The sequence below is a fragment of the Halpernia humi genome (genome assembly GCF_900108025.1).
Lineage (GTDB): Bacteria > Bacteroidota > Bacteroidia > Flavobacteriales > Weeksellaceae > Halpernia > Halpernia humi.
In genome coordinates this window covers 230,686-286,416 of the sequence record NZ_FNUS01000004.1, presented here as the reverse complement: position 1 = coordinate 286,416, position 55,731 = coordinate 230,686, and the positions used below count along the sequence as shown (strand labels likewise).

51 protein-coding genes are annotated in these 55,731 nt (G+C 33.0%); 16 read left to right on the top strand and 35 right to left on the bottom strand.

All coding sequences use genetic code 11. The annotated features are described in order from the left end of the window. Nucleotides 1–86: 86 nt before the first annotated feature. The 4 genes from C4S29_RS09965 to C4S29_RS09950 form a co-directional block, all read right to left on the bottom strand. Nucleotides 87–2,882 carry an L-type lectin-domain containing protein gene (locus C4S29_RS09965; RefSeq protein WP_103913935.1) on the bottom strand — a complete coding sequence of 932 codons (2,796 nt, stop codon included), beginning with the start codon at nt 2,880–2,882 and terminating at the stop codon, nt 87–89. A gap of 127 nt (nt 2,883–3,009) precedes the next feature. Then, a complete protein-coding gene (locus tag C4S29_RS09960; protein ID WP_103913934.1) occupies nt 3,010–3,225 on the bottom strand; it encodes a hypothetical protein in 216 nt (71 codons plus the stop codon). Nucleotides 3,226–3,415: 190 nt separating this feature from the next. Continuing rightward, complete coding sequence (locus tag C4S29_RS09955; RefSeq protein ID WP_146063303.1) at nt 3,416–4,249, bottom strand: hypothetical protein; 834 nt, start codon at nt 4,247–4,249, stop codon at nt 3,416–3,418. Between the two features lie 103 nt (nt 4,250–4,352). After that, nucleotides 4,353–5,735, bottom strand: a complete 1,383-nt coding sequence (locus C4S29_RS09950) for an RCC1 domain-containing protein (protein ID WP_103913932.1) — start codon at nt 5,733–5,735, stop codon at nt 4,353–4,355. 889 nt (nt 5,736–6,624) lie between these two features. Between C4S29_RS09950 and C4S29_RS09940 the strand changes: the two genes are divergently transcribed. Next, complete coding sequence (locus C4S29_RS09940) at nt 6,625–7,620, top strand: helix-turn-helix domain-containing protein (RefSeq protein ID WP_103913930.1); 996 nt, start codon at nt 6,625–6,627, stop codon at nt 7,618–7,620. A gap of 51 nt (nt 7,621–7,671) precedes the next feature. On the opposite strand, the gene lnt is transcribed toward C4S29_RS09940, so the two are convergent. The 3 genes from lnt to C4S29_RS09925 form a co-directional block, all read right to left on the bottom strand. Next, entirely contained in the window at nt 7,672–9,303 is a 1,632-nt protein-coding gene (gene lnt, locus C4S29_RS09935) for an apolipoprotein N-acyltransferase (RefSeq protein ID WP_103913929.1), read from the bottom strand. Nucleotides 9,304–9,532: 229 nt separating this feature from the next. Further along, entirely contained in the window at nt 9,533–10,561 is a 1,029-nt protein-coding gene (locus C4S29_RS09930) for an LLM class flavin-dependent oxidoreductase (RefSeq protein WP_103913928.1), read from the bottom strand. Between the two features lie 76 nt (nt 10,562–10,637). Then, nucleotides 10,638–11,099: a DUF5362 family protein gene (locus C4S29_RS09925; protein ID WP_103913927.1), complete on the bottom strand. Its 462-nt coding sequence runs from the start codon at nt 11,097–11,099 to the stop codon at nt 10,638–10,640. Nucleotides 11,100–11,270: 171 nt separating this feature from the next. Between C4S29_RS09925 and C4S29_RS09920 the strand changes: the two genes are divergently transcribed. Continuing rightward, nucleotides 11,271–11,954 (top strand): cytochrome b/b6 domain-containing protein, encoded by a 684-nt coding sequence (locus C4S29_RS09920; RefSeq protein ID WP_103913926.1) that lies wholly within the window; start codon nt 11,271–11,273, stop codon nt 11,952–11,954. Further along, nucleotides 11,944–12,690, top strand: a complete 747-nt coding sequence (locus tag C4S29_RS09915) for a molybdopterin-dependent oxidoreductase (RefSeq protein WP_103913925.1) — start codon at nt 11,944–11,946, stop codon at nt 12,688–12,690. Before C4S29_RS09920 ends, C4S29_RS09915 begins: the two co-directional genes overlap by 11 nt. 297 nt (nt 12,691–12,987) lie before the next feature. Here C4S29_RS09915 and murB read toward each other — a convergent pair whose 3' ends face one another. The 9 genes from murB to panD form a co-directional block, all read right to left on the bottom strand. After that, entirely contained in the window at nt 12,988–14,016 is a 1,029-nt protein-coding gene (murB, locus tag C4S29_RS09910) for a UDP-N-acetylmuramate dehydrogenase (protein WP_103913924.1), read from the bottom strand. Nucleotides 14,017–14,020: 4 nt separating this feature from the next. Further along, a complete protein-coding gene (locus tag C4S29_RS09905; protein ID WP_103913923.1) occupies nt 14,021–14,371 on the bottom strand; it encodes a four helix bundle protein in 351 nt (116 codons plus the stop codon). Between the two features lie 51 nt (nt 14,372–14,422). Beyond that, on the bottom strand, nt 14,423–15,625 hold the full coding sequence (locus tag C4S29_RS09900; RefSeq protein ID WP_103913922.1) for a pyridoxal phosphate-dependent aminotransferase: 1,203 nt from the start codon (nt 15,623–15,625) through the stop codon (nt 14,423–14,425). 554 nt (nt 15,626–16,179) lie between these two features. Next, the gene (locus tag C4S29_RS09895) at nt 16,180–17,883 is read right to left on the bottom strand and encodes a DUF262 domain-containing protein (protein ID WP_103913921.1); all 1,704 of its coding nucleotides are present in this window, start codon (nt 17,881–17,883) and stop codon (nt 16,180–16,182) included. 58 nt (nt 17,884–17,941) lie between these two features. Beyond that, a complete protein-coding gene (locus C4S29_RS09890) occupies nt 17,942–18,193 on the bottom strand; it encodes a C2H2-type zinc finger protein (RefSeq protein WP_103913920.1) in 252 nt (83 codons plus the stop codon). Nucleotides 18,194–18,648: 455 nt separating this feature from the next. Beyond that, nucleotides 18,649–19,221 carry a hypothetical protein gene (locus tag C4S29_RS09880; RefSeq protein ID WP_103913918.1) on the bottom strand — a complete coding sequence of 191 codons (573 nt, stop codon included), beginning with the start codon at nt 19,219–19,221 and terminating at the stop codon, nt 18,649–18,651. 30 nt (nt 19,222–19,251) lie between these two features. After that, nucleotides 19,252–19,935, bottom strand: coding sequence for an AbiV family abortive infection protein (locus tag C4S29_RS09875; protein WP_103913917.1), 684 nt, complete (start codon nt 19,933–19,935; stop codon nt 19,252–19,254). 491 nt (nt 19,936–20,426) lie between these two features. Beyond that, a complete protein-coding gene (locus C4S29_RS09870; protein WP_103913916.1) occupies nt 20,427–21,458 on the bottom strand; it encodes a lysylphosphatidylglycerol synthase transmembrane domain-containing protein in 1,032 nt (343 codons plus the stop codon). A 3-nt stretch (nt 21,459–21,461) separates the two neighbouring features. Then, nucleotides 21,462–21,812, bottom strand: a complete 351-nt coding sequence (panD, locus tag C4S29_RS09865; protein WP_103913915.1) for an aspartate 1-decarboxylase — start codon at nt 21,810–21,812, stop codon at nt 21,462–21,464. A gap of 374 nt (nt 21,813–22,186) precedes the next feature. On the opposite strand from panD, the gene C4S29_RS09860 reads away from it, so the two are divergent. Next, nucleotides 22,187–22,477: an HU family DNA-binding protein gene (locus C4S29_RS09860; protein WP_103913914.1), complete on the top strand. Its 291-nt coding sequence runs from the start codon at nt 22,187–22,189 to the stop codon at nt 22,475–22,477. Between the two features lie 46 nt (nt 22,478–22,523). Here C4S29_RS09860 and pdxH read toward each other — a convergent pair whose 3' ends face one another. Next, complete coding sequence (pdxH, locus tag C4S29_RS09855; protein ID WP_103913913.1) at nt 22,524–23,168, bottom strand: pyridoxamine 5'-phosphate oxidase; 645 nt, start codon at nt 23,166–23,168, stop codon at nt 22,524–22,526. A 22-nt stretch (nt 23,169–23,190) separates the two neighbouring features. Here pdxH and C4S29_RS09850 point away from each other — a divergent pair, with 22 nt between their 5' ends. Continuing rightward, nucleotides 23,191–23,739, top strand: coding sequence for a YqgE/AlgH family protein (locus C4S29_RS09850; protein ID WP_103913912.1), 549 nt, complete (start codon nt 23,191–23,193; stop codon nt 23,737–23,739). A 160-nt stretch (nt 23,740–23,899) separates the two neighbouring features. Here C4S29_RS09850 and C4S29_RS09845 read toward each other — a convergent pair whose 3' ends face one another. From C4S29_RS09845 to C4S29_RS09790, 12 genes are all read right to left on the bottom strand, one after another. Then, on the bottom strand, nt 23,900–24,682 hold the full coding sequence (locus C4S29_RS09845; RefSeq protein WP_103913911.1) for an aminotransferase class IV: 783 nt from the start codon (nt 24,680–24,682) through the stop codon (nt 23,900–23,902). A gap of 60 nt (nt 24,683–24,742) precedes the next feature. Further along, nucleotides 24,743–25,129, bottom strand: coding sequence for an START-like domain-containing protein (locus C4S29_RS09840; protein ID WP_103913910.1), 387 nt, complete (start codon nt 25,127–25,129; stop codon nt 24,743–24,745). A 125-nt stretch (nt 25,130–25,254) separates the two neighbouring features. Then, nucleotides 25,255–25,794, bottom strand: coding sequence for a hypothetical protein (locus C4S29_RS09835; protein WP_103913909.1), 540 nt, complete (start codon nt 25,792–25,794; stop codon nt 25,255–25,257). A gap of 4 nt (nt 25,795–25,798) precedes the next feature. Then, nucleotides 25,799–26,803 (bottom strand): LuxE/PaaK family acyltransferase, encoded by a 1,005-nt coding sequence (locus tag C4S29_RS09830; RefSeq protein WP_103913908.1) that lies wholly within the window; start codon nt 26,801–26,803, stop codon nt 25,799–25,801. A 218-nt stretch (nt 26,804–27,021) separates the two neighbouring features. Continuing rightward, nucleotides 27,022–27,486 (bottom strand): IS200/IS605 family transposase, encoded by a 465-nt coding sequence (gene tnpA / locus C4S29_RS09825; protein WP_103913907.1) that lies wholly within the window; start codon nt 27,484–27,486, stop codon nt 27,022–27,024. A gap of 2 nt (nt 27,487–27,488) precedes the next feature. Beyond that, a complete protein-coding gene (locus C4S29_RS09820; protein WP_103913906.1) occupies nt 27,489–28,271 on the bottom strand; it encodes a UDP-2,3-diacylglucosamine diphosphatase in 783 nt (260 codons plus the stop codon). A 110-nt stretch (nt 28,272–28,381) separates the two neighbouring features. Further along, the gene (locus tag C4S29_RS09815; protein ID WP_103913905.1) at nt 28,382–28,828 is read right to left on the bottom strand and encodes a 6-pyruvoyl trahydropterin synthase family protein; all 447 of its coding nucleotides are present in this window, start codon (nt 28,826–28,828) and stop codon (nt 28,382–28,384) included. Between the two features lie 197 nt (nt 28,829–29,025). Next, nucleotides 29,026–30,333 (bottom strand): UDP-N-acetylglucosamine 1-carboxyvinyltransferase, encoded by a 1,308-nt coding sequence (murA, locus tag C4S29_RS09810; protein ID WP_103913904.1) that lies wholly within the window; start codon nt 30,331–30,333, stop codon nt 29,026–29,028. Continuing rightward, the gene (locus C4S29_RS09805) at nt 30,333–30,974 is read right to left on the bottom strand and encodes a DUF4290 domain-containing protein (protein ID WP_103913903.1); all 642 of its coding nucleotides are present in this window, start codon (nt 30,972–30,974) and stop codon (nt 30,333–30,335) included. Before C4S29_RS09805 ends, murA begins: the two co-directional genes overlap by 1 nt. A 260-nt stretch (nt 30,975–31,234) precedes the next feature. Then, nucleotides 31,235–31,885, bottom strand: a complete 651-nt coding sequence (locus tag C4S29_RS09800) for a ComF family protein (RefSeq protein ID WP_103913902.1) — start codon at nt 31,883–31,885, stop codon at nt 31,235–31,237. Nucleotides 31,886–31,918: 33 nt separating this feature from the next. Next, entirely contained in the window at nt 31,919–33,817 is a 1,899-nt protein-coding gene (locus C4S29_RS09795) for a DUF2207 domain-containing protein (RefSeq protein ID WP_103913901.1), read from the bottom strand. A gap of 88 nt (nt 33,818–33,905) precedes the next feature. Then, the gene (locus C4S29_RS09790; protein ID WP_103913900.1) at nt 33,906–34,460 is read right to left on the bottom strand and encodes a LemA family protein; all 555 of its coding nucleotides are present in this window, start codon (nt 34,458–34,460) and stop codon (nt 33,906–33,908) included. Nucleotides 34,461–34,794: 334 nt separating this feature from the next. Here C4S29_RS09790 and C4S29_RS09785 point away from each other — a divergent pair, with 334 nt between their 5' ends. After that, nucleotides 34,795–35,568 (top strand): TIR domain-containing protein, encoded by a 774-nt coding sequence (locus C4S29_RS09785; protein ID WP_103913899.1) that lies wholly within the window; start codon nt 34,795–34,797, stop codon nt 35,566–35,568. A gap of 140 nt (nt 35,569–35,708) precedes the next feature. Beyond that, entirely contained in the window at nt 35,709–36,836 is a 1,128-nt protein-coding gene (locus tag C4S29_RS09780) for an HNH endonuclease signature motif containing protein (RefSeq protein WP_103913898.1), read from the top strand. 279 nt (nt 36,837–37,115) lie between these two features. On the opposite strand, the gene C4S29_RS09775 is transcribed toward C4S29_RS09780, so the two are convergent. The 3 genes from C4S29_RS09775 to C4S29_RS09765 all read right to left on the bottom strand — a co-directional run bounded on the left by C4S29_RS09775 (nt 37,116) and on the right by C4S29_RS09765 (nt 40,529). After that, complete coding sequence (locus C4S29_RS09775) at nt 37,116–37,769, bottom strand: SGNH/GDSL hydrolase family protein (protein WP_103913897.1); 654 nt, start codon at nt 37,767–37,769, stop codon at nt 37,116–37,118. Between the two features lie 123 nt (nt 37,770–37,892). Beyond that, nucleotides 37,893–39,905: a M3 family metallopeptidase gene (locus C4S29_RS09770; protein ID WP_103913896.1), complete on the bottom strand. Its 2,013-nt coding sequence runs from the start codon at nt 39,903–39,905 to the stop codon at nt 37,893–37,895. 12 nt (nt 39,906–39,917) lie between these two features. Continuing rightward, nucleotides 39,918–40,529: a hypothetical protein gene (locus C4S29_RS09765; RefSeq protein WP_103913895.1), complete on the bottom strand. Its 612-nt coding sequence runs from the start codon at nt 40,527–40,529 to the stop codon at nt 39,918–39,920. Nucleotides 40,530–40,755: 226 nt separating this feature from the next. On the opposite strand from C4S29_RS09765, the gene C4S29_RS09760 reads away from it, so the two are divergent. Beyond that, nucleotides 40,756–41,277, top strand: a complete 522-nt coding sequence (locus C4S29_RS09760; protein WP_103913894.1) for an SRPBCC family protein — start codon at nt 40,756–40,758, stop codon at nt 41,275–41,277. 58 nt (nt 41,278–41,335) lie between these two features. Then, nucleotides 41,336–42,199: a glycoside hydrolase family 25 protein gene (locus tag C4S29_RS09755; RefSeq protein ID WP_103913893.1), complete on the top strand. Its 864-nt coding sequence runs from the start codon at nt 41,336–41,338 to the stop codon at nt 42,197–42,199. Here C4S29_RS09755 and C4S29_RS09750 read toward each other — a convergent pair whose 3' ends face one another. Then, nucleotides 42,200–43,021: an alpha/beta fold hydrolase gene (locus C4S29_RS09750; RefSeq protein WP_103913892.1), complete on the bottom strand. Its 822-nt coding sequence runs from the start codon at nt 43,019–43,021 to the stop codon at nt 42,200–42,202. 202 nt (nt 43,022–43,223) lie between these two features. Between C4S29_RS09750 and C4S29_RS09745 the strand changes: the two genes are divergently transcribed. The 5 genes from C4S29_RS09745 (at nt 43,224) to C4S29_RS09725 (ending at nt 50,220) form a co-directional block, all read left to right on the top strand. After that, the gene (locus C4S29_RS09745) at nt 43,224–45,119 is read left to right on the top strand and encodes an ABC-F family ATP-binding cassette domain-containing protein (RefSeq protein WP_103913891.1); all 1,896 of its coding nucleotides are present in this window, start codon (nt 43,224–43,226) and stop codon (nt 45,117–45,119) included. Between the two features lie 670 nt (nt 45,120–45,789). Further along, a complete protein-coding gene (locus C4S29_RS09740) occupies nt 45,790–48,012 on the top strand; it encodes a TonB-dependent siderophore receptor (protein ID WP_103913890.1) in 2,223 nt (740 codons plus the stop codon). Nucleotides 48,013–48,094: 82 nt separating this feature from the next. After that, entirely contained in the window at nt 48,095–48,613 is a 519-nt protein-coding gene (locus tag C4S29_RS09735) for a hypothetical protein (RefSeq protein ID WP_103913946.1), read from the top strand. A gap of 101 nt (nt 48,614–48,714) precedes the next feature. Next, nucleotides 48,715–49,302 (top strand): outer membrane beta-barrel protein, encoded by a 588-nt coding sequence (locus tag C4S29_RS09730; RefSeq protein ID WP_103913889.1) that lies wholly within the window; start codon nt 48,715–48,717, stop codon nt 49,300–49,302. A 75-nt stretch (nt 49,303–49,377) separates the two neighbouring features. Further along, nucleotides 49,378–50,220: a mechanosensitive ion channel family protein gene (locus tag C4S29_RS09725; RefSeq protein ID WP_103913888.1), complete on the top strand. Its 843-nt coding sequence runs from the start codon at nt 49,378–49,380 to the stop codon at nt 50,218–50,220. 200 nt (nt 50,221–50,420) lie between these two features. Here C4S29_RS09725 and gap read toward each other — a convergent pair whose 3' ends face one another. Both gap and pfkA read right to left on the bottom strand, forming a co-directional pair. Beyond that, nucleotides 50,421–51,425, bottom strand: a complete 1,005-nt coding sequence (gene gap / locus C4S29_RS09720; protein ID WP_103913887.1) for a type I glyceraldehyde-3-phosphate dehydrogenase — start codon at nt 51,423–51,425, stop codon at nt 50,421–50,423. Nucleotides 51,426–51,476: 51 nt separating this feature from the next. Continuing rightward, a complete protein-coding gene (gene pfkA / locus C4S29_RS09715) occupies nt 51,477–52,463 on the bottom strand; it encodes a 6-phosphofructokinase (RefSeq protein ID WP_103913886.1) in 987 nt (328 codons plus the stop codon). A gap of 150 nt (nt 52,464–52,613) precedes the next feature. On the opposite strand from pfkA, the gene C4S29_RS09710 reads away from it, so the two are divergent. Both C4S29_RS09710 and C4S29_RS09705 read left to right on the top strand, forming a co-directional pair. Beyond that, a complete protein-coding gene (locus C4S29_RS09710; RefSeq protein WP_146063302.1) occupies nt 52,614–52,928 on the top strand; it encodes a hypothetical protein in 315 nt (104 codons plus the stop codon). Between the two features lie 176 nt (nt 52,929–53,104). Continuing rightward, the gene (locus C4S29_RS09705) at nt 53,105–55,561 is read left to right on the top strand and encodes a TonB-dependent receptor (protein WP_103913884.1); all 2,457 of its coding nucleotides are present in this window, start codon (nt 53,105–53,107) and stop codon (nt 55,559–55,561) included. Nucleotides 55,562–55,731: the final 170 nt, after the last annotated feature.

The following is a 55,731-nucleotide window of genomic DNA, read 5'->3' as shown; positions in this document are numbered from 1 at the left end:
TGCGATTCATTTTTCCTTAATTATTTTGAAAAAACTTTGTCAAAGTTATTTTGCTGAAACTTTACAACTTTGACAAAGTGGATGCTTTAATTTACAGTAGGGCAGGTTTGGGTATTGAAGCATTTCCAACCTGTTGTAGTTCCGTCGGTATTTATAGATAAACAATTATTTGTGGTGTCATAAACCATCATTCCTTTTACTGGGCTTGCAATATCTGTGGATGGGTTTGCTACTCTGTTCACTACAAATCCTTTGGTTTTGGATTCTAAAGCAGTCCAAGCTCCATTTCTTGCCATAGGCCAATTTCCATTATCTGTACCTGCTCTTCCTAAAGCGGTAATTCCGTGGATTGTTGGTAATGCTTCTGCTCCTGTGGTGGCGGGTTTGTAGCAAGCAAGGGAAGTGATATTAATTGGACTTGGACAAAATCTTTGTTCATTATTAAATCCTCCTGTTGATCCCGTCATTCCTATAATTACGTTCGGATTTCCTCCAAAATCTAAAGCCACCAAATCTCTAGTAATATTATATCTTTCAATTCCATCAAAAGTAACTCTCAAATTTTTTGTGGTGGCGTCCCAATTCACGGTAACATCATGCCAAAGTCCATCTTCTATATTACTTAAAAGGACATCACTTGTTCCGGGGATAATTCCAGTAGAATTATAATCTCCGTTATGATGTAAAGATAAATGATCTGCAGCAGGATCATTTGTTCCCAAGTCGGCATTTTGGTAAGTATCAAATTCTAAATCTACGGAAGGTGTAATTCCACCATATCCCAATCCTCTACCTGTTAACCCAGAAGAAGCACTTCCCACTCCTCTAATTACATAGGCCATACCATCTGCTCCATTCGCATTATTGGTTCCTAAATATACTTTGAAGGAATGAGAAATATTATTGTTGAGATTGTAATTAATATTAGACCAGGCCGTTCCGTATTGGTCATTAACAGCTCTTGTGATACGAATATTTCCCGAATCTATAGTAGCATCTCCTGCTAATGTATATTCGCTAGTGCCTCCACAGGCGAAAACATTTAGCAGAGCAGAACTGCTGGTTACATTTGCACAAGCATAATCAGATTGAGTAATGATTACTCTGTATAAATAAGCGTTAATGGTTACTGTTGCTCCTGTTATATTTAATGTGCTGGTGGTTGCATTAGAATAAACCCCTGCGTTAGAAATATTAGAATATGTAACTCCACCATCAATACTTACTTGCCATTGGTACTGTCTAGTTCCTGAACCTCCGGAAGCAACCACTGAAAAACTTGTATTATTCCCTGCTACAATTGATTTATTTGTTGGTTGAGTGGTAATACTACTTGCAGAACCAACTGTTTGAGAATTTCCAATACCTTGTCCTTGGTCTGCACCAATATCCGCTGCTCCTCCAGAATTTACAACAGTTGGAACTCCGTTTGCGTCTACACAAGTACTTCCTGCACATAGGTTTTGATTATTTGCCGAAGAACCTGTTCCTACTGTTAAGGTTCCGCCTACATTAACTAACATTGCCGTTGCAACATTTTCATCACCTTCAATTGCATCCAAGCACCCATCATTATCTGAATCTAAATCTAAATAGTTTGGAATGCCATCGCCGTCTGTGTCTGTATTACACGTAAATTGATATAGAGTGAAATTATCCATTGCAATATCAGCTCCAGTATCTCTATTTACTGTTTGTTGTACGGAAATGATTAGGTCAGTTGGTGAGGTAATTGTAAATGAATCGGTTTCATTATACTGCCATCCTTTATTATTCTGGGTAATATTATATAAAGTTTTTGTAGCAATTACAACTCCTGTGGAAGCATTTTTAACAACAAATTGATAGGAAGCGGTTTCAGGATTTGTATTAGTTAATTCCGCAAAGAAAGCTCCTAATTTATATTGACCTGGTGCAACAGCACTTAACGTTTTTGAAACCAATTCTGAACTGGTACTATTTCCATTTAAATTGGCGGTTATAGATTCGCACCACAATCCCGAAGAACCAAATGCATTAATTATCATATATGCACCAGAAGGAGCATTTGCACTAGCATAAGATGGTACAGCTCCTGAGATAATTCCAGTAGGTGTTCCCCAAGAATAATTGGTCATATTACCATTGCTCAACTTATAGGTTCCCGCTCTATTAGGGTTACCATCAGCATTGTCTGCTGTTCCAGATGAACATCCAGCAACGCCATCTAATCTCATATCCGTAGAAGGAGCAGTGGTCATGTTTTCATTAGCATAAACAGAACCAACAGTAGTAGTACATTCTACCGTATCAAGAATACCATCATTATCATCGTCTAGATCTATTATATTTAAAACGCCATCACAGTCTGCATCATCATAATTACCATTTCCCCCTGTACATGTTGAAGAGTAAACAGCGTCTTGTAAATCAATGTATAAATTTACAGTTTGATTATTGCCTCCTGTTCCAAATTGATTTCGAAATAAAAGGTGATATCCATAGACTGTAGTTCCTGCTGGTACGCTTGTAAAATATTGGCGTGGATTTATTGTTACAGAATAATAATTTGGGCTTGCTCCTGAATTTGTATCGGCTACTAATGGCACAGCAATTAAAGTAGAGGTATTGTTAATGTCTCCATAAGGATATTCCCATGTACTCAAAACATTGTCTGTTTCTAGAGCAATATACATGTAAATGGTGGTTTGGTTTTCAGTATAAAAGTTATTAACTACATCAAGATCATTAAAGTTAATTTGTATGCCTTGGTTAATAGTTCCTGTCGTAGTTTGAGTTAGGTTATTGGTTCCATCATAAGGAAAGGTAACCTGTTGCGCTTTAATAGTAGTTCCAATAAAACTAAACACAATTATTAAAGAGAGAAAGATAATATTTTTCATTTTTTACTGCTAATATTTTTTATAAAGTAATTTTTTGACCTAATAATTAAACAAATACAAATATTTGAGCATTAATAAATCTAAAACTAATAGTTGAGCATTGAATTTTATATTCAATACAATTATTTCAGAGATAGGTTTTTCTCATCATTTTTCCATAAATAATTGGATGAACTTTATGACTAAAAAATACTTCATTTTCAGTAGAGAAATATACATACCTTTTGAAGTAATTGATTTTGTATTTTAAAATCAAATCTAAATGTAAATCTAGATGATTTTCAAAGTGACTAAAATAGCCTTCAATTTCGTTGGTTTTTTCGTGCAAATTTGGATTATCCATTTAGTGAAAAATGTTTGGTAACACTCTTTTTATAGTAAAACATGGATTTCTAATGAACTTAGGGATAAATTCTCTTTTGGGAATTTTAATCATTTTAATTAACTTTTAGAAAACCCATGCAAAAATTTTATCCGATAAAAACTGAAATACAATATAACGTGCTGTAATATGTTAATAAATATTTAAAGTACTATTGTAGTGGGGTTACAACGATATCTAACACATCGTTTGATCCCTGTCCATAAATAACTCTAAATCCAGAGGTATCATCACTGTTCACACTAAGATATGATTTTAACAAAAATGTGTAATTACCTGGAGTTAACAACAAACTTCTACTTCCATTTAAAAAATATAATCCTGTAAGATCATTGCCTACTTTTGCTTTGTAGGGAAAAGAAGTAATGTCCAAAATATCATTATTGCTAAAGCCACTTCCTGCAGCAGCTGTTGGCATAGATAATATTACACCAATAAATTTATTGGTAGCTGTAGGTGGATTTCCTGAAGGAGTAATGGTGGAAATGTTATAAGTAACGGTATAATTGATATTTACCAAGGAGCGTTTTGTGAGATTCACAGAAATCGGGGTGATTAAATTTACCAAACCAGGATTTCCTATAGTAGCGTCTACTGTAACTGTTGAAATTGCATCTGCTTTACCACCTCCGCTTGCAAAAGTTGGGAAAAGTGAACTTCCTTGTCTTAAAGCTACATTTCCGCTATTGTCTGTTGTTAAGAAATTAATATTATTATTGTTGGTAGGAAGATTCTCGTGTCTTACGGTACCATCTGTATGTAAAATAGCAGTTGGAACGGGGGCGTTTATTCCAAGATTGCCATTGTCTAGAAGAGTAAATAATTCCTTAGAACTGCTGTTATTTATTTCTAAAGCCTTTGTGGCACTAGTATTTCCTTTAGAAACTAAATCTAGAGAAGCTGATGGTGTTTCAGTATTAATACCCACTTGACTAGATGATAGAGAGTAATAAAACATACTCACTAATAAAAGGTTTTTTTTCATTTTGTGTTAACTTGTAATTGTTTATTTGATAGCTTTAATATTTTATTGTTTTTAAATTTGAAAATCTGGTAAAACAAATCGTACTTATGTTTTACCAGTTAAATTAGAATTTCATAAGTTTGAATTGGTACAAGGAATTATTACTTCCTAAAGTGCCATAAATATTAGAACCACTTCCCAAAATTCTTCCGCCTCCATCTGAAAGTGTTGGTGCCATTGTAATAAATGTTCGATTCGTTGCCAAATCAATATATTCAATATTCCAACTAGGATCTAAATCAGGTATAGACACAGGAGTCCACGAATATTTGGTTGAAGCATCTCCTGTCCCAAATCTACCGAATGGATTAAGTCCTGCCACAAATATTCTTTTGTTTGTGGCAATTATTCCTCCACCAGAATCTGCTTCCATATCTACTACATATTCTCCGGCATTAAGAGTAAATGGGGTTACCGCAGTCAATGTATTTACGATACCAGTACCATAACCTATTCTATAGTTTTCTCCAGCCACAATAACTTTGCCGGTATTGGTTAATGCTATGGTTTGATAATAAGATATTGAAACTTTTACAATTTTTTCTCCAGAAGATAAAAATGGTGTAAAGGCAGAAGTTATATCTACAGGAGTAGAAACAACTTGAGTAAGACTAAACCCAGGAATATAATTGTAATAATGCCTTCCCCAAGCAAATATTTTACCATCTTTGTCTATTGCAACGAACATTCCATATACAAGATTGTTTTGATCGTTTCCAAACAATGCTACAATGTTGGAAAGCGATGTCACTTTAGTGAAAGCAGTCTGATTTGCCGTTGTTCCGTTGCCATTATGTCCATACAATCCGTATCCAGTGGTGTAAACATTTCCTTTGTCGGTTAGTAATGCTGTAGTGGCGCTTCCATTTATATTTGCTACAGAAAGCACTTTTTCATCTGCATAACTAAATGGCATTGGTGCTTCTTTAAAGCCTTGCACATCACAAGTGGCACAAGATGTTCCAGCAACACCAAGTTGCCTATATGTGTTTGATCCAGACACGTATAATTTGCCATCAGCTACAATAAAAGAACTACCAGAACCCGCTAATACATAAGAAGGTTTAATATTATATCTTTTATTTGCAGGATTCACCGTGCCATTACTTCCAGTTGCCCAAGAATTTCCAGCACCATAGAGATAGGTTGAGTTTCCTGTATAGGTAAAAAGTGAAAAGTAATCTCCTGAAGTCGTTGGTTTCTTATAATAACTACTTAAACTTGGAGAAGGGGGTGAAGATAACCAAAATTCCTTTCCAATTACAGATACACTAATCTCATTTTTTACCTGGTCTTTGTCTAGCAGGCAATTTGACCATTCATTCGCTGATTTGTATCTAATACATTGATTCAAAGAGTCATACACTACAGTAGCTTCTACCGCTGTAGAGTTTGCAGGGGTAGTTGTTACTTGTGCAGAATCTACAATAGGCATTACCAATCCCATTTTCTTTGCCTTGTTTTTGATATCCAAAACTCCCTGTGGGTTTGCCGTGTTTATCCCTACTTGTCCATAAAGTAAGACAGATAGTAAACTTAATATAACGATGATAGTTCTCTTTTTCATAACTTTTTTTGGTATTAATTTGAATTTATAAATACTTACTATTCAAACTAATAGGTGGGGCTCTTTGCGAAAACTCGAATACCTTTAATAATGTAATTTTCGAGTTATAGTTTGCGCAATTCTCATCGCTTAAATAAAATAAAAATGTGTTTTTAGAATAGACGTTTTCTCGACAAAATAATTTATAGTAATTCAATTCAATTAAATCATATATTTTAAATAGAGCATTTCTGTTAAAAATAGGTTCAATAGGGGTTTTAAAAATCTTTTTTCTATTTACTATCTTTTTATTAGAATAAAACTTGTTGTAATTAATTAGTTTTCTTCCTACCACAGTTTTTTTTATTGCACCAAAAACATCTTCCAAATCATTTTCAAAAGCCCTATTTATAATAGAAATGTTGTTTCCAAAATTTACGTTATCTATTTTTGAAACATTACTCGCTTTTTTCCTTAAAATAATATTTCTCCGTAAAGCATTTATCATTAAAATCTTTAAGATTTTAATTAGTAAATTCTTTTTTTTATTAGGAAACATTATTAAATTATTTATTTACGTAAAAATATGGTTTATCGTAAACTAATTTTTATAATTTTTTTTGATTACCGAAATGTGTTGATATTTATCAAACTAATTGATTATTAATAGGTTATAAATGCAATATCTAAATTAGTTTATTGTATTAGTACTATAAATGAATTTTTTACATTTATATTTGCAGTAACAATACATTTTAATGCTTTTTAAACTTTCAATTAAATAATTTTTATGGATAGTTCTAATAATAATGTTTTTGAAGAAAAAGCTTTATTGAAAAGATATTTTATCCACTTTCATTATGTTTTACTATTCATATTGGCATTTAATATACTTTGGCTATATTTAGAAAATAATATCCTATACAAGACTCTTTTTTTTGCATTTGTTTGTGACTTATTTGTCGTTACAGTAATTTATAAGTTAGATTTTGAAATTATCAATCCACTAGTAACTCCATATTTAATAGTAGTTTTTTTATTTCTTTGGTATTTTTCTTTGCTAAATTGGAATTCAAACCCAGCTACACTTTTTCTTACTATTCTTTTCCCTTTTGGAACTTATACGATCTTTTCAAGAAAAGTGGTAATCTATTGGAGTATTGCATCTGCTTTAGCCATATTTTTAACAATATTTTTTTTTAATGATTTATTTTCATTATCTCCTCCAAAAGAAAATGCAGCCTATGATAATATTAAAACTATTGTTTCTTTTGCTATTATTCTTGGATTTATATTTTATTACAATACTTTAATACTAAAATCAAAATATAATAGTAAATACAAGAAAAGACAGGATCAAAATTTAAACTTTTCTGCTTTGAGTGTAAGCGAAATAAGCGAAACGGATTACGAAGAAAAAGATGTTATTTTCTATAATGAATTGTTTAAGCAAATAGAGCAGCATTTTAAAACCACCATCCCGTGGAAGGATGCAAACTATAACATTCAAGATTTAGCTTACAGTCTGCAAACTAACAGCACTTACATCTCTAGAGCCATAAATTTAAATGCAAAAATGAATTTTAACAATTTTGTAAATTCATATAGGATAGAATTTTTAAAAAATGAAATCCATAATAAAAACTACACAAGATACAAACTCGCGTACTTATATTCACAAGCTGGATTTAAGCACCAGTCAACTTTTAATAGAGCTTTTAAAAAAGTTACAAAGATGACACCTTCGGAATATCTAAAAAATATTTCTACCATCAAAAAAAATTAATCCATTTTAAAAGGAATTTGCTTTGTTTCCTCTTTTAAAACTTGTCTATTATTAATGTTTTTTCTTTGCTAGAAATTTTTCACCGAAATAGTAAATAACCAAAAATCCGAGTGTGAACATGCAAATTCTAGCGAGTAAATCGCCTGTTCTGCTATAAAAAGTGAGTTGATTATAGAGTTGAATTGTTGCTGGAAGCGCGGTTTGATCGCCATAAATGGTGTCTGACAAAACGTCGCCGCGAGCGTTGATGTGTGCAGAAATTCCGCTGTTTGCAGAGCGCGCTACTTCCCGCCTGTTTTCTATGGCGCGAAGTCTTGCATAAGCCATCAATTGCTTGTGACCTTGCGAAAATCCCCACCAAGAATCGTTGGTCATAATGGCTAAAAAATTAGCGCCGTTTCTCACATATTGTGTAACGTAATCGCCATAAATGCTTTCGTAGCAAATGATTGGGGCTAATTTTCCTTTGTTATAAGGATTTGTGAAAACTTTTCGGGTTTTATCCATTCCCAAAGAAGCGGTTGTGCCGCCCAAATTTATCATCGCATTGCCCAAAATTGGCTTTAAAATATTGATGTAGGGAAACATTTCTACGCCAGGAACGAGTTTTCCTTTGTGGTAAACTTCTACGTTTTTATTGGGCATTATTTGTACGGCAGAATTAAAACTGTCCACGTAATAACCTTGCGGGTTGAGATAAGCAGTTTCAGATTTTGATTCTTCGTTGGGATAGAATTTGTGGGAAGAAATACCGGTAACAAATATAGAATTTGGGTGGTTTTTTAAAAAATCTTTTACATTATTTAAAATCAAACTTTGCTGAAAACCTGTTTCAGAAATAGAGCCATAGCCGGGAAGTGCCGTTTCTGGTGCAATGAAATAATCTATTTTTGCGCCCGGTTTTACTTCGGCTAATTTTAATAAATCATTTGTGATTGTGAGACTATCTGTGGTATATTTTTCGGAATAAGGATCGAGTTCTGGTTGCAATAAATCTACTTTTACTTCGCCGATTGGTTTTTCATCAAAGCTATTGTAATTAATTACAGAAATTAAAATAGGTATAAAAATAATGACGGATAGAATGGCCAAATTTTTATATAAACTTTTAGGAATTCTTCCGGCTTCCCAAATTCTAAATGTATAAAATGCAAAAACATTAATGAGCAAAATCCAAAAAGTGCCGCCTGTTGCGCCAAAAGTATCATACCATTGAATCACTTTTGGGTAATCTGCAAAGGCATTTCCTAAATTGAGCCAGGGCCAAGAAAATTGCCAAGTTAAAGTTAATTGCTCCATCGACATCCAAATCGCGACAAAAAAGACCAATCCGAAATAAGTTCCTGCAGCATTTTTGTATTTATGATAAATTAAAAATGTAACAGACATAACCGTAGAATTAAACAAAACCGGGAAAATAACTGCCATTAAAGAATGGCTTCCGTCTGGATTTAGAGCGTTGTAAAGCCAACCAGTGGTGAAGATATTCCAAATCATAAAAGACAAAAAACTCAAACCGAAAACCGCTAAGGATTTTCTTTTTATTTTGCTGAATTTTGAAATGTCGTGTTCCATCATGAGCAAAGGAACAAAGGCGAAAAATATAAAAAACGGAATGCCGTAAGTGGGCCAAGAAAGACTTAAAAGCACACCGGAAATGAGACTGAGAATGAGGTATTTCATATGTATTTACTTATTTTTTTAAAAAACATATGTTATCGCCTGTCCGAATTAAACATCATTTTTGAACAATATTTAAAGGCGATTTCATAAAAATATTTGAGCGTAAAATTACGAAAATTTACTCTTTAAAGATTTCTAAATTAAAACCATTTTGTCATTCCGTAGGAATCTCAACCGCTAAGATTCCTACGGAATGACAAAATTGTATTTTAAAAATTTTAAAATTTTTTTAAATAAAGGACTTTACCAATTCTTTATTCAGATTATTAACCGCTTTTTTTAAAATCTCGTAAGATTTTAATTTTGCTTCTTGGCTGTAAATATGCGATGTAACCATCAATTCATCCACATGAAAAGTGTCCTGAAAATCTTTTATTTGTTGCTCAATACTTTCAGGATTTCCGATGAAACTGTATTTTAATTTATGCAGAATGGCGGCTTTTTCCATCGGATTCCAGATTTCATCCATATCTTTTGATGGCGCTGGAAAAGGTTTTCTGTCGTTTCTAATGATATTTAAAAATGCTTGATAAAGTGTGGTTGCTACAGATTTTGCTTCATCTTCAGTTTCAGCAGCAATTCCATTAACACAAGCAATTACATAAGGTTTATCTAAATATTCTGAAGGTTGAAAATTTTCCCTGTAAATATAAAACGCTTCGCGCATCATTTCTGGAGCAAAATGTCCGGCAAAAGCGTAAGGCAATCCGAGTTCTGCCGCTAAATAAGCGCTTTCAGCACTTGATCCCAAAATATAAATTGGAATATTTTGTCCTTCGCCGGGAATGGCGCGAACGGCTGCAGAAGCATTATCTGCAGAAAAATAATGTTGCAGTTCAAAAATTTGACTTGGAAAATGTTGGTTGATGTTACTTGGATTTCTTCCCAAAGCCTGCGCGGTTAAACCATCTGTTCCGGGCGCTCTTCCAATTCCTAAATCTATTCTTCCGGGAAATAAACTTTCCAAGGTTCCAAATTGTTCCGCGATTACCAAAGAACTGTGATTGGGCAACATAATTCCGCCAGAACCAACACGTATTGTTTTCGTTCCATTCGCCACGTAACCAATTAAAACGGAAGTGGCCGAACTCGCAATACTTGCCATATTGTGGTGTTCTGCAAGCCAAAAACGTTCGTAGCCTAATTTTTCTATATGTTGCGCAGTTTCTAAAATTTCATTAAAAGTTTGTTTTAAACTTCGGTTTTCTTTCACCGTTGCCAAGTCTAAAACAGAAATTTTTAATTCAGTATTTTTCATGAAATAAGTTTCACAAATTTTGAACCAAATAAATTTTTGTGACAGAAGGGCAAAATCAATTCAAAATCAAAATTTTTTAATGGAATAAACTCATTCCCGCGCCTAAAATCCCAAACAAAAAAATCAGAACGTAAAACCCTAAAATAACAAGTGTAAAAATCCCAATAAACTTGTAATGTGATTTTAAATATCGAAAGGCATCAGTTAAAGTGCGATCATCATTAGTGTTTAATGCAGTTTTCATATTACTTGCAAAGCGATTTAAGTAGTAAACCGGCATAAAATATAAAAGCCCTATAAGCAAATAAAATACTGCAATACCCACACCCATAAACCCACCGCCAAACCTACTACTCATAACCGAGGAACCAAATCCGAACATCATAAAAAAGACAGCAAATACAACGATAAACGCAATACCGATAAAACCTATAATTGAGAGAAAATTTGCCCATTTAGCAATTTCCTTTAGAAAAGATTTTATTGAGGTATTTAAACTAAGGTCATCGAATTTTTCAAAATGAGATTTTTCTTCCATAATAATTTTTTTTAATGGTTATTTTATCTGTTAAAAATATAAAATTAAATTGAAAAACTATTTAAATAACTATTTTAGGGTTAAATTGTCAATAATAAAATAGGAATAAAAACTTTTATTTAAAAATTTTAGTAAATTATTTTACCTTTACTTTTGTATAAATACTTCAAAATGAATGAAAAAGAAGAAATTATTGAAAAACATCCGCTTGCAATCAGGTGGTTTCATTGGATAAATTTCCCCATTTTGTCCTTAATGATTTGGAGTGGCATGCTGATTTATTGGGCAAGTAGTGTTTATAATATTAAAATTGGCGACACGGTTTTATTTCACTTTTTCCCGAAAGAATTTTTCAAAGCGCTGGGAATTCCCTATCGCTTGGCAGAAGGGATGAATCTTCACTTTTTCTTTATGTGGTTTTTCTTTATTAACGGTATTTTCTACGTTTTATATTTATTATTTTCTAAAGAATATAAGTTGCTTTTGCCGCAAAAAAAGTCCTTTAAAGAATCTTTTCAAGTCATTTTATACGATTTAAAATTAAGAAAAACCAAACCCGAACAAACCAAATACAACGCCGCACAAAGAATTGCTTACACTTCGGTAATCGTGATGGGGCTCGGTTCTTTACTTACCGGATTGGCGATTTACAAACCAGTTCAGTTAAGTTGGTTGACTTTTATTTTTGGTGGTTATGCAAACGCCAGAATTATCCATTTTGTTTTAACCATTTTGTTCTGCTTATTTTTTCTGGTTCATGTAATACAGGTGATTTTAGCAGGTTGGCAAAATTTTGCCGCAATGGTTCGAGGTTTTGAAGTTAATAGAAAGAAAAACATTAAAGATGAAGAATAAATCCGTTTCTAAAGCCTATATCAGAAGAAATTCAATTATTTCTTTCCTTGTTTTTATCGTCCTCATTTTTGGCGGAATTTATTTTTTTAAAAAGTTGAAAGCCGAAAACAAGGAAAATGGAACGCCCACAACTTTGCGCAAAACTTTAGATTTTAATGAAAAAATAGCGAATAAAGTTTTCAGTCCAGACAAAAAAACGCGGGTTTTTGATAAAAGTGAAGCCGCGCAAAATGTCCGTGTGAATGGCTATGTTGGAATTGAAACTGCGCCCGATCGTGAAAATTATTTCATTAATGTCATTAAAAACAATGGCGACACATTAAAAGTGAGCGTTGATGAACTTAAGAAATTACCGAAAACTGATGTTACTTTTAATTTTAAATGCATTGAAGGTTGGAGCCAAATCACCAATTGGAGCGGCGTGAAGTTTACAGATTTTATTAAAAAATACCATTTGGAAAATGAAAATTCTTTGAATTACGTAGGAATGAGCACGCCGGATAAAAAATATTACGTGGGAATTGATCATAAAAGTATGATTCAGCCACAAACGATTTTGGCTTATGAAATGAACGGAAAACCGTTACCGGCCAACCAAGGTTATCCAATTCGCTTAATTATTCCCGTAAAATATGGCGTCAAACATTTGAAGAGAATTGGCAATATTTATTTCTCAAACGAGCGCCCAAAAGATTATTGGTATGAAAGAGGTTATGATTATTATTGCGGATTTTAACTAAAGATTTTTCTCTCGCTGATTTTGCGGATGACGTAGATTTTTAAAATTTTAAGTCGAATTTAATGTAAGTATTTTCAAATGACCTAGGAAACGGAGCCGTTAAGAAAATTAAATTTTTTTCCGTTAAGAAATTTCCAGTGTTTGAGTGGCGGCAAAAAGCCAATTACAAAAAAATAAATTAAATTTCCGCCCGAGTTTGGAAATTTTAGGAAAGAAGTTTAATTTTTAGGTGAGTTTCCAGTCTTGAATTTTTGGTTCTTTTGCTTCAAGGCAAAAGAATGTAAGATCAAAATTTTAAATAATATTCACTTCGCGTTCCAATAAAATCCCAAATTTTTCCAAAACAGAATCAATAATCATCTGTGAAAAATTAAAAATTTCTTTGCCCGTTGCTTTTCCGGTCGCGTTGATAATCACTAAAGATTGGTCTTTATGACTCGCCACATTTCCAATCTGTTTGCCTTTCCAGCCACATTGTTCGATCAGCCAACCTGCTGGAACTTTAATTCCATTTTCATTTGGAAAACCGGGAATGGTTTCAAATTTTTCTTTTAATTCTAAATAATTGTCTTTGGAAATGGTTGGATTTTTAAAAAAACTTCCTGCATTTCCGATGATTTTTGGATTGGGCAATTTACTTTCCCGAATCGCAATCACCGCTTTTGAAACGTCCTGAATTGTCGGGTTTTCAATTCCCATTTGTTCCAATTCCACTTTTATGGCGCCGTATTCCGTTTTGATGAGGTGGTTTTTTGTGGTCAGTTTAAAAGTCACTTCCAGAATCACATATTTTCCTTTGCCTTCTTTTTTGAAAATTGAATCGCGGTAACCGAAATCGCATTTTTCTTTGGCAAACGTTTCGACTTCTAAAGTTTTCAGATTTAAAACTTTGCAACTCACAAAAGAATCTTTAATTTCCACGCCGTAAGCACCGATATTTTGCATCGGCGAAGTGCCCACATTTCCCGGAATTAAAGATAAATTTTCTAATCCGCCATAATTTTTAGCCAAACAATATTGCACCAATTCGTGCCAATTTTCGCCTGCTTTTGCGGTCACTAAAACTTCATTTTCATTAATGATTTCTTCTGAAATTCCTTTTAAATTCAACTGAATTACCAAACCGTCAAAATCTTTGGTAAAAAGGATATTACTACCACCGCCGAGAATTAATGGTTGTCGGTTGTCGGTTGTCGGTTGATGGTTTTTTAAAATTTCAATTAATTCTTCCACAGAAAAGACTTCCGCAAAATATTTTGCCAATACGTCAACTCCGAATGTATTGTAGTTTTTGAGAGATTTGAGATTTGAGATTTTAGACATTAGACTAATTTAATGTTTTCATAAATGTAAAAATCATCTTTTGAATTTCATTTACAGAGGCTAATAATTCTTCAATGGATTGATTTTCTACAAGTCCTAATTTTTCAGATAATATTAATTGTGTTTGCAATTCACAAGAAGAGCCGATTGAAATTCCAAGAAAATGATTAAATTCTTTATTTCCATTTCTGCCTACACCTTCAGAAATATTTGACGGGATTGAAATTGCACATCTTTTCATTTGCGAAACCAAACCAAATTTTTCATCACTTGGCAATTTTTGACAAAGCAAATAAACGTCTTTCGCCAAATCCATTGATTTCTGCCAAAATATTAATTTTTGAAAATTATGCATTTATTATTTATTAATCTAAAATCTCACGTCTCATATCTCAAATCTAGCATCTCACATCTCCACCGAATTATACTGCAAAAGCGCATCTTTCAACAATTCCACGCTTCGTCTTAAATCTTGTTCTTTTAAAACATAAGCCATTCGAACCTGTTTTTTTCCCAATTCCGGGTCGCTGTAAAAACCGCCCATTGGTGCAACCATCACGGTTTCGCCGTTGCGGGAATATTTTTCTAAAAGCCATTGTGCAAATTTATCCGTGTCGTCAACCGGCAATTCTGCCACGCAATAAAAAGCGCCTTTTGGTTTTGGGCAAATCACACCGGGAATTGCATTGAGTAAATCGACCATTAGATTTCTGCGTTTGGTGTATTCTTCCCGAACGCTCAAAATATAATCCCTATCATTTTGGTGCGCTGCGGTTGCGATAATTTGTCCAATTAAAACCGGACTCAATCTCGCCTGTGCAAAAAGCATCGCCGCATCGTGGATTTTTTTGGAACGCGTCACCATAAAACCAATTCTCACGCCGCACATACTGTAACGTTTGGATTCAGAATCAATGACAATGCAGTTTTCAGCAAGTTCTGGAAATTCTAACATCGAGATCTGTTGTTTTCCATCATACACATATTCGCGGTAAACTTCGTCAGAAATAATGACGATATCGTGTTTCACCGCAATTTCTGCTAATTTTTGTAATTCTTCTCTCGTGTATAAATAACCTGTCGGATTTCCCGGGTTACAGATAATAATGGCGCGTGTTTTTTCGGTGATCTTTTTCTCAAAATCTTCCATCGGCGGCAAGGAAAAACCTGTGTCAATAGAGGAAGGAATTGCAACCACTTTTACATTAAATGCACTTGTAAAACCGTTGTAATTCGCGTAGTAAGGTTCCGGAATAATGATTTCATCACCTGCATCACACAAGGTGGAAATTGCAAAATTTAAGGCTTCCGAACCGCCGTTGGTTACAATGAAATTATCGGTCGTCAGATCTTCAAAACCCAAAGAATGGTAATATGTATTGAGCGCCGTTCTGTATTCTAAATTTCCCTCAGAAAGTGAATATTCCAACACCTTTAGATCGATATGTTTTAAAGCATTCAGGGCCGTTTCGGGTGTTTCAATATCGGGTTGCCCGATGTTTAAATGGAACACTTTTGTCCCTCTTTTTTTGGCTTCAATAGAGTAGGGAATCAGTTTTCTAATCGGTGAAGCGGGCATTTCTGCGGCACGCTGCGAAATTTTCGGCATAACAAAATAATTTCTACAAATTTAAGAATTTTTTAGGAGCAAGCCGAAGGTTTTTCTGTTAGAAATTGAGTCCGGCTTTCCGCTATATCTTTCCGCAAGCGGAAAGGATGCCGCTGCAAAACGAGGAACGAGTTTCGACGATTCAAATAAAAAAATATAAATAATTGAGTCAATCCGGGCTAGAAAGTGGGGAATCGCTTTTTTTGAAGGGACGGAAATTATGTTGAAATAAATTGAGAGTTTTTGCCGACGTTAATTGCCGCACGATTGCATCGTGTGGCTTTTGAGATTTGGCTTTTAAGATTTATATTATGACCACACGAAAGGATTCGTGCGACAGCGTGATTTCGCAACTGTCGGCGAAGCCGAGCCGTACGTTGGGAAAAATCGTCCCGAAGGGCGATTTTTCCCAACGGTTGAGGCTATATGCAGTAAGGGATTGCGGGCTACTTTCCTGTCCACCTACACCGAATTTTGAGCGGGGTAGAATGCTTGAATTACCACTGAAACCCTTATTGCATATAGCCTTTGTTAGAGCCATGTGCATTATTTTCTTAGAAGTTTTCAAGTATAAATTTCACTATTTTGTCTTTACGCAGACTGATTTTTTCTTTGTCCCAAATTTCCGATTCCGCTGTCATTTTTTGAATTTCTCTTTGTTGTCCAAGATGGTTATACGAATTTCTTTTCTCGCTAAATGGTTTGTTTCCAACCGAACAATTGTGTGATTTAGAAAGAAGTAAATAATTTCCTAAACAGTCAATATATTGGTTTCTGAACTCTTCATCATACTCACAATAACCTGCTGCAATTGGTTCTCCATTTGTCGGGGTCTGTGGTGCAATATGTTCTAATTCTGGGCTTTCAATATTGTCAAAACGAGTTAGGGAATATCCATTTTTACCTTGATTTTCAAGGTGATTCTCATATTTCCAAAGCAAGAATTTTGCTGTTGAATGATGCATTCCGCCTTGAATTGCTTTTTCTAACTCGTTTTTATTCCAATACGCCCACCACCAAGAATCATTTGGTATATTTTTCATCCATTCAATTCTGTCAACTATCGGTTTAACGTCTGGCTGCTCTGATGTGAATTTTTGATATACATCATTAATTCTTGATGTTAATTCTGCTCTTGTCCCAATAAGTCTGTGGCGTAAAACCATTGCTTCCATTGATGAACAAATTTTGCAAATTTCTTTTGTTTGCAGTCCGAAAGAATAAGCCTTAATAACAAATGGGATTGCTGTTGCAAAACCACCTAATGTTATTAATGAATGGATTTCAATATTTTCTCTTTCGTCTTTGCCGAAAAATGTAGTCAAATGCTCAAAACTAACTGCAAGCGAGTTTGTAAATGATTTGATGAAAGGAATTGGATTGTTTTCTGATAATAGTTTATTGATTTTGTCAATTGCATTTGATTCCCAAAGTGAATTGAAATGAACTCGTAATGTGTAAACTAAAACATCATCTTCATCGATTTTGTATTCGATAGACGAAATTGATTTATATATTTTCTCAAAACGGTTTTTTATTTCATCAATCAAACTATCTTTTTCATCTCCACCGTATAGGTGAACATTAAACATAAACTGGGCTTTTATAATTTCCAAGTTTGAAGGCTTTTTGCCACGATTGTTTTGAAAAATGAACATTTGAATCGCTTCGGATTCATTTTTAACTGGATGTGTTGAGCAAGATGCTTCATTTACAGTTTTCAGCATTTTCGACAAATACACTTCATACTTGTCGGTCAAGGCTTTTGTGAAGAAGTCGAACGCATTAACTATTCGTCTTGCTGATTCGGTTTCCAAACCATTTTTATTTTTTTTGGTTTGGTCAATAACATAGTCTTTAAATAACTGATTGTCATAATCAACGGTTGAAAAAATGTAATTTGATTTACGCTTAATCATATTTTCAAAAAGCACTTCTTCATTTTCGGTTAAAGTCCGAATTGATTTTAACTTTGAAAATAAAGCAGAAAGAAAGATAACAATTGTTGTTAGTCTTTGCTGTCCGTCTATAACTCCAAAATTACTTTCGGATTTTTCTTCAAATAGAAAATGACCAAAATAGTAAGGTGTTGAAGCCGAACTTTTATTATAATCTTCTAAATCTGTTAAAAACACATTCACGTGTTTTTGAGTTTTACTTTTATCAAATTCCGTATCCCAAGAATATGCCCTTTGATAAGTCGGAACAAATATTTTGTTCCCTGCTAACATTTTATTTACCGTTGTTGATGCTTCCATAAAAATTTAAAATTTAAAACAATAATTGGCAGGGCAAGCCCTGCCAATTATTTGTTTGTTACATTGCTGGTGAACATTTTCCTTTATTTGCTCCACTTGGATGTTTTGAACAAGTATGACTTGTCAAACTTGAAATGCTTGAAGCACTATAACCGCAATATTTGCAGGTATATTTGCTTTTTACACTTCCTTCATACAATTCGCATTTACCTTTGTTTGGTCCAAGTGGGTGTCGGCTGCAAGTATGACTTGTAAGACTAGAAACACTTGATGCTTTGTAACCGCAATTTTTACAATAAAATTCTGCCATTTTGTTAGTTTTTATGTTTTACGCCTACTCTGATTAGTTTTCGGCTTCCCTATTTTAAAAATTCAAAAATATGTCAAGTCTACGTCAAAGTATGTCGTTGTCTCAAAATCTGTCTGCGTGTCTTTTTTCTTTGCATTGGCTCTAACGTACGGCTCGGCTTTGTCGTCGTTCTGAAAAGGAAGTTGAAAACTTCTTTTTCAGAATGCGTCAAAGGCGACAGTTGTGAAAACGTCGTGCGAATGCAACGATGGTTTCACAACTGTCGGCGAAGCCGAGCCGTACGTTGGGAAAAATCGTCCCGAAGGGCGATTTTTCCCAACGTTCCCGCGCTTTGCGCTGTTGCGAGCTTCGGAACGAATTATTTTCTGTTAAAGATAATATTTCTTGCGAAAGAAAAATGTCCGGCTTGCACAAAATTCGCAATAGCGCAAAACGTGTGTTGGCAGTAGTTGTTTTTATATATTCCGCTTTATCATTCTAACATAATAAGCTGAAAACATTTTGGCTCTATACCAAATCAAGAAAATTAATATTAGCTTCCAAAATTCAAAACGCCAGAGATAAATGTCGAAAACAATGCTAATGAATATAATTAGGACGATACCTTTAAATAAGTCGCTCATTACTTGATAATATTCTGCTTTCTCATATTTATTTTCTGTAATTAACTTATCACAAGTTTTTAGAAATGTTTCATTTGTTATTTCTTCTTTATTTCGAATTCCTATATTTCGGTAACCAAAAAAAAAGAAATTGTAAAACTTCCAGTATTTGTTTTTTAATGGCTTTTCTTTTGGAAAAAAACGCACTAAAATACCATTGAAAATCACATCATCTAAACTCATCAAAATATGTCCAATTAGATATGAAATAGGAATTAATAATAAAACGGTTAAATCCGAATAGTCTTTTGAATCCTTAATGATAGAACCAATTTCAAAAGGATAATATAAATAAGTAAAAAATAAAACTATTAATCCTAAAAGTGTATAAACGAGAATATCTCTTAAAGTAAATTTTTCTGTCATATTCTGATTTTTATGCTGTTGTTGATTTCTTTATTCGGGATTAAATAACATTTCAATTTTTTTCAAAGCTCTATTGTATTCTTCATTTTCACCTTTCATTTCTTTTAAAGTATCTAAAACATCTTGTTGATACATTTCGGTTGATATAGTTCTATACGCATAATCTGAAATTGCATTTCTGAAATTTTCATTCGGATTTTCTGCAAACCAATCTTTAATATAAAACGCAGCATTAAATAAGCCCGATAGACTTGTAACTCTTCTTATACATTCTTCATCTGAAATTTCATTTTCAGGTTTATGAATTTTCCGATTACCTTTATCAATATCAACATAAAAACTTGCTTCTTTTTCTTTTGAAAAATTTCCCCTAACCGAAGGAAATTCTAAAGCTTCGTCTTCATTCTCATATTCTAACTCAAGCCTTAATAGACAGAAGAATTCATAGAAAAATGCTCTATGAGCTTTTATATCGTGATTTCTCCATTCTTTCCAGAAATCTTTCCAATCACCAAGATTCTGCGCTTTGGAATAATATGCTAAACAACTAAAAGATTTTCCTAACTCTTCTAAAGATAATTCGGCTAATCCTAAACTTGGATATTTATTTTTTTCAAGTTCAAACAAAATTTTTCTTGAGCATTCATACATGTAAAATGCATTATCAATTGAACTGTTGAATAATTCTAAGAGTTCTTCTTTTTTTAGATTCATGTTTAATAGATGAGCGTTTTACAATTACTGCCAACGTACGGCTCGGCTTTGTCGTCGTTCTGAAAAGGAAGTTGAAAACTTCTTTTTCAGAATGCGTCAAAGGCGACAGTTGTGAAAACGTCGTGCGAATGCAACGATGGTTTCACAACTGTCGGCGAAGCCGAGCCGTACGTTGGGAAAAATCGTCCCGAAGGGCGATTTTTCCCAACTTGTATATATGTATGACAAAACCATACATAAACACCCAAATTCGGGGAGATATGTATGACAATTGTCATACTTTTATATAATATCAAAGATATAAAAAAGGATTGAATGGCAGTTGCGGTAAACCGCAAACAGATGAATTATTTTTTGTTTTACGAAAATTTCTTCTCGTCGAAAGAAAAAACACCCGAAATTTTTAGCCCCGGGTGAAGCGGCATCCCCGCCGCGGCGGGATATAGCGGAACACGGGACTCATCTTCGAAGAAGCGAAAACTGTCTTGCTTCTAAATCTTAATTTTACGCGCTTTTGCAAGCATCGGAATGGAAATGATGCCCATCACGAACATGATGAAAATTTGCAAAGGCAGAGAAATAAATGAGTAAACCAAACCGATTTCTGCACCAGTTTTTGGGTTTAAACCCATTGAAAGAAAAAGTGCCGTGAAACCGATTTTCATTGCAAAATTAAACGCGCCAATCCCACCAGACGCCGGAACCATCATGCCCAAAGTGCCAACAACGATGATGAAAAAGCCGTCTGCAATGGTAAAATTTGCGGTTTCTGGAAGTGCAAAACAAACCAAATAGGTGGCGAAAAAATAGCAAACCCAAATGGCAAGTGAAAGAAAAATAAATTTGAATTTCTGCTTTAGGTGGAAAATAGATTTTAAGCCGGTTACAATTCCTTTTCCAAAATTGGCGATTTTTTGATAGATAGAAAACGCTTGAAGTTTAGATTTAAAAATAAAGAAAAGCAAAAAGAAAAGCAGAAAAATACCGCCCAAGATATAATATAAAAGGGAAGACGACGTTTTTGCGTCTGCTGATTTTTGCGAAGTGGCGAATGTATAAAAGGAAGAAATGGCTTTAAATTTAAAGATTAAAGTCAAACCTAAAAATAAGATCATGCAGATTAAATCTACAATTCTTTCTAAAATAATGGTGCCGAAAGATTTTTCTACAGGCACTTTTTCTACGCCGTAAAGTGCTGTTGCGCGGGCAACTTCGCCACTTCTGGGAATGGTGAGATTCATTAAATAACCGAAAGAAAGCGTCCAAAGAGCATTGGAATTTGAAATTTTATAACCCATTGGTTCCAGCAATAAATTCCACCGAATGGCGCGAAACCAATACGCTCCCAAACCAAAAAGCATGGCTGCAAAAACCCAGAAATAATTGGCGTTTTCTAATGATTTTAAAACTTTATCAATTTCTAAACCTCTAAAAGCCAACCACAAAAAAACCGCCGCGATGGCTAAAGAAATTAGGATGGTAAGAAAAGTTTTTAGGGGATTTTTCTTCTTTAGATCGTCCATTAATTAGGTTAAAAGATTGGTATTTTCATTCGGGAAAATGATTTTCGGTTGAAACGACTTTGCTTCTTCGGGCGTCATTTGTGCGTAAGACATAATGATAATGATATCGCCTTTTTGTACTTTTCTAGCAGCAGGGCCATTGAGACAAATTTCGCCAGATTTTCTTTTACCTTTAATGGCATAAGTATCAAAACGCTCGCCGTTATTGACGTTTACAATAAAAACGCGTTCGCCAACTAAAATACCAGACGCATCTAAAAGATCTTCGTCAATAGTGATGCTTCCGATGTAATTAAGATCAGATTCGGTGACAGTTACACGATGAATCTTGGATTTAAAAATTTCTAATAACATGGCGCAAATTTACATAAAATTGTTTATTGCAAATAGAAGGTTTTACTTATATTTTCGCAGGTCATAATTTGAAATAGTTTTAAAAAATATTAGTGATATTTTAAGTAAAAAATTAATACTAAAAATGCGAAATCAATAATTTAGGAAAAATTATCCTAAGTCTTAATAAATTGAGTATTGATAATGTACACTTACAAATAAGCAAGACTTCAACGCCACAAACTGTATTTTTCCAAAATTATGATTTAGCATTTATTTCTATCAATCATCTGAATTTTTAATTAAAAACAGTAAAAATGTTTGCGTATTATTAAAAATGTATTATATTTGCTTAATGTCATTTTTAAAAACTAACTTTAAAACACAGTATTATTATGAACAAATCCGAATTAATTGATGCAATTGCAAGTGATGCAGACATCACCAAAGTAGCAGCAAAAAAAGCATTAGAATCTTTTGTATCCAACGTTACAAAAGCCTTACAAAAAAAAGACGGTAAAGTTTCTTTAGTAGGCTTTGGTACTTTTTCTGTAGCACATAGAGCAGCGAGACAAGGCATTAATCCTTCTACTAAACAACCAATAAAAATTGCCGCTAAAAACGTTGCAAAATTTAAAGCAGGTTCTGACTTGGCGAACGCCGTAATGGGTGCAAAAAAGAAATAATTTCTTATTTTAAAAAATATTAATGCCGCTCAAAAGCGGCATTTTTTTATGGTGCTAAACGTGAAATTCTCCAATTTTCGCCCTCTGTTTTTCTATACACTATTCTATCGTGAAGACGATTTGGTCGGCCTTGCCAAAATTCTATCTCGTAAGGAATTGCTCTAAAACCACCCCAATTTTTGGGACGTGTAATTTCTTTGCCTTCAAATTCTTTTTCTAATATTTTTAAATTATTTTGTAGATATTCTCGGTTTGGGATTTCAGAACTTTGCGGCGAAACAACTGCTCCCAACTGACTTCCGCGCGGACGCGAGTGAAAATAGTCCTCAGAATTTTTTTCTGAAACTTTCTCAATAGTTGCTTTTATGCATATTTGTCGTTCTAAATTGGGCCAAAAAAAATGAAGACAGGCTTTTCCTGTTTCAATCAATGATTTTCCTTTTTGGCTGTCGTAATTGGTAAAAAATACAAATCCGTGTTCGTCGTAAGATTTTAATAAAACAATCCGCGTTCTTGGGCATCCGTCACTATCAACTGTAGAAATAGACATTGAATTTGCTTCGGATATTTCAGGCGAAGATTCTGCTTCATTGAACCAAATTTTAAACTGTTCTACCGGTGAATTTTTTATTTCACTTTCTAAAAGTTCTGCTTTCTCGTAATTTTTTCGTTTATCATAAAGGTTTTCCATAGAAAATTTATTATTTTTGAATATGAATTATTCTTGCAAAGGTAAAATTTTAATTTCCACGCCCGATATTTCTGGTGATGTTTTTGCACGATCTGTAGTTTTGGTAGTCGAGCATAATGAAAATGGTGCATTTGGCTTAATTTTAAATAAGAAAAATCCGGAAGCATCCAAAAAAATATTACACCTTTTTGGCTTTCCTATTGAAGTTTATGACGGTGGACCGGTGGAAACTGATAAATTATTTTTTATCGTAAATGGCCTAAAAGTATCTGAAATAAGCATTCCTATTAACGACCAATATTTTCTGACAGAAGATTTCACTTCTGTTATAAATGCTTATACTGAAGGAAAAGTGGCGAAGGAAGACATCAAAATATTTTCTGGATATTCCGGTTGGGCGGGTATGCAGCTTGAAACGGAATTGCAGGCCAAAATGTGGACGATTGTGGATGTTTACAATTTAGATTATACCTCGCCAAACGACCAAAGTTTGTGGAAAAATATGATGCAAAATCTGGGTGGCGAATATTTGCTTTGGGCAAATGCGCCAGAAGATGTAAGTATGAATTAATTTAACAAAAATTTAGGATTTTCTTAAACACTTTTTAAGAGACTATAAACGTTTATTGGGTATATAACATTAAAACATTTTGGACTAAAGAAATTGTTTTAAAAAAAATTAAAACTCGGTGAAGAACTAATAAACTGGTTGTTTACCGAGTTTGTCAATTTTAGTTTAAACTTAATTTCCAATTTTTTAGCATTTCGGAGAATCTGTCGTTTCCAAATTTTCGATTTCTAATTTTGGAAACAGAAAAAATGCCTTTTGCTTCAGAAATCAATAAAATTTCTTCTGATTTTTGGGATTCAAAGGCCATCATTTCAACTTCTTCTATTCGGGCAGAATTGCTTTTGTGTAAAAAAGTAACGAAAGATTCCATCAATGGAGAAATGTAAGCGCCTTCTGTTTGCCTTGGTATTTTCACGCTTTTTTCTGATAAAAAAAGTAAATTTCCGTTGCTACTTCTTGCAATTCTTTTTTGTGGATTTAAAAGAATGACATCATCCAAATCATTTTCTTGCGCATAAATTTCAGCGTAAATATTTTCGGGAGAATGCGTGTAAATGTTACTAAACAAATTATTATTGACGTTTATTTCCTTAATTAAATCCACTTCAATATTTTTCTCAATGTTTAAAATATCATCTTTTTTTATAAACTCGCAGAAATTTGAAACGCCTGCTTTTGCTAAATTTGCGGTGTCAGAATTGCGATAAACCATCATTCTAATAATGCCTTCATGGCAATTTTTATCTAAAAATTCAGTTTGAAAATAGTTTTGGAAATATTCTAAAGTATAATCTACCGGAATATGCATGCGCATTTTTCGCATAGAAGACATGAGGAAAAAATAGCATTCTTCCGCTAAAAAAAGTGCGCTATTTCGTACATAGAAAGACACCCAAACCGCATCACCAAATAGAAAGGCTCTGTTTTGCAAGTCAGCATTCATCAATAAAAATTTTAAAATTAAGTAAAAAAATAAAGTGATAAAAAATTACCACTTTTAGAATTATGTTGCGCCTAATTTCAAGCGGAGATTTTCAATTAGATTTTCCCAGTATAGTCTGTTTTCTTCTTTATCGTCTTCTTCGCAAAAATCGGTAATATTTAAAGATAAATCGTCTGTGATTTCGTCTATCACAATCGTCATTTCGAAAAAATATTTCGAACCTTCGTCTTCTTCCCATCGGAAGCGTACAAAACTTTCAGGTTTATACCTTATCAATGTTGCTTTTTCTTCCATTCCGCCGTTCCAAGAGAAATAAAAATCGTCACCTCTTTCTACTGCTTCATCCGCAAACCATTCTGCCAAGCCTTCTGCGCTCGCCATATACTCGTATAAAATTTCTGAAAGGCAGTGCATTGTAAATTCGTACTGCACTTTAATTTTCGTCATACATCTTTCCTTTTAATTGCTCGCAATATATAAATTAATTTTATATATAAAAAAAATAAACACAAATTTAAAGTTAATTTTAAATGAAATATTTCAGGAAATTTAATATTCTTTAATATAAGAGATTAAATTTTATTTTGGTAATAATTTTTAAAAATCAATTCTTCCTTTTTACCTTTTACTTGAAATTTTTTAAACAAAAGGGTTTTAGATAAATTTCTCATAAATGCATCTTTATCAATTAGTTTCCAGTAAGAATCTTCGTGTATTTTGTGAGGTTCTCGAATTTCAAAAAACTCGGTTTCCCAAGAATCTGGGTTGTGATAAAACTCGATTATACCACAATTTTCAGGGATTTCTTTTAAATCTACCATTCCCATCGGAAGCAGAAAACTGAAATAATTGCAAACGTAATCGCCGCCTTTTATTTTGTCGTGTTTCAAAAATTTCTCGCTAGAATTTTTGTTGGTGTAAGATTTTTTGAAGTCATTTTTAAAGTCGGCTTTAGATAATTTAATTTCAATTTCATGGCTAATTCCTTCTTTATCAATAATTAAAATATCGGCTTCCCAATCCGTGTGAAAGTGATTCGTTAAAACCAAATGCCGCTCAAAATCACAAAATTTTGAAACAAAAGCGTGCGTTAATTCTTCTACTTTAACCATTTTTTTAACTTACTAATAAACTGCAACCACGAATATCGGAATGGTCAATTCTTCCCAAAACTTGAAATTGCAAATTATTTTCTGATTTATTTTCAATTATTTTACCTAAATCCTGCGTTGCAATAAAACTGCAGGTATGAAGATTTGCCAAGTCAATAATATTTAAACTGCCCGTTTTCCCAGCCGATTCATAGGAAAAAGGATCTTCTGTGTTTCGAACTAAAATGCGCATCCAAGGTGGACAATCATAAAGATTATTTCCCAAAGAATAAGCTTGCGAAAGCAATTCTGTCATAGAATATTCGGAGTAAATTTTTTCGGTTTTAAAACCATTTTTCAAAATTTTTAATAATTCATCTTTTGTCATTTCTTCCTTTCTACCTTTCATTCCGCCGGTTTCGATTACTGTAAGATTTGGTGATTTTGTGATTGACTGATTGAGTGATAGAGTGGAATCCAGAAAATCTAACAACGCGAACGAAACGCCAAACAAAATCACTTTTTTGTTTTCTTGGGACAGTTTTTTAAGCAAATAAAACAGTTCTTGGTGGTTATAAAGAAAATAACCATTTTCAATTTTACCTGATTTTTTCATCAGAAAATCGACCATATAAATTAAGGAAGAATGTTCGTTTTCAGAATAATTGGGTAAAAGTCCGAGGAAAATATAATCTTCTGTTTTGCCAATAAACTGCTCGAAACTTTGAATGATGCTTTCTTGGTACAAATTTTCATCTGCAATCCAATGTTTGCTTCGTGTTTGCAAAGTCGTTCCAGAACTTTGAAAATATAAATTTGCGGGTTTATTTTTATCTAAAATTTGGTGGTTTTTGAACATTTCAATTGGCAAAAAGGGAATTTTTTTAACCTCATCAATTTTTGAAATATCAATATTTAAAAAATCTACAAATTTTTGATAAACTTCAACGTTTTCATATTGATAGCGGAATGTTTCCAAGCATCTTTGCTGGAATTCTTGTTCGGTTTTTATGTTGAAAATATCTTTCACTTTAATTATTTCACACCTTCGGTGTTCACATTTTTGCTTTAGACTTTAGTTATAATAACAGCATTCCTTCGGAATTACAAATTCTAAAAAATATTTTAAATAAAAACTTCCAACTAATAATATTGTTATATTTTACCAAAATCTTAACCAGAACTGCGAAGCAGTGTCATTTTTGTAATAATCATAAACTACATTAAAAAAACTGCGAAGCAGTGAAATTATTCTAGGAAATCAAACAAATATTCTTCTTTAAAATCAATATTAAATTTTTCTAAAAGTTGAATATATTCGCTTTTAAAACTTTTCTTTTTATGATGTTCTTCCTGTTTCAAAATGTATTGATAAACATTATCAATATGCGATTGTGAATAGGAAAATGCAGCAAAACCAAGTTGCCATGAAAATTTAGTTTTCAAAAATTTCTTTTCGTTTATGAAATTGGTAGTGTTGTTTTTAATGTCTCTTACCAAATCGGAAAGTTTCATACTTGGTTTTAAACCAATAAAGAGATGAACATGATCTTCTACACCATTTATGATAATACTTTTTTGTCCTTTTGCCGTGACAATTCCGCTCATATATTTGAAAACTTCTTCTCGCCATTCTTTATTTAAAAGATTTTCCCGGTTTTTAACCACGAAAATCAGTTGAATATAAATTTGCGAATAAGTACCGGAAGCCATTATTAATAACTTTTTAGTTCAAAACTCTCGCCATCAAATTTACCATACGTAAAATAAGAAATCCAGTCGCCGAGATTGATGTATTTGGCTTTTGTCGTGCTGAGCGAAGTCGAAGTATCTAAATCAAGAACCATTGGAAGATGACGATGCCCGTAAATAAAGAAATCAATTTTTTCAGTTTTGAGTTTTTCTTTTGAATAAAGAATTAAAAATTCTTTGTCTTCGCCTAAAAACGCTTTGTCTTCATCGCCAGAAATCATTTTGTTTTTAGTGGAAAGATAAATCGCAATTTTCATCGCAATATCTGGATGCAACCACCGAAAAATCCATTGCGCAAAAGGATTTGTGAAAACTTTTTTCATTCTTTTATAACCTTTATCACCAGGTCCAAGTCCATCGCCATGCGCCAAAAGAAAGTTTTTTTCGTTGATTTCGAAATATTGTTTTTCGAAAAAGATTGTGGCACCAATTTCTTGTTCCAAATAATCTTTCATCCATAAATCGTGATTTCCTACAAAAAAATAAATCTCGATTCCGGCGTCTTTTATTTCGGCTAATTTTCCTAAAACGCGCACAAAACCTTTGGGAATAACGTGTTTCCATTCGTGCCAAAAATCAAATAAATCGCCCATTAAAAACAAAACTTGTGCATCATTTTTAATTTCATCTAGCCAAGAAATAAATTTATTTTCTCGGATTTTGCTGCTCGCAGGATTTGGCGCACCAAAATGTTGATCAGAGGCGAAATATATTTTTTTATTTTTTTGTAAATGGATTTTTGTCATTGACTTATTACGTATTTAGAATCGTTTTAAGTGGTTTGAAATTGTTTCAAATGGCTTTAATATTTATAAATTGTTTAATTTAAAAATTATCTCATTTACAAATTTTCAAATTAAACCTGATCTTCTGCAAACCACTCGCCGAAAGAATTTTCAGTTTCGTGCAACTTTAAATAAGCCAATTGAATTTCTAAAGGCAATTTATTTTTAATTTTTTTTGCAATTTCATAAAGCATGTTTTCACAAGTCGGTTGAAAATCGCAATAAATTACTTTATGTCCTTCCTTTTCTAAATTTTGTCCCAATCCTTTGTGTGGAGAATTGGCATTTAGCATCACTGCATGATCCCATTCATTAACGATTTGAGAATTGACAATTTTTTTTAAATCCCCAAAATCCATCACCATTCCGTTTTTAGAATGATCTAAATCATTGATAGGATTTCCTTTTACAGTGACGAAAAGTTTGTAAGAATGGCCGTGCATATTTTTGCATTTCCCGTCATAACCATAGAGAATATGGGCGGTTTCGAAAGTGAAAATTTTTGTGATTCGTATCATTTTGCAAAGATAAAGGAAAAATTGTTCACGGAAAGATTTGTGGAGTTTTCACGCAAAACTGAATTATTGCCACGCAATGCTCGCAATGGTTTTCGCAATGGTTTTTTGCTATCAATGTAATTATTGAAAATAATTACAAAAATCAAAAAAAAATCTTTCAACAAAGGAAAGATTTTTAGATAAATTTAATTAAAATATTAAATTCTAATAATATCTGCACCAAGTGCTTTTAAACGGCCGTCGATATTTTCATAACCGCGGTCGATTTGTTCTATGTTATGAATTGTGGATTTTCCTTCTGCAGAAAGTGCCGCAATAAGCAAAGCGTTTCCTGCACGAATATCAGGTGAAACCATAGAAGTTCCGCGCAAAGGCGATTCGTGGTTTAAACCAACAACTGTGGCGCGATGCGGATCGCATAAAATAATTTGTGCGCCCATATCTATTAAGCGATCGACGAAAAATAAGCGCGATTCAAACATCTTCTGATGAACTAAGAGTGTTCCTTTCGCTTGGGTTGCAACGACCAAAATTATAGACAATAAATCTGGCGTAAAACCTGGCCATGGCGCATCTGAAATGGTTAAAATAGAACCGTCAATAAATTTTTGAATTTTATAATGCTCTTGCGCCGGGACATGAATATCTTCACCGCTTTTTTCTAAAGTAATTCCAAGTTTTCTGAATGTATTTGGAATAACGCCAAGTTCGTTATAGTGAACATTTTTTATCACAATATCAGATTTTGTCATCGCTGCAAGGCCAATCCAAGAGCCGATTTCTACCATATCTGGAAGCATTTTGTGTGTTGTTCCGTGCAAATGTGTTACGCCTTCAATTGTTAATAAATTAGAACCGATGCCCGAAATTTGCGCGCCCATTCTATTGAGCATTTTGCAGAGTTGCTGCAAATAGGGTTCGCAAGCGGCGTTGTAAATTCTTGTTTTTCCTTTCGCTAAAACTGCTGCCATCACAATGTTTGCCGTTCCTGTGACAGATGCTTCTTCGAGCAAAATAAATTTTCCACGAAGTTCTTTTGCTTTTAAAGTGTAAAAATATTCGTTTTCATCATAATGAAATTCGGCACCTAATTCTACAAAACCTTGGAAATGCGTATCTAATCGGCGTCTGCCAATTTTATCACCACCCGGTGTTGGCATGTAGGCTTCGCCAAATCTTGCTAACATAGGACCCAATAGCATTATTGAGCCGCGAAGTCTTGCGCCATCTTTTTTAAATTCTTTTGATTTTATGTAGTCAAAATTAATTTCATCTGCTTTAAAAGTAAAATCACCGTGACCATTTTTAGTTACTTTAACACCGAAATCTCCAAGAATTTCTATTAAACGATTTACGTCTTGAATATCTGGAATATTGGTAATTCTAACTTCTTCATCCGTTAATAAAACTGCGCAAAGAATTTGTAAGGCTTCATTTTTTGCACCTTGAGGCGTAATTTCGCCGTGCAATTGTTTCCCACCTCTTATTTGGAAGGCTCCACTCATTAGTTTCTATTATTTTTAGATTTAAAATTTCTTCGCTTATTTTGATTGTTGTTATTGTTATATCGGCTATTTTTATTGTTTTTATTGGTAGCGTAATAAATTTTACTTTTATCTAAACTTTCAATGTTTGTAAGATCTAATCTGTTTTCTGAAAGTTCTTTTAAATGGCGAAAAATAACATCGTCGTGCACGTGTTCTTTGTTATAAACATTGTAGGATTTTTTCATATTATTTGCAATAACCTCTATCAATGCTTCTTTTTCTTCGCCTGCCTCTAACTCAATTGCTTTTTCAATTAACTGCAAAATGCTTTTACCATAAAATTTAAAATCGCCTTGCAATTTGGGGTATTCCATTGGTTTTGGTTTGCTCTGCAATTCTTCTTGAGTCGTAATTTTGTAAGGAGAATCTACATCTAAATCGTAACCTGCCAAAATAAAAAGGTGATCCCAAAGTTTGTGTTTATAATTTTCTTCGTCGCGAAGTTGTGGGTTTCTTTGTCCCATAAAATCTACTATCGCCACTGCCATTTCATTTCGCTCTTCTTTTGTCTCGAGTATTTTGCAGCGTTCGACCAAAGCCTGCACAATTCTGCCATATTCTGGCATATTTAAGTGCGATCGTTCCGTATTGTATTCCATAAGTGCAAATATAGTAATTTAGGTTGTAGATTTTTTTAATTAAAATTGTTTAGTATATCACAAAAGAAATTATCACAAAAGAAGCAAAAGAAAATCTGATTTTCTAAATAATCCAAAATCTTGCAAAATAATAGTGATAGACATTTCGCCTTCTTACACTTTAGAATTCAAAATTGCTCATTTCGCTTTTATTCCTCCTGCCTATCCGCAGACAAGTTTGTGGTTAAAAAATATTTTTAACATTTTTTAGTTCTAGCGATTTAATAATCTTGCTCCATCACCAAAACGCTCACTTTATTATTTTTATTCTTTAAAATTTCCCAAGCCATCGCGCTCATTGTATTTCCAGTGGTAAAAACGTCATCAATTATCAAAACGTGTTTGCCAGAAATTGGTTTTTGAAGAGAAAATAAATCGGCTGATTTTTCACGGTTTTCTTTATCTTTTAAAGCCTGCGCTTTTGCATAGTAATTTCTTTTAATAATTTGATGGTCGAAAGGAATGTTGTAAAATTCTGATATTGTTTCCGTAAAAAGATGTAGTTGGTTGTAACCGCGCTCTTTTTCTTTTTTTGGATGAAGCGGAACGGAAATCAGCAAATCTGGTTTTTTATCAAAACTTAGCCTTTCAATCGTCCATTTGGCGAATAATTTTCCTAAATTTTTCCTTTTATTATATTTTAAATTATGAATTAACTCTCGTGAAAGCCCTTCTTTCTGAAACCTCATTAATGCGAAAGCGTTTTCAATGGGGAAAATAGTTTTGCATTGCTCTTTCAAGACATTTTCATCTTCAAATTTATTATTACAAAAATCGATTTGATTTTTACAAATTTCACAAACAAAAATATTTGCTGCGATAATGTTGTTGCAACCTAAACATCTGTCTGGAAAGAAAAAATCTAAAAACAAAGCAGAACTATTATTAAATTTAGTTTTAATTTTCTACCAACCGCCGCCGCCGCCGCCGCCACCACCGCCGCCGGAAAATCCGCCGCCGCCGGAACCACTTCCCGAACTTGAAGGAGGCGTTGCTGCGCTGCTTAAAGAATTCGTCATACTGCTGCTAAAAGAATTTGCAAAAGCCATATTCTGAAAACTTCCTCCGATGTACCAATTATTTTGATACGGCGTATTCATCGATTGTAGCATGCTTTCAAATTTTTTGCCCCAAATATCATCCACGCCTAAAACCATTGCAAAAGGCAGATATTTTTCAAAAATTTCGGGTGTCATTTGTGGTGGATTGTGAAATTTCATCACCTCATTTTCTGCAGCGCTTAAATACATTTCAAAACCGTCGATCAAGGATTTCTGCGTTAATTTTTCCACTGTTGGCTGGCGGATGAGATAACTGTAAATAATTAAACCCGAAAAAGCGACCATCAAAAAGATGTAGCAATAATTAAAATTCTGATCATCTAAAGAAGTCAAACCCACTTTTAAACCCAAACCGGAAAGAAAAAAGAAAGCAAACGGCACAAACCAAAACAGTTTAAAGGAAAATTTAAATTTCCCAAAAAACTGAACGATGAAAAATACCACCATTAAAACCACGAAAATAACGCCACCTAAAACCACCTTACCAGAATCTGGATCGAGAAAATAGCTGACCATTAAACCCAAACCATAAAAAGCCAAAACCGCAAGTGCCGGAAGAATCAACTTATTCTGATTATTTCCCTTGTTAATAAAAGCATCGTGCGCGAAAGAAAGACTTGCACTCACAGATTTTACCATCTTTTCGATATTGCTGTCATAAGTGTTATCTAAAGTAACGACATCGCTTTCTCTAAATAATTTTTCCAAAATTTGCTGTTCTTCTGCGGGCAAACTTTCCTCACTTTCCTTAATTTTTGTGAGCGTGTATTTTTTTTGTTTAAAAAGTCCAAAAACACCGCCGTCTTCATTTTCGGTAATTTTTAGAAAACCTTTTATGGCTAAATTTACCACGCCGGCTGTCACAAAACTATTATCAAATCTTTCTTTTTTTAAATACCCAAAAGAAGCAGGCGACAAATCATTTGGCGGACTAAACTGCGGATAAACCGTCGGTGTTTCAGGATCTCTGCCGTATTTGTCCCAGGATCTGAAAAAATACAAAAACAGACCGATTAAAAATAAAGTTGCTGTGATTAAAATGCCATATTTTTCTAAAAAAGTCGGCGGTGGTGGCGGAAGAATAATACCTTTTTGAAAACCCACGGCAACCGTTAAACCTTCATTATAAGTAAAGTTTTTTGCGGAAAAAGAGATTTCATTATCCGAAATTTTTTGAAAAGTACAATCGTCGCCTTTTTCGCCATACTTTCCGGTGTAGCAGGAGTTTTGAAGAATTTTTGCGCCTTGTGGTAACTTAATATCTGCGGAAATATTTTCAGTTGTGAAATCCCAGTTCAGTCCATTGACGTTCCAATAAAATTCATCGTATTTAGGAAAAAATCCGATTTGATTTTTTGTGGAATAATTGATGACATAATCATAAACATCGGGCGTTAAAAAAACATCTTTTTTACCGACATAAATCACCAAATTTCCGTTACTCGTTTCTGTATGATAATCTTCCGGTTCGCCATTTTTAGTTACAGAAATATCGGTATAGCGGACTTTCTGCGTTTTATTATTCAAATTTCTGGTTTCCGGAAGCGTTCTAAAAATCCCGCGCCGTATCGTATTTCCGGTCGCATAAACTTTAATATGTTCAGAAACCTGAATGCCGCCTTTTGCATTTACCACAATATCAGAATGAAAAGAAATAATCCTTTCTTCAGTATTTAATGAATCCTGTTGCGCAAAAGAAAATGCCCAAAAGCAAACGAAGAGAAACCCCAGAAATCTTTTCATATGAAGTTATTTAATTTTTTTCAAAGGTCAATTGCAATTGCCCAAGTTCATAGGAATTATACAAACTTATTACGGCGATTTCAAAAACCTAAAATTTTACAGATGGAACGGCGCGTTCTGCCGTATTTTCCAGTTCAAAGAAAGGCGATTTTGTAAATTTATACATGTTCGCGATAAAATTACTAGGGAACGTATCCACCAAAATATTATTTTCACGAACGGTGCCGTTGTAATACCTTCTGGATTTTTCAATATCAGATTCCAGATTCGTCAATTCACCTTGCAATTGAAGGAAATTCGTGTTCGCTTTCAGATCCGGATATTGCTCTGCAACCGCGTTTAAATTCACCATTGCCTGTCCCAGATTTTTTTCTGCCGCCTGTTTTTCTTCCACCGTGTTCGCGTTCATCGCCTGAGTTCTGGCGCGCGTCACGCTTTCAAAAGTGCCGCTTTCGTGTGCGGCGTAACCTTTTACGGTTTCCACCAGATTCGGGATCAGGTCGTAGCGTTTTTTCAGCATCACGTCCATACTGCTCCACGCTTCCTGCACCATCGTGCGAAGTTTCACCAATCTATTATAAATAGAAACGCCGTAAAGAACGAAGATCACGGCCAATGCGAGAATTACCAAAAGAATTATCATAGTTTTAATATTTGAAGTAAATATACTGAAATTTTAATCATGTCATTGCTTGCAAAGCGAAGCAATCTATTGGATTTTTTTAAAAATTAGGAGCAAGACGGTTTCGTTTCTTCGAGGATTGGTCCCGCTTTCCATTACAATCTTTTTCTTGCTATCGCAAAGAAAAAGGATTTCCATTTCAATCGGGGCTAGAATTTCGGAATTTTCTATTTTTCAAAAGATTAAAATTTTAGAGAATATTAATTATATTAGCAATTAAATAAAACAAAAGAATTGTGATGAAAAACAAAGGATGAATTAACCATATTTTTTAAAACGAATTTGCAGATTACTAATGAAAGAAAAAATCAAGCAACTTATTGATGAATCTAAAAGTCATACATTTGAAAATAATAGGTATTATGCTAATGGTCTAGGCTATTTTTCGAGACCTAACCCAGAGTTTCAAGCGTGGATTGCAGAATGTGAAGATTTTATATTATCTAATTATGGGCATGAAAGCGCGCCTTGGAGAATCTTTGAGAGATTCGAAAGGAATAACCTTGATGGAAATTATACAGAAGAAGTAGAGAAACAAAAAGATATCATAATAAGTTCACTAACAGCATGCTTAAGAATACTTCCTAAAACAGGTGAATTGAAGAAACAGATTGTTACACCTGACTTGGACTTAAGTAAAGTTTTCATAGTGCATGGACATGATGCATTGCTAAAGACTGAGGTTGCAAGGTTTATTGAGAAATTAAATTTAACTCCAATAATATTACACGAGCAAGCAAGTTCAGGAAAAACCATAATTGAAAAAATAGAAGATAATTCTAATGTTGGATTTGGAGTTGTACTTTATACTCCTTGTGATGTTGGCGCAATAAAGGGTGAACCAAAGAAATTAAATCCGAGAGCAAGACAAAATGTCATATTTGAACACGGTTTTCTAATAGGTAAAATTGGAAGAAAAAATGTGTGTGCCTTAGTTAAAGGAAACGTTGAAAAACCTAATGATATTTCGGGAGTTGTATATATTTCAACAGATGATGATTGGAAATTAATTTTATCTAAAGAATTACGAAACAGTGGTTATTCAATTGATATGAATTTAGTGATATAAGAACAGGACTATCATTGATTTTTATAACAGCGCGTCGAAATCTTAAATTTAACTGTTTTTTCAAAGTATAAATTGTTAGAAGTACAAGTAAGCATTATATATCACTCAGCCGCAAATAAATCATAGTACTACAAAAATAAATGAACAACCTTATCAAATATGGAATTGACAATGATTTAGCAACTATTGCAGAATCAAAAAATCTAAATATAAGCACTATAAAAAATACATCTAAAAGAAATCTTGTTGATAAATATAATCTCAATGATTATCAAGCAACGATTTTAAAAAGAAGTATTTCTCGTCATCCAATTGATGAAGATATTATTCAAGAATTATTAGAACGAAGTGCTTTCACTTGTTGTATTTGTAAAGGACATAAAAGTGACGCATATATAATTCATCATATAGAACACTATAATAAAAGTCAAGATAATTCTTACGAAAACCTCGCTGTTCTATGCCCAAATGACCATGAACTTGCACATAGGGAAGGAGAGGCTTTGGCGAATAAAATTACACCAAAAAATATTATACGAGCAAAAACAAAATGGGAAAAAGAAGTTGAAAGTAATTCTATAAAAAGACTTGCACTTGATGGCGATGTGAACGATCTGGATTACATAAACGTAAATAGAGTTTTAGAACTTGCTTTACAAATAAATAGTGAAATCCCTATTACTGTTTATACAGATAGACTTCTTGATAATAATCTGATTTTAAAAACTGGGAACATCAATCCAGAACTTTATGAAAAGTATAATCTGAACAAAAATACGCCACTTAAGTTTTTTGCAATGTATGGATCAACTATGCTTATTCAGCACTATTACGAAATGTTGCTGTTTACTCTCTCAAAAATAACACTTTACGATTTAGATGATTTGTTGAAAATTTCAGAAATAAAAAAAGGCATCGTTGGAAAATATTGCTTTTATTCAGGAGGTGTATATGGAAGAACATATAAAGAAAAGATAATTGACGAAAACTCAACTCCAACATTGATTCACATAAGAAGAAAACCATTTTTTGTTGAATGGAAAGTTGATCCAATGTATATTACTTCGTCAACAGCATCGTGGAGAATAGGAAGAAGACCAGTATATTTGGTTTATGGAAAAATTATTGACATTCAAGAAATTGAAAAGGATGGTGAAAAAACCCTTTTGATTGACATAAGACCATACGCATTTGGAATCCCTAACAAAAGCAAGCAGAGAACACCCGATATACATTATCGAGACATTGATTATAGCCAATACGAATAAAAACTGCATAACGCGAATTTGCAATCCGTGTTCGTAAAATTTATAGAACCTCCTCCGCTGGCGCGAGCGTCACGCTCGTGCTGAAATAAAGAACAAACGCTAAAATATCATTATAAATAGTTGGAGACGAGCGTGACGCTCGCGCCAGCAAAATGCAATATTCCACCGCTGCCGCACGAATCCTTTCGTGTGGTCATAATATAAATCAAAAATCTTAAAAGCCAAATCTCAAAAGCCATACGATGCAATCGTGCGGCAGCGTTCAAAAATCCGTTCAATTTATTTCAAAAATGGTCGTAAAATTTCTTCCATTTTTTGATATCCTTTTGCATTTGGATGCACTTCGTCTTCCGTATAAATTGGGTCTAAACCATTTCTATCATCTTTCATTTCGGAATGATAATCTACATAATTCAGATTGTGTTCTTGCGCATATTTCTTTAGCAGAGAATTCAAAGCCAATATTTTTGGTGCGGGATTTAGGCCTTTTTTCCAATTAAAATCATAAGCCGGAAGTACTGAACAAAGCGTGACTTTGATGTGATTGCATTTTGCAATTTCTACCATAGATTTTATATTATCTAAAATATTTTCATTAGAAATTGGCCCTGTATTTTCTGCGATATCATTTGTTCCGGCTAGAATAATGAGATTTTTTGGTTTTAAATTAATCACATCCTGCTGAAACCTCAAAACCATTTGAGAAGTTGTTTGCCCAGAAATTCCGCGATTGACATAATTATTTTTACTGAAAAAATCAGGGTCTTTTAGCTTCCAAAATTCTGTGATGGAATCGCCCAAAAATAAAAAATGGATTGTTTTATTTTTTAAAGCCAGATTTTCTGCTTCATATTTTTCATAATTAGCAAAACTATTTTGTGCAAACATGGGCAAAGATAAAATTGTAAATAAAGATAAAAGTAACTTTTTCATTGTTGATTTTTTTTGACGACTAAAATATGTAGATGAGCAAATCTGCGGCATCTCGCAGTTAAGTGAAAAGTCTTGGCAAATTTGAGAGAGAAAAATTCCCAACTCTTTTTTTCAAAATCTCTTTTAGCCAAACGCCCGCTTCAGCAAACTTTCCACTTTCGGCTCACTTCCACGAAAATTTTTAAACAATTCCATCGGATCTTTTGTGCCGCCGGAAGACAATAAAACTTTATATTTCTCGGCAATTTCTTTATTAAACAAACCGTTTTCTTTAAAATATTGAAACGCGTCTGCATCCAAAACTTCCGCCCATTTGTAAGAATAATATCCCGCAGAATAACCACCTTGGAAAATATGTGAAAAACTCGGACTCATCGCGGTTTCCCTGTTCATCGGATAAAGTTGTGTTTCTTTGGTTTGCAAATCTTCAAAGGCTTTCACATCTTCAATCGGTTCTAAAGTTTTATGATACGCCATATCGAGTTTCCCAAAACCCAGTTGTCTTAAAGTTTGGTAACCTTCCATAAAGTTTTTGGACAAAGAAATTTTTTCAATTTTTTCGTCAGATAAAACTTCGCCGGTTTTATAATGTTTTGCAAAAGTTTTCAAAAATTCTGGTTCGTAGCAGAAATTTTCTAAAAATTGAGACGGTAATTCCACAAAATCCCATTTCACGGAAGTTCCGGATAAATTTGGATATTTTGTATTCGCCAAAATGCCGTGAATGGCGTGTCCAAATTCGTGAAATAATGTTGTTACTTCATTGAAAGTCAATAAACTTGGCGTATCAGAAGTCGGTTTAGAAAAATTGCAAACTACAGAAATGTGCGGCCGAATATTTTCACCATTTTTTTGATATTGACTTCTGTAACTCGTCATCCAAGCGCCGGCTCTTTTGCCTTTTCTTGGGAAATAATCGGCGTACAAAATGGCTTTATAATCATCATTTTCTAGAACTTCGTAAGTTTTCACTTCTGGATGGTATTTTTGCACATCTGTCACTTCTTTAAAAGTTAATCCAAATAATTTTTCCGCTAAATTAAAAACGGCGGCTTGCACATTTTCTAGTTGAAAATAAGGTTTTAATTCTTCGTCATTTAGATCGTATTTTGCTTTGCGCAATTTTTCTGCGTAATAAGAATGATCGTAAGATTGCAAATCTTCAATGCCATCTTTTGCGGCTAAAATTTTTAATTCTTCAATTTCTTTCTGCGCAAAAGGTTTTGCTTTCGTTAAAAGTTCATCTAAAAATGCCAAAACTTTTTCAGGCGATTTTGCCATTCTTTCTTCTAAAACGTAATATGCATAAGATTTGTAGCCGAGAAGTTTTGCTTTTTCCTGTTTTAATTTAAGAATATCTTTTATTAAATTTTGATTATCAAATTCATCATTTGCAAAAGATTTTTTGCCGTTTGCAAGACTGATTTCTTTGCGCAATTCTCGGTTTTTGGCGTAAGTCATAAAAGGAACATAACTTGGATATTGCAGCGTAACCACGTAACCGTCTAATTCTTTGTCTTTTGCATCATACGCATATTGTTCTAACACACTTTCTGGAATTCCGTCTAAATCTGAAATATCTGTAATATGTTTAAAATATTGATTGGTAGAAGCCAAAACATTTTCGCCAAATTTTAAAGTTTTTGAAGATAATTCTATGTTTATTTTTTCTAATTTTTTCTTGTCATCTTCATTCAAATTTGCGCCGCTTCTCACAAAACCTTTGTAGGTTTCTTCTAAAAGCATTTTTTGTTCTTCGTCTAAATTTTCATTTTTTTGATTATAAACGGTTTTTATTTTATTAAAAAGTGCTTCGTTTTGTGAAATTTTAGAAGAAAATTCTGTTAATAAAGGTGAAACTTCTTGCGCAATTTTTTGTATTTCGTCGTTGGTTTCGGCAGAATTTAGATTAAAGAAAATATTCGAAACACGATCTAATTGCTCGCCTGAAAAAGCCAAAGTTTCAATCACATTTTCAAAAGTCGGTGCGTCAGAATTTGAAACTATTTCGTCAATTTCGGCTAAACTTTCTTCGATTAATTGTTTAAAAGCGGGGGCGAAATCTTCGGGTTTTATTTCGTTAAAAGGTGCAGTTTCGTATGGTGTCTGGAATTTTTTTAAAAGTAGATTTTTCATCTTACAAATTTATCAATATTCTTTATGATAACCAATTCCAAAATCTAATCCGAGGCCAATGTAACTGTGTTGCGAAATATTTCCGATGAGTTTAAAACCTATGCTATTTCCGAGCGAAGTTGGTTTTCCGACTGGAATTAAGCCATAAATTCTATACGGACTTTTCTCTCTTTTAAACCATTTTATAGAAAACTCTAAAGGCAAACCAAGGTAATTTGTATTTTGTTTAAAATAATTTCCATCTTCGGTTTTTAAATTTTGTTCGTAAATATTAGTAGAAATTCCACCTGAAAAACTGAATGAAAAATTTTCTTTGGTATATCTTCTGCCGTACATTATGGCAATTTCTTTTGCATTAACATCATTTGTGACAAGCGGAAAAACAATGAAAGCAACCGGAACCACATCAAAACCAAGTTCATTCAGTTGCGAATATCTTACAGTGATCAAATTTTTATTTTTCTCGTAGTTTAAACTTGAATAAAAAAGAAAACCACCTTTTGCGGTCATATCATTTCCAATTCCGATACCAAAATCAGCGAAAATAATGGGATTGGTTTTTTGTGCGGAAAAAGTTGCAAAAAAACCTAAGTAAATTGTAAGATAAATTAATTTTCGTTTCATTAATATTTTTTTCAAATGTAAGAATTACACTTCATCATAAAGAATTTTCATTTAATCAATTTTAATTATATTTGAGTATAGAAAATTGAACAAATACATAGAAATCGCCACTAATATTTTTGAAAAGTATTAAAAAAGCATCGATTTCAGTGGAAATAAAAAATTGAGCGTAAATTAATTTGAGAACACGCCAAAAATATTTCAACATTAAAAACAAAACATAAATATGAAAAAGTTTCTAAAAATTTTAGTCGCAATTATTACTGTTTTAGTAATTGCAATGTTTGTAATTGGAAAAAAATACCACTACGAACAATCTATTGTGATAAATGCACCGATAGAAAAAGTATGGAATAATGCCAATTCTATGAAATCTTTCAACCAATGGAATCCTTGGTTAAAGATAGATCCGGCAATGAAAATGGAATATTTTGGCAATGCTGGCGAAGTAGGAGATGGCTATTTTTGGGATAGCAAAAACGATGATGCAGGCTATGGAAAGCAGACGATTTTGGAAATTTCACCAATGAAAAAAATGAAAACAGAAATGAAATTTATTCGTCCTTATGAAGGAGAAGCAACATCAAACTTAACGTTTACAACAGAGGGAAACGCTACCAAAGTAACTTGGGATATGGATACGGAAATGGAATATCCTATGAATATTATGAAATTATTTATGGATGGACACATGGAAAAATCATATTCTGAAGGGTTAAATTCTTTAAAAAAATTATCTGAAAATTAATTCTTGTTGCTGTTTGCTGTTTTGATATTCGCATCAAAAGTTTAGTTTTGCACTTGGAATGGCAAAAAGAACTTACCAAAGAAAAACACGCAGAAAAATTCACAAAAAGCGGAAAAGAAGTTTCTTGTTTCGCCGAGAAATTTTGTTGGTCGTTTTTGCTTTTATTTTATTGGGAACTGGTTATTATTTAAAAGAAAAAATTAGTTTTTATTTTGCCATGTATTTTAATAAAATTGAGCATAAAAAATTAACCAATAATGCGTTTGAAACCCAAAGGATTTTAAAAATCATCGGTGACAATACCGATAAAGTTTTTGGTTTTGATGTGTCTCATTACCAAAGAAAAGAAGATATTTTGTGGGATAGTTTAAGCATTGCCAACCAAAGTATTCCGCTGCAATTTGTGCTTTTGCGCGCTACGATGGGAAACCGAAATGCAGATAAACACTTTAAAGAATTTTGGGAAATTTCAAAAAAAAATAAACTCATTCGTGGTGCTTATCATTTTTATCGCGCAGATGAAGATCCTGTAAAGCAAGCCAATAATTTTCTTGAAAATGTGCAATTAGAAAGTGGAGATTTGCCGCCCGTTTTGGATATCGAAAAAATTCCGCGGCGTAAATCCAACGAAAAACTAAAAGAAGATCTAAAAGTTTGGTGCAAAATCATTGAGGAAAAATATGGCGTAAAACCGATTATTTACACTTATTATTATTTCTACAAAGATTTTTTGGCGGAAGATTTTAAAGATTATCCGCTTTGGCTGGCCAATTATAACGATGTTCCCACGCCAAACCCAGAAAATAATTGGGATTTTTGGCAATTTTCTGAAAACGGAATTGTGTACGGAATTAATACAAAAGTGGACATCAATGTTTACAATGGCGGACTTTGGAGTTTGAAGCGTTTGACTTTAGATTAATTATTTCAAAAAATCTTCAATATCTTTATTTAATTCTTCAGAATGCTCAATTGGGATAGAATGTGTGGCGTTTTTGTAAATTTTCATTGTCGCTTTTGGGATTTCTTTGGCGATATATTCTGTGTGAGAACGAAGAATAATATCGTGATCACCAGCAATTATTAAGGCTTTAGATTTTATTTTATTTAATTGTTCTTTTGAGATTTTTGGTTCGTCAATCATTAGTTGAAGCAGTCTGATATCATTTTTAGGTTTGTTTTCTGCTACCATTTGGGCCAAATCTTTTTTCATGTTTTCTACTTCCTCTTTTCCCACGCCTAATGGAAAAACATTCGCGCCACTTGTGATAAATTTTCTTAAATTTTTCGGGTATTTTATGGCAAATTCTATCGCTGTATTTCCGCCGTCGCTCCAGCCAAAAATATTTATCTTTTTTAGGTGCAAATAATCTGAAAGTGCTTTTACATCGTCGGCAAATTTTCGGTAAGAAAGTGGCTCTGTAGAAGTATCTGTGCTTTTTCCTTGCGCTCTTGTGTCCATTGCAATTACCATGAAATGTTTAGATAATTCTGGAATTTCTTTAGTGAAAGCATCAATACTTCCGCCATTTCCGTGAAGCAGAAAAAGAGGTTTTCCTTTGCCGTAAACTTCGTAATAAATATCGGCGTCTTTTAAATGAAGAACCTTCCCAACAGGATTATTTTCGCTTTTACGCATTATTTTTTCTGTTACAGATTCTGCACAAGAATTCAAAATAAATATTAAAATTAAAATTGAAGTAATCTTTTTCATGGATTTAAAATATAAAAGTCTGTTTTTCATTTCGAAAGAATAACAATATTAATAAAATAATTTTAAAAGAAATCATTTAGTGTTTTTTTTCTTTGATGAATTTGTGAGGTTAAATTTTCTTTTTTTTAACTTCAAATCGTAATTTTTTTGTGACTTAAAAATCATAAAAATCTCCCTTTTATATTTCGTATTTTTGCCGCGTCAAATAAACCACTCCTTTTTCCAGAATTTTATGAATTACGTAACGGCAGAAAATCTCACTAAATCTTACGGTGTAAAAACACTTTTTAAAAATATTACATTCAACGTCAATGAAGGTGATAAAATTGCCATTGTTGCGAAAAATGGTACCGGAAAATCGACTTTGCTTAAAATTTTAATGGGAAAAGAAATTGCAGACAGCGGAAATGTGATTATTAATAAAGACATTCAAGTGGTTTTATTTGATCAGGAAATTGATTTTGAAGGCGAACTTTCCATCGAACAATTTATGATGACTTTGAGTTCTGCGCCAATTATGGCTTTAAAAAATTACCATTCTGCGTTGCATTCTGAAAATCCAGAAGATATGGAAAATGCTTTGGCTGAAATGGAAATTCACAAAGCTTGGGATTTGGAAAATGAAATGGCAAACATTTTATCGCAATTAAAAATTACAGATTTAGAGGCGAAAATGCACACACTTTCTGGCGGACAAATAAAACGTGTCGCGCTCGCAAAATTGTTGGTAGAAACCAGGGCAGAGCACAAACACACGCTTTTAATAATGGATGAACCGACCAATCACCTCGATGTAGATATGGTAGAATGGCTGGAAAATTATCTTGGAAAAGCGCGCGTAACATTACTTTTGGTAACACACGATAGATATTTTTTAGATGCAGTTTGTGATATTATTTGGGAAATGGAAGATCAAAATCTTTATTTTCATAATGGTTCTTATGCAACGTATTTAGAAAATAAAATGATTCGGGAAGATAATTTGAATTCTACCATTGACAAAGCAAACAACCTTTACAGAAAGGAATTGGAATGGATGCGACGCCAACCAAAAGCGCGAACTACAAAATCTAAAAGCCGGCAAGACGATTTCTACGAAACGGAAAAAGTTGCCAAAATGGACACACGAAAACAAAGTCTAGAACTGGAATTTGAAATGAAACGTTTGGGTAAAAAGATTTTAGAATTGCATAAAATTTCTAAAAGTTTTGGTGATAAAGTCTTGCTTAAAGATTTTTCTTATCAATTTCAACGTGGCGAAAAAGTGGGAATTATCGGTAAAAATGGCGCTGGAAAATCAACTTTGTTAAATATTATTCAAGGTTTAGAAAAATATGATTCGGGCGAAATTGAAACTGGTGAAACTATAAAATTTGGTTATTTTTCACAGAAAGGTTTGAAGTACAAAGAAGACCAACGCGTGATTGATTTTATTAAAGATATTTCTGAAAATTTCCCGATTGCTAATGGAAGAACTATTTCTGCGTCGCAGTTTTTAAGATTATTTTTATTTGATGATCAAACTCAATATTCGCCAATTTCTAAACTTTCTGGTGGAGAAAAACGGCGTTTGCATTTGATGTATGTTTTGTATCAAAACCCAAATTTTTTAATTTTTGATGAACCGACGAATGATTTGGATTTACCAACTTTAACGGTTTTAGAAAATTTCTTACAGCAATTTCAAGGAACTTTAATCATTGTTTCTCACGACAGGTATTTTATGGATAGAATTGTAGAGCATTGTTTGGCTTTTGAAGGAAATGGAAAAATCAAGGATTTCACAGGGAATTTCACGGAATACAGAGAGTTTGAAAAGAAACAAGATAAAAAACAAGATTCAAAAGTCGAAAGCCAAGAAGTGAAAGTTGAAATAAAAGCAGAGCCAACTGTAATTGTGAAAAAAGAAGTGGAAGTTGCGGCTCGGAAATTATCGTTTAAAGAAAAATCTGAATTAGATAAATTAAACAAAGAAATCCCAGAATTTGAAAAAAAACGTGAAGAACTCGCAAATTCTTTAAACAATGAAAGCGATTATGATGTGATTGCAAAAATATCGGAAGAAATTCAAAAAATATCGGATAATTTAGATGAAATGGAATTGCGCTGGTTAGAATTGCAGGAATAATTCTTTAATTTTCAGAAATAATTTTAATTATCCTTGTCAAGGTTCAAAACCTTGACAAGGTTCTGAAAAGAAACAGAAAATAGAAAAAACAGACTTTAAAATCCCACTAAACTATCCTTGTCAAGGTTCAAAACCTTGACAAGGTTTTTTTTTGCTTTTAGAAAGAACTTATAATTAAAATGTTGAATTGTCATAAATTATTGAAAATGAAATTTTCCCACGTGTTTTTTAATTTAGATTTTAATTATCCTTGTCAAGGTTCAAAACCTTGACAAGGTTCTGAAAAGAAACAGAAAATAGGAAAAGCAAACTTTAAAATCCCACTAAACTATCCTTGTCAAGGTTCAAAACCTTGACAAGGTTTTTTTTTTGCTTTTAGAAAGAACTTATAATTAAAATGTTGAATTGTCATAAATTATTGAAAATGAAATTTTCCCACGTGTTTTTTAACTTAGATTATAATTATCCTTGTCAAGGTTCAAAACCTTGACAAGGTTTTTTTATTATCAATTTTGTGATAATGATTAAAATCATATCGACTTATATTGCTATAAAACAATGAAATAGGATTTGAAATTGGTTTTTATTTTTAATTGTTCTAAATAAACTTTGTTCGGATATAATTAAATTTTACTTTTGCTTTTTATTTATAATAATTCTAAATAATTTTATGAAACAAACATTTTTCTACTTCGGTTTACTTTGTATTTCCGGATTTGCAAAAGCCCAATTGAGTTATAAACCAATTATCGATACCTTAAAAATTCAAGAAATTGAAGACGTGCAACTTCACAAAACTGGAAATCCAAATAAAGCCAATTTACAAAGTGGAAAATCGCAATTATCCGTTATGGACACGCCGCAACCGATCTCTATCGTCACACATGAAATTATCGAGCAGCAGCAATCTAAGCAATTGAGTGATGTTTTGCAAAATGTAAATGGATTGTATGTTACATCTTCCCGAGGAAATTCGCAAGACAGTTTTGGTGGTCGTGGCTTTAATTTTGGGAATGATAATATTTTTAAAAATGGCGCACGAATAAACAGCGGCGTTTTTCCTGAAGTTTCTGGCTTAGAAAGAGTAGAGGTTTTAAAAGGTAGTAACGCAATGCTTTATGGAAATACGGCTGCCGGCGGAATTGTAAATTTAATCACTAAAAAACCACGCTTTACGCAAGGAGGAAGTATTTCTTTGAACGCAGGAAGTTGGAACGTTTATAGACCAACCGTTGATTTTTATGGGCCACTTTCTAAAAAAATTGCTTTCCGTGTGAATGGTGCTTATGAAACTGCTGAAAGTTTTCGGGACGTGGTAGAAAATAAAAAATATTATTTTAATCCGTCTTTCGTTTTTAATATTGGAGAAAATACACAAATAATTTTGGAAGGTGATTATTTAAAAAATGATTTCACCCCAGATTTTGGAATTGGAAGTATTACCAATAAAGACGGCACTTACAAACTAAATGATTTATTAAAAAGAAATTCTTTTGTCGGTGCAAACTGGCAATATCAAAATGTGCAACAAGCCACTTCTGATATAATTGTAAATCATCAGTTTAATGATAATTGGGGTTTAAATTCGGTGCTTTCTTATCAAAATTATACTAAAGATTATTATTCCACAGAAAGGGTAAGATGGGTTTATGACGAAAATGATAGACTTTCTTGGGATCGCCCATTAAACAAGACTTACACAGAACAAAATTATACATCTGCGCAAATTAATATCAATGGAAATTTTAACACTGGAAAAGTTAAACATCAAATTTTAATAGGAACAGATGGAGATTTTTTACAAGCCGATTCTTACGTTTATAATAATCCAACAAGTTATGGTACAAACGGAAATTTAGCAAATGGAACAATCTATTTAGATGATTCTTCAACTTGGGCAAGTGGCGCAATTCCAGAAGCGGAAAAAATTAGTAGAAATAGAATCCCAACACAGAGATTTGGCGTTTATGCGCAAGATTTCATTAGTTTAACTTCAAAATTTAAAATTTTAGCAGGATTAAGATGGTCTTATATCGAAAATAAAAGTAGTGAGAAAAAAGATTTTGTTAAAAACATTGAAACTCAAAGTGCAGGAAATGTAAATCGGGCTTTTTCGCCAAAGTTTGGGTTAATTTTTACACCCAATAAAAATATGACGATTTATGGAACTTACACCAATTCTTTCTCTGCAAATACTGGAACTGATATTTATTTAAATTCACTAAAACCTTCAATAATTGACCAATATGAGATTGGGTTAAAGAAAAACTTCTGGAATAATGCTGTGGCCTTAAATGTTTCTGCTTATCAAATAATCAATCAAAATTTTTATCAAACAGCAGAATTTAATGCACAAGGAAATCCAAACTCAGATTCTAGCATAAAAGATTTTGCGGGGAAATTGCAAAGCCAAGGTTTTGAAATTGATATCACGGGTAATCCAACCAAGAATTTATCTTTAATTGGTGGTTTTTCTTATAACCATTCTGTTTATAAAGATACGCCAGATCAATTTGGGTTTGTTGAAAATCAAAGAATTGTGAGAACACCGGCTACTACTTTTAACGCTTCGGCATTTTACACTTTTACAGAATATTTAAAAGGTTTTAAAGCAGGTGCAACAGTTTATTTTATCGGCGACAGATTAGCGGGTTGGAATGACACCAAAACGGGAAATAATAGTTTAGACCAAAGAAACGGAGTTTCAAGAATATTTTCAGTAAAAGATTATACAACAATTGCGCTTTCATTTGGTTATGAGTCTAAAAAATTCAGCGTGATGGGTAAAGTGGGAAATCTTTTTGATGTGATAAATTATACTGTGCACGAAAATTATTCTGTAAACCCGATTGCACCTAGAAATTTTTATCTTACTTTGACGTATAAACTTTAAATTCATTAATTAAATTCATTCATTATAAGTTTTAAAAGTGGCAACTTCGCTTGCCGCTTTTTCAACTTTAAAACGAAAAACTATGGCAAAAATAAAAGACACGAGAAGTTTTATGAGAATTACGCACCGTTATTTAGGGTTCTTTATGGCAGGAATTATGGCGATTTATGCTTTCAGTGGTATAGTATTAATCTTCAGAGATACTGATTTTTTTAAAAAAGAAATTACTATTGAAAAAAAATTGGGCAAAAATTTATCAGAAATGAAATTGGAAAAAGAGTTAAAAATCAAAAATTTTGAAGTTTATAAAGTGATAAAAAATACAATATATTTCAAAAATGGAAATTATAATAAGGAAACTGGCGTTGCAAAATATACTAAAAAAGATTTGCCATATCTTCTGAAACAGATGGCGAATTTACATAAAGCCCAATCAAAATCACGTTTGGCGCCACTAAATATATTTTTTGCTGTATCATTATTGTTTTTTGTGATTTCTAGTTTTTGGATGTTTAATGTGAAGTCTAAAGTATTTAAAAGAGGGATGTTGTACACTTTGGGTGGATTAATATTAAGTGTTTTGTTATTATATTTTTCGTAAAATAAATTCGCTTTTTTATGTTTTATAATAATTTTTTTTTAAAAGTGGCATAAAACTTGACTCTTTTGTAATCTATTTTAACATTTAAAAAAAAAGATATTATGAAAAAGTTATTTTTAAGTTGCGCAATAATTGGTGCAGGTTTATTCACAGCAACCAATGCTCAAATACAAAAAGGAAATTGGATGGTAGGTGGAGAATTGGCTGCGGCTAATTTTGGATTGAATGAAGGAGCAGGATATAACGTGCAAATTACGCCTCAAGCCGCTTATTTTGTACAAGATAATTGGGCCGTTGGGCCTTATGTAAGGCTAGGGTTTTCGGGAGCAAAAAGTTCGCCAACCACTTTTAGTTACGGAGTAGGTGCTTTGTCTAGATATTATCTATCTCCAGGTGAGCAAGGTGTAGATAGTTTATTAAAACATGGTAGATTCTTTTTAGAAGGAAATGCAGGAATTGGCGGAACAACCATTTCTGACGGTGGAGATTCTGCAAATGGTTTAGATTTAGGAATCGGACCTGGTTATACTTATTTTATAACACCAAATATTGGATTGGATGCTTCTTTAAAACTGAACGGTAATCTAGGTTTTGGTAATAGAGGAACAACATCTAATATTGCGTTTAGGTTAGGTTTAAACATTTTTTTGCCTGCCTCAAAAGCGGTAAGTAATATGAAATCTGAATAATTGAAACTATTCAGGGTTTCTAATGGCTGTAAATGTTATATTTACAGTTTTTTTATTATTTAAATTTTTTTGTATATGGATTATTTTCAAACGATTGATGAGGTATTTGGCAAGTGGATGGACAGTTTTATAAAATTTACGCCTCGGCTTTTGATCGGCATTTTAGTATTCTTGGTCATATTTGCCTTTAATAAATTTTTGAGCAAAGTTGCTCTCCGAACTTTTCACAAATTATTTCCCAAAACAAAAAAAACCGAAACTATAGAATCTTTAGTGGGTTTTTTTAAATTTCTATTTATACTCGCGGGTACTTTTATTTCTTTAGAAGTAATGGGGCTTGGTAGTTTTATGCTAAAATTAGTAGGTAGTTTGGGAGTTGCTGGTGTTGTTGCTGGTGTTGCATTGAAGGATTTGGTTTCCAGTATTTTTTCTGGAATGCTAGTGGGTGCAGATAAAGCGTTTCAAGTGGGAGATTATGTAACTATTGATGGCGTTTCTGGGACTGTTTTAGAAATTGGTTTGCTAACGACTAAAGTAACAGCCGATGATGGAAGAAAATATTTTATTCCAAATCAATTGATTTTCACCGCTCCATTTGTGAATGTCACTGCTTCTGATGCTAGAAAAATTTATATAAGTTTAGAAATTCCAAATACAGAAAATCTTACAAAAGTAAAAGAAGTGCTTCATGATGAACTTACTAAATTAGAAGGTGTACAAAGGCCAGATGAAGCACAAATAATTGTAGTAAAACAAAGTTTAGGGGTATATTATATAGATGTTAGGTTTTGGATGGCCACTGGCGAAAGTTTCTTAAAAGTAAGAAGTGAAGCCTACGTTCAACTAAAAAGAAGGTTAGACGATGAAGGTGTTTCTATGGTAAACCCACTTCAAAATATGACTTCTTTGCCATCCTAATTTATGAAGTAACTTTTTATATAATCTTCAAAAAAGCAACGTCATTTTTAATGTTTTGCACGGCTTCTTTTGGGATTGGGAAAAACGATGCAGTTTTTTCATTTTTTTTAAAGGAACAATTTATAATCCACACTTCAATATTTAGGCAAAAAAAACCTCTCAATTATTTTGAGAGGTTCTTTTTTATTTTAGTTAAAATCTTACAAAGTTGAAGAATATTCTAATAAATCTGTTAATTTATTTGAATATCCAGTTTCGTTATCATACCAAGAAACTACTTTCACGAAGTTTGGTGAAAGCATGATTCCCGCTCCTTTATCGAAAATAGAAGTTCTTTTATCACCAATAAAATCTTGAGAAACAACTTGATCTTCTGTATAACCAAGAATTCCTTTTAATTCTCCTTCTGAAGCCGTTTTCATCGCTTGAGCAATCTCGTCATAAGACGTTGCTTTTTCTAATCTAACAGTTAAATCTACCACAGAAACATCTGCAGTTGGTACTCTAAAGGACATTCCTGTTAATTTTCCGTTTAATTCTGGGATTACTTTTCCTACCGCTTTAGCAGCACCTGTAGAAGATGGAATAATGTTTAATAAAGCAGAACGGCCGCCTCTCCAATCTTTATGTGAAGGTCCATCTACAGTTCTTTGTGTAGCAGTTGTTGCGTGCACTGTCGTCATTAAACCTTCTACAATACCGAAGTTATCATTTAAAACTTTAGCGATTGGTGCTAAACAGTTAGTGGTACAAGAGGCGTTCGAAAAAATATTGACATCTGCTGTTAAATTTTTGTGATTTACTCCCATTACGAACATAGGTGTATCGTCTTTTGATGGGGCAGAAAGAACTACTTTTTTTGCACCCGCATTTAGATGCGCTTGCGCACTTTCTTTAGTTAAAAATAAACCCGTAGATTCTACAATATATTCTGCACCTACTTCATTCCATTTTAAGTTGTTAGGATCTCTTTCAGAAGTAACTCGGATTCTATTGCCATTAACGATTAAATCGTTTCCTTCTACACGCACTTCACCTGGAAATTGTCCGTGCACGGAATCATATTTTAACATGTAAGCCATGTATTCTGCATCAATCAAATCATTGATTCCTACAATTTCGATATTTTCTCTTTTAGACATCGCAGAAAAGACAAGTCCGCCAATTCTACCAAATCCGTTAATTCCTACTTTAATTTTAGACATAATTTTAATTTTGTATTAATTATTTATTTAATTTTTTGAAATATACAATCGCTAAATTGCTAATATTTCTGATATTCTTAATAGATCTTCATTAATATTATTGTGTTTTTTAATGGCTTCTCTAAATGGCGTGAATACTAATTTGTTGGCTTGCAAACCAGCCATTACATTTACTCTGCCTTCCATCAAGCCTACAACTGCGCCATAGCCCAATCTACTTGCCAAAACTCTATCTGCACAAGATGGAGAACCACCGCGCTGAATATGCCCTAAAATTGCAACACGAATATCATAATGTGGGAATTGTTTTTTTGTGAGTTCTGCTAAACCATAAATATTCCCTAATTTTTCGCCTTCTGCAACCACCACAATACTAGAAGATTTTCCCGCTTTTTGTGCTTTTACAAAAGTTTCAAAAAGGTCATCAATATTATCTCTTGTTTCAGGTATAATAATATCCAAAGCGCCCGCTGCAATACCACTATTTAAAGCAATAAAACCTGCATCACGCCCCATTACTTCTACAAAAAATACGCGGTTGTGCGACGTAGCAGTATCTCGAATTTTGTCAATAGCATCCATCGCAGTATTGAGGGCGGTATCGTAACCAATTGTATTATCGGAGCCAAAAATATCATTATCAATCGTTCCGGGAATACCAATCGTTTTAATGCCGAATTCTTCATTAAAAATAGTTGCACCAGTAAAAGTTCCATCACCACCAATACAAACCAAGGCATCGATACCTTCTTTTTTGCAATTTTCGTAGGCTTTTTGCCGTCCTTCTTTTGTTTTAAATTCTAAAGAGCGCGCAGATTTCAAAATTGTACCACCTCGGTTTATGATGTTTTTCACGGAGCGTGGCCCCATTTTTATAAATTCGCCTTTTATTAAACCATTGTAGCCTTCCCAAACGCCGAAACATTCAATATTAAAATGATTGGCTGTTCTTACAACCGCTCTTATTGCTGCATTCATTCCTGGTGCATCACCGCCAGAAGTAAAAACCGCTATCTTTTTCACTGCACTTTCTGCCATATATATTTTTTTTCACTGCAAATTTACAAAATTCACTTTTAATTTATATGAATTATAGGTGAATGTTACACTTTTTTTGTAACCATATTACACTTATTTTGTAACTTTGCCCACGTGAATTGCAATAATAATTTAAAAAAGTATTTATCGGTGCTGTTTTCCAGCATTTATATTTTTGCGTTTTTAATTGCATCAAACATCCACAAGCACAATGCTGGCTATTTCTACAAGGATTTTAATTTTAAAAATTCTACCGCTAAAATTAGCGCACAAAGTACCATCAATAATAGCGATGATTGTCTTTCATGTCATTTTGCTTCAGCGCCAATTCTTTTGCCACCTTCATTTGCGGTTACGCTATCAGATTTTAATTTTACTGAATTAAAAATCACTGAAGCGAATTATCGCATAAGCAAAATATCACTTTTCCACCGCCATCTGCGCGGACCGCCACAATTTATTTAAAGTTTTTTGAAAATTAGTAATGCTTATCTCACCAATGTAGTGGAGGTAATTACTATGTTTTTAGTTTTCAAAACTGTTTATATCATTATATATATAGACGCAATTATTCTCAGTTTTTACATATAATGCAGCAAATGTTTTATAATAGTTTGTTGCAATAATTTTAAATAAAAAAAATGAATTTTAAATATATTTTAAGCCTTTTTTTAGGCTTATTTCTAGGCTTTTTAGGCTATTCGCAAAATGCTTTATCGGGAAAAATAGTGGACGATACCACAAATAAACCAATCCCAAATGCAAAAGTAACCATTGTAGATTTGCATAATTCTGTTCTTACAGATGCAATGGGAAATTACCATTTCTCAAATATTCCAGCGGCATCTTATGTGATTGAAGCTACCGCGAGTGATTATAAATCTTTTTCTAAAACGGTAAAGATTCAAGGTGAAACCACAGCCGATTTTAAATTAGATAAAAGCGCCACCGAGATTGCCGAAGTCGTGATCACAGGCTCTTCCAAAGCAGTCCAAATCAAAAAATCACCTTTGCCGATTGTGAGTATTAGCAAAGCCAATATTGTGACGAATTTGTCAACTAATATTATTGATGCCATTGCAAAAACACCTGGCGTAAGCACAGTTACGAGTGGACCAAACATTTCAAAACCTATTATTAGAGGTCTTGGTTTTAATAGAATTCTCACTTTGTATGATGGCATTCGCCAAGAAGGCCAACAATGGGGAGACGAACACGGTATTGAAGTAGATAATTATGGAATAGACCATATAGAAGTGATAAAAGGGCCTGCAAGTTTAATGTACGGATCCGATGCTTTGGCGGGCGTTGTAAACTTGATACCAACCGGAGCCGGTCCTGAAAATAAAATTTCGGGTTCTGCAACAACAGAATATCAAACCAATAATGGCATGTATGGCGGCTCTTTATTTTTAACAGGAAATAAAAATGGCTTCGAATACGGCGGTAGAATTTCTAAACAAGCCGCTACTAATTATCGCAATAAAATTGATGGCCGCGTTTACAATACAGGTTTTAACCAAACTGCGGCCGATGTTTTTTTAGGTTTGCATAAAAAGTGGGGTTTTAGCCATTTGAATGTTTCTTTATTTAATGATTTACAAGAAATTCCTGACGGAAGCCGAGACTCTTTATCTAGAAAATTCACCAGCCAGATTACAGAAGCAGATACTTTCCGCCCAATTGTTCCAGATAGTGAGTTGAGTTCTTATAAAATATCGGTTTTGCATCAAAAAGTGCAGCATTACAGAGCATTTTTAAAAAATACTTTCTATTTAGGAGATAGTAGATTAGATGCAAATTTTGCTTATCAAATAAGTGAAAGACAAGAGTTTAGCCATCCCGAAGTGCCCTACCAAAATGTGCCTGGTTTAGATTTAAAACTAAATACTTTTAATTACGATGTGAAATACAATTTACCTCAATTTGATAAGTGGGATATTGTTTTTGGTGTTAATGGGATGTATCAAAAAAACGACGTTCTTGGCGGAACCGAATTTGTAATTCCGTCTTACAACCAATTTGATTTAGGTGCTTTCGTTACATTTAAAAAAGATTGGGATAAATTAAATTTAGCAGGTGGAATTCGCTATGATTACAGAAAATTTAGTAATTATGACTTATATACCAAGCCAAATGCTATCAGTGGTTTTGATCAGCCAGTTTATGGAAGTGATAGAGTTGGAGCCGACAAACTCTTTAGCGACTATTCTACCAACTTTGAAGGTGTAACAGGAAGTTTTGGTGCTACTTATATTTTTAACAGAAAATGGGCTTTGAAATCCAATTTAGCCCGAGGATACAGAGCGCCAAATGTTTCAGAAATTTCTGCAAATGGTGTTCATCCAGGGACGGGTTTGTATCAAATTGGTAATGATCAATTTAAACCAGAATTTAGTACGCAAGCCGATTTGGGCGGAACGTTTTCTTCCAAATTTGTAAATGCGGGCGCAAGTTTATTTGTAAACCATATCAATAATTATATATACAACTCACGTTTGCAAAATGCAGATGGAACCGATGTTTTAAGTGAAAGTGGTGGGCAAAAATATCCTACTTATAAATTTCAACAAGGCAAAGTTCTGCTTTATGGTTTAGAGGGAAATATAGATTTTCATATTTTTAAAAATTTACATTTTGAAAATTCTGCTTCTTTAATTTATGGCGACAATGAAAGTTTTACTGGCGCAGAAAGAACCGTAGAAAATAAATATGTGCCACAAATGCCACCATTTAGATTACTTTCAGAATTGCGTTATAATTTTGAGGAAAAATCAAATACTTTTTCTAAAACTTTTGTGAAATTACAACTTCAATATACTGCTACACAAAATAGAGTTTACAGCTACGATAATACAGAAACACCTACACCAGGATATTCTCTGATAAATGTTGGTTTTGGAACTTCTATTTTAAATAAAAAAGGTAATAATTTGTTTGATGTTTATGTTTTGGCCAACAATTTATTTAATGTTGCCTACCAAGATCACTTAAGCAGATTAAAATATTTTGAAGAATATTCCGCCTCTCCAAACGGACATTTAGGAATCTACAATATGGGCACAAATATCAGTTTCAAACTGGTTAAGGCTTTTTAAAACTTAATAATTTCAAATTAAAACCATTTTAAAAATTCTATGATTTTTCAATAAATCATAGAATTTTTTTTATCTGCGTGTTTTTAGAATCAATGACTTTGCCTGGATTTTGATATTAAATGATTTTAACTGGTAAATTGTTAATAACTAAATTTTTATAAAAAAACTTG

Coding starts and splice junctions, on each gene's coding strand:
- C4S29_RS09965 (WP_103913935.1), bottom strand. CDS start 2,882: ATGAAAAATATTATCTTTCTCTCTTTAATAATTGTGTTTAGTTTTATT.
- C4S29_RS09960 (WP_103913934.1), bottom strand. CDS start 3,225: ATGGATAATCCAAATTTGCACGAAAAAACCAACGAAATTGAAGGCTAT.
- C4S29_RS09955 (WP_146063303.1), bottom strand. CDS start 4,249: ATGAAAAAAAACCTTTTATTAGTGAGTATGTTTTATTACTCTCTATCA.
- C4S29_RS09950 (WP_103913932.1), bottom strand. CDS start 5,735: ATGGGATTGGTAATGCCTATTGTAGATTCTGCACAAGTAACAACTACC.
- C4S29_RS09940 (WP_103913930.1), top strand. CDS start 6,625: ATGGATAGTTCTAATAATAATGTTTTTGAAGAAAAAGCTTTATTGAAA.
- lnt (WP_103913929.1), bottom strand. CDS start 9,303: ATGAAATACCTCATTCTCAGTCTCATTTCCGGTGTGCTTTTAAGTCTT.
- C4S29_RS09930 (WP_103913928.1), bottom strand. CDS start 10,561: ATGAAAAATACTGAATTAAAAATTTCTGTTTTAGACTTGGCAACGGTG.
- C4S29_RS09925 (WP_103913927.1), bottom strand. CDS start 11,099: ATGGAAGAAAAATCTCATTTTGAAAAATTCGATGACCTTAGTTTAAAT.
- C4S29_RS09920 (WP_103913926.1), top strand. CDS start 11,271: ATGAATGAAAAAGAAGAAATTATTGAAAAACATCCGCTTGCAATCAGG.
- C4S29_RS09915 (WP_103913925.1), top strand. CDS start 11,944: ATGAAGAATAAATCCGTTTCTAAAGCCTATATCAGAAGAAATTCAATT.
- murB (WP_103913924.1), bottom strand. CDS start 14,016: ATGTCTAAAATCTCAAATCTCAAATCTCTCAAAAACTACAATACATTC.
- C4S29_RS09905 (WP_103913923.1), bottom strand. CDS start 14,371: ATGCATAATTTTCAAAAATTAATATTTTGGCAGAAATCAATGGATTTG.
- C4S29_RS09900 (WP_103913922.1), bottom strand. CDS start 15,625: ATGCCGAAAATTTCGCAGCGTGCCGCAGAAATGCCCGCTTCACCGATT.
- C4S29_RS09895 (WP_103913921.1), bottom strand. CDS start 17,883: ATGGAAGCATCAACAACGGTAAATAAAATGTTAGCAGGGAACAAAATA.
- C4S29_RS09890 (WP_103913920.1), bottom strand. CDS start 18,193: ATGGCAGAATTTTATTGTAAAAATTGCGGTTACAAAGCATCAAGTGTT.
- C4S29_RS09880 (WP_103913918.1), bottom strand. CDS start 19,221: ATGACAGAAAAATTTACTTTAAGAGATATTCTCGTTTATACACTTTTA.
- C4S29_RS09875 (WP_103913917.1), bottom strand. CDS start 19,935: ATGAATCTAAAAAAAGAAGAACTCTTAGAATTATTCAACAGTTCAATT.
- C4S29_RS09870 (WP_103913916.1), bottom strand. CDS start 21,458: ATGGACGATCTAAAGAAGAAAAATCCCCTAAAAACTTTTCTTACCATC.
- panD (WP_103913915.1), bottom strand. CDS start 21,812: ATGTTATTAGAAATTTTTAAATCCAAGATTCATCGTGTAACTGTCACC.
- C4S29_RS09860 (WP_103913914.1), top strand. CDS start 22,187: ATGAACAAATCCGAATTAATTGATGCAATTGCAAGTGATGCAGACATC.
- pdxH (WP_103913913.1), bottom strand. CDS start 23,168: ATGGAAAACCTTTATGATAAACGAAAAAATTACGAGAAAGCAGAACTT.
- C4S29_RS09850 (WP_103913912.1), top strand. CDS start 23,191: ATGAATTATTCTTGCAAAGGTAAAATTTTAATTTCCACGCCCGATATT.
- C4S29_RS09845 (WP_103913911.1), bottom strand. CDS start 24,682: ATGAATGCTGACTTGCAAAACAGAGCCTTTCTATTTGGTGATGCGGTT.
- C4S29_RS09840 (WP_103913910.1), bottom strand. CDS start 25,129: ATGACGAAAATTAAAGTGCAGTACGAATTTACAATGCACTGCCTTTCA.
- C4S29_RS09835 (WP_103913909.1), bottom strand. CDS start 25,794: ATGGTTAAAGTAGAAGAATTAACGCACGCTTTTGTTTCAAAATTTTGT.
- tnpA (WP_103913907.1), bottom strand. CDS start 27,486: ATGGCTTCCGGTACTTATTCGCAAATTTATATTCAACTGATTTTCGTG.
- C4S29_RS09820 (WP_103913906.1), bottom strand. CDS start 28,271: ATGACAAAAATCCATTTACAAAAAAATAAAAAAATATATTTCGCCTCT.
- C4S29_RS09815 (WP_103913905.1), bottom strand. CDS start 28,828: ATGATACGAATCACAAAAATTTTCACTTTCGAAACCGCCCATATTCTC.
- murA (WP_103913904.1), bottom strand. CDS start 30,333: ATGAGTGGAGCCTTCCAAATAAGAGGTGGGAAACAATTGCACGGCGAA.
- C4S29_RS09805 (WP_103913903.1), bottom strand. CDS start 30,974: ATGGAATACAATACGGAACGATCGCACTTAAATATGCCAGAATATGGC.
- C4S29_RS09795 (WP_103913901.1), bottom strand. CDS start 33,817: ATGAAAAGATTTCTGGGGTTTCTCTTCGTTTGCTTTTGGGCATTTTCT.
- C4S29_RS09790 (WP_103913900.1), bottom strand. CDS start 34,460: ATGATAATTCTTTTGGTAATTCTCGCATTGGCCGTGATCTTCGTTCTT.
- C4S29_RS09785 (WP_103913899.1), top strand. CDS start 34,795: ATGAAAGAAAAAATCAAGCAACTTATTGATGAATCTAAAAGTCATACA.
- C4S29_RS09780 (WP_103913898.1), top strand. CDS start 35,709: ATGAACAACCTTATCAAATATGGAATTGACAATGATTTAGCAACTATT.
- C4S29_RS09775 (WP_103913897.1), bottom strand. CDS start 37,769: ATGAAAAAGTTACTTTTATCTTTATTTACAATTTTATCTTTGCCCATG.
- C4S29_RS09770 (WP_103913896.1), bottom strand. CDS start 39,905: ATGAAAAATCTACTTTTAAAAAAATTCCAGACACCATACGAAACTGCA.
- C4S29_RS09765 (WP_103913895.1), bottom strand. CDS start 40,529: ATGAAACGAAAATTAATTTATCTTACAATTTACTTAGGTTTTTTTGCA.
- C4S29_RS09760 (WP_103913894.1), top strand. CDS start 40,756: ATGAAAAAGTTTCTAAAAATTTTAGTCGCAATTATTACTGTTTTAGTA.
- C4S29_RS09755 (WP_103913893.1), top strand. CDS start 41,336: ATGGCAAAAAGAACTTACCAAAGAAAAACACGCAGAAAAATTCACAAA.
- C4S29_RS09750 (WP_103913892.1), bottom strand. CDS start 43,021: ATGAAAAACAGACTTTTATATTTTAAATCCATGAAAAAGATTACTTCA.
- C4S29_RS09745 (WP_103913891.1), top strand. CDS start 43,224: ATGAATTACGTAACGGCAGAAAATCTCACTAAATCTTACGGTGTAAAA.
- C4S29_RS09740 (WP_103913890.1), top strand. CDS start 45,790: ATGAAACAAACATTTTTCTACTTCGGTTTACTTTGTATTTCCGGATTT.
- C4S29_RS09735 (WP_103913946.1), top strand. CDS start 48,095: ATGGCAAAAATAAAAGACACGAGAAGTTTTATGAGAATTACGCACCGT.
- C4S29_RS09730 (WP_103913889.1), top strand. CDS start 48,715: ATGAAAAAGTTATTTTTAAGTTGCGCAATAATTGGTGCAGGTTTATTC.
- C4S29_RS09725 (WP_103913888.1), top strand. CDS start 49,378: ATGGATTATTTTCAAACGATTGATGAGGTATTTGGCAAGTGGATGGAC.
- gap (WP_103913887.1), bottom strand. CDS start 51,425: ATGTCTAAAATTAAAGTAGGAATTAACGGATTTGGTAGAATTGGCGGA.
- pfkA (WP_103913886.1), bottom strand. CDS start 52,463: ATGGCAGAAAGTGCAGTGAAAAAGATAGCGGTTTTTACTTCTGGCGGT.
- C4S29_RS09705 (WP_103913884.1), top strand. CDS start 53,105: ATGAATTTTAAATATATTTTAAGCCTTTTTTTAGGCTTATTTCTAGGC.